This is a genomic window from Acinetobacter guerrae, assembly GCF_009372255.1.
GTDB classification, from domain to species: domain Bacteria; phylum Pseudomonadota; class Gammaproteobacteria; order Pseudomonadales; family Moraxellaceae; genus Acinetobacter; species Acinetobacter guerrae.
This window is the reverse complement of the sequence record NZ_LXGN01000012.1, coordinates 57,672-115,342: the sequence shown is the minus strand read 5'-3', so window position 1 is coordinate 115,342 and position 57,671 is coordinate 57,672. Positions and strand designations below refer to the sequence as shown.

Below are 57,671 nucleotides of genomic sequence, written 5' to 3'. Positions count from 1 at the left end.
TACTAGAAACCGCGACATAAAGACGGCTATCACGGGTAATTTTGTCGGATTCCAAACTGCCTAGCCAATAAGATGAACGAATTTCTTTAAGTGCGATGCTCATATAGCGGCTAGAAATAATGGTATCTAGCAAATCGCGTAAAATCACATCCAATTGCTCAAAACTATCCTGTAAATGGTGATGATGATATTGAGGTAATTGATCAACTTCGTAAGCGGTGGAAAACGTTAGTAAGGAACCTGTTAAGCGCAATAATTCAAAAAATAGGCGTTCTGGATGAATTTGCGGGTTTTGCAATAGATGGCTTAAAGTAGCATGTGCAGTATTTAAGGCATTCACCAACCAGAAAGATACGATATCTCCAGAACGAAATTCGATGAGTTTTTGCTCGTTTTCACGATTATTCGTTTGAATGGTTTTGATTTTGGCTCGAATGACATTCAGTGTACGTTTCAAGTTTGAAGTCAGTGATTCTGAGCCTTCGATATGAAGCAACGGTGGAATAAATTTACGATCAAGTTCAAATGAACCTGAACTATGGCGCTTAATTTGACCAATCTGTAAGTATAAAAAACCATCTAAGTCTTTTTGAGGATCAAGTATTGAATCAAATAGTTTAAATTCTGCTCGACGCTTCAAGAGGCTAATTTCAGCTGGATGAGCTGTGGTAAATAAATCATGTGTTTCAACAAGATGGCTATGGTAACGACCCGTCTGCGTATTATCTTTAAAGTTAATATTTTGTTTATTTGCCTGTAACATAGGTAAAGCCAGATAAATCAACATTTCACCGTGAAGATTTAAATCATCCAGTAAGATAGGCGCGGGCAATAAATCCAGCGCAGGTGCCTGATAAATTTCACCATCCTGCCAGATCATCTCCACGGATTCTATTGCCAGCACATGCGTGGCAAGTTGCTTTTCATCAAAATGAAGCTTTTTAATTCCATACGCAAATGGAATAGTGGCACGAATAGTCAGATTCAAACGTTGTTCATGATAACTATCTTGAACCTGAAAATGCTGAGGTCGTAAAAATAAGCCTTCGCCCCAGAGAATTTTTTCTGCTTTAAACATGTGACCACTACCAACTTTTATTCATATTCATTTTTAGGTTGTACATCTAAGGTTTCTTGAATCATCTGCAAAGAATTTTCCTCTTTGACGACCTGTGTGAGCCATTCATGTAAAGGCATCTGACTCCATTTGATGGTTTTTTGCAGCATATAACTGACGGGACTATGTGGTTCATTGGTCCGAAAATAATCAGCAATATCTTGTAAAACCTTCATAGCCTGTTTGCGGTTGGTCAGATGATTTTGTATTTGCGGTTGAAAAACTGTCTGGTTTGAGATCATGATCGGCTGAGCCCTAACGGTCTCTGTAAGAAATGAAGTATTGGGAGTTGATTGATGCTTTTTTTCAGTCGGAGTCGTACTTGAAAGGATCTCTGTTCTATAAATTTTTTTTAAAGTTTGATGAATGTCATTAAAGTTTGAATCAACGTTGGCAAAGCTAGGTGCATCTACTTCCATTAATTCATCTAAAACCATTTTTAAAGTTTGCCAATGTTCCAACACATTACTAAAGGCTTGAAAATTTTGATGTTGAAAATTTTTAGAGGTATTGGATACAGCCTGTTCAAATTGCTCAAGCTCCGATACTTGCTCTTGTTGCTCGTGATCATCCGATTGTTTGCGTCGAATATTCTGATGGTAAAGAAAGTTTTCATAATCGAGAAAATTATAAAAAGGTTCACTATTGATGATGGGTACTTTTTTAATGAGTGGCGGTAATTGATTGATCAATCCCTGTAGTAGACCAATCCGCTGATCAAGATCTTCATCTTCAATTTCAGGATGTAGAGTCAACCAATATTGGTTGAGTAAAAGGTGGCTCAATTCAAGACCTTTGGCGATGCCTTCAAAGCCAAATTGATTTGACCAAGCTTCAGTCAGCCAACTTAACAAACGAATATCTTTACTTTTTTTACACATTAACTCACTGGCAGTACGTATAACTAGCTCCCAATCTGCCTGTTTACGTTCACTGACCCAATCGCCTTGATCCAGCAAGTTATCGTCCTCTATGCGGGCTTTTTTAATCAGATGAAATTCATTTGAAAATGAATAATCAATGCCACAAGGAGCATGTTCTGAAATGGGAGCAAGTAATGCCGAAATGTCGATACTCATATTGCGTTTTTACTCTTCATACTTCCGTTGTTTTGGTCTTTTTTCTGAGCGTTTTTTTATTCGCTATTTTGTTTTCTACAGGATCAATTAGATAGATGATCTCGGCTGCATTGACATCGATAAAGATCTGTTTTGGCAATTGCTGTGCTGCCAAAGCCATCAAAATTTCAGTCGCCAAAGCTGGTAAAATACTGGCATTGAGAATGTGATCGATGTTTCGTGCACCACTGTCAACTTCGGTACATCTACTGAGCAATAATTCAACTAAATCATGTGAATAGGTTACATTTGTCTTGTATTGCTGTTCGATACGAGCTGTGACTTTACTTAGTTTTTGCTGAATAATTTGTATTAATAAATCATCATGTAAAGGAAAATAAGGGACAATCTGCATGCGACCTAAAAATGCGGGCTTAAACTGCCTATAGAGGCTTGGCTTGAGATGATCAATCAGCTCTTTTGCTGTTGGCCACTGACTAGCAGGTTGATTCAAACAGGTCTGCATGATGACACTTGAACCTATATTTGAGGTCAATAAAATTGTGGTATTTTTAAAGTCAATGACACGCCCTTCACCATCTTCAAGTGTGCCTTTATCAAAGACTTGGTAAAATAATTCCTGTACGTCACTATGAGCTTTTTCGATTTCGTCCAGTAACACTACACTGTAGGGGTTACGTCGAACAGCCTCAGTCAAAACACCGCCCTGACCATAACCAACATAACCAGGAGGAGCACCTTTTAAAGAGGAAACAGTATGTGCCTCCTGATATTCAGACATATTCACGGTAATGAGATGTTGCTCACCACCATAAAGTTGTTCCGCTAATGGTCGCTTTCTAATAATACAGCATCTTACGCCGCATAATGGTTGCTTAATGATTTTGGAGGCTGACAAAAGTCAGCCTCTGTCTGATCAATATTGATAAAAATGAATTTAGATCACTTATATCCTTATGGCTTTCGATCCACTTTATTTGATCGTTTGATTCCAGAACAGCATCACATGAAAGGGCTATCTATCCAACAATTACGTGAATCAGTAGCGCGTGATTTGGAGGATTTACTCAATAGCCGTGTTGCAAAAATAGATGAACTGATGCAGGACTATCCACTTGCAGGTAAATCAATTTTACAGTTTGGAATCATGGATTTTGTTGGGCTTTCGACTGCCAATCCGTTAGATCGTGACAAGATTTGCCAATCAATCGAGCAGTCTATAGCGGCGCATGAACCACGTTTGCGGCAGGTCAAAGTTGAAATGTTGCTAGATGGTCATAATCTGGGGTCGTTGTGTCTAAGTATTCAAGCTTATTTCAATATTCACCCGCTGTATGAGCCTGTGGTTTTTGATGCATTATTAAAACCAACCACGCAACAATATGTTATCTCTGCACGAAGCTAAGTGGGATTCCTGTGATTGAAGAACTTCTACCTTATTATGAAAAGCAGCTTCAAGAGTTTGGACAGCAATCACGTGATTTTGCGCTGAAATATCCAAAAATTGCACAGCGTTTATCCTTAAATCAGGAACAGATTGATGATCCTCATATTGAGCGTTTGATCCAAGCTTTTTCCCTAATTGCTGCACGAATTGATAAAAAGTTAGTAGACAGTTATGACGTGTTCACACGTTCATTATTCGAGGTCATGTTTCCACAATATTTGCGACATTTCCCTGCTTGTACTGTGGTCAGTTTTGAAGACCAAAATAGGCTCAAACAACTGACTGAACCGCATCTTATTCCTAAACACACTGCTTTGAAATCGAGAAGCTTTAAAGGTGTGCAATGTGAATTTAATACGATACGAGATGTTCGATTACTCCCCATTGCATTGACTAGCCTTAACTTTAAAACTATGCCTAGTGCACATGTACATTTAAACCAAAATGCAGGTTTGGCTTTGAAGTTTGATATGTATCAGCCTGCGCAAAGATGGTTAAGTCAGGAAAAATTATCAATTTATCTGGATGCGATTTCTAATTTTCCATTGCAGTTACTAGATACTATTTTTAGAAAAGAAAGTACATTCTCAATTCGTGTAGGCACACAAATGTGGAGGATTTCTAATCCATTTGAAGTTTTAGGATTTAATGAATCAGAATCGTTATTACCTGTCGATCAGCATACTCATCATGCTTATCGTTTATTGATGGAATATTTTTGCTTTCCTGAAAAATTCAATTATTTGAATCTGGATTTAAGCTTTCTAACTGATTTACCTGCACACGCATTGCAGTTTGAATTATTGATAGATTTTAAACTGAATCTCAATGATCAAGCCAGTATTCGTAATTATTCTGAATTGAATGTCGCCAATTTTAAATTATTTACCACGCCTGTTGTAAATCTGTTTGAAAAGCACGCTGAACCGCAAAAAATCAATCATCGGCAGCTTGAATATCATTTGATTACTGATGCACATCATCCTGAATTTTATCAAGTTTATTCTGTGCTTGAAATGCATATGGTGCGTGAGAAAGCCAATCAGGAACAGGGCATTGTACCGATTTTTCCTTTTTTTGCCATGAGTCACTATCAATGTGAGCAGTCCCCTTTTTTTTATGCGCTGAATTATCAAAAAATACAGCCAAATTATGTAGAAATGAGCTACTCCATTATTTCTAAAGCGCTAGAGCCGTATAACACCAAGTCTGATTTTATGAGTATCAAACTATTGTGTTCTAACCGTGAATTACCACATGAAGCCTTGGATCAATCACAAAATATTCTCAACTTAAATGACAGTAGTTTGGCAAGACGCGCACTTATGTTGAAACGACCAACGCCGCCATATCAGTTTCAACAACATAAAAATGAACAATGGCGGATTATTTCGCATTTATCACTAAACACCTTGGCTGTGATGAAAGGCGATAGTTTGGCAAATGTTAAAGAATTATTGGAACTTTATAATTTACCGCGTTCCAAAGAAAATCAGATACTTATTGATTCCATTCAACAGATTGATTTTTCACTGACTCATAAACTGGTCGATGCCAAACCATTTCCTATGTTTATTCGTGGGGTAAAGGCTGTGGTAAAAATCGATCACACTGTATTTCGTGGTCATAGTCTGTATGTGTTTAGTCATTTACTTAGCCAAATATTTAACCTGAAAGTCCAAATGAATAGTTTTGTGGATGTCATTATTCAGGATCACCTTTATCAACAGGAGTTATACCAATGCGTCCAGAACGTTGGTGGCAAAATGCTTCTGTAATTGATGAGCTTTTTAAGAAAGCAGGGCATTTTGAATTTATTCAGTCGACCCGTTTATTGCGACATTTTCCAAAGCCCTCCATAGAGGCTTATTGGGCAGACGTTTTTTATTTTGATAGTTCGCTCAATCTGAATTTTCCTGCTACAGAAATTGAAAGTTTATCGTTAAAACACTCACGGATTCAGATGACTAATTTAGTTGTGGGTTTAACAGGAGTACAAGGAGCATTGCCTTATACCTACACTTGTAAAGTTAAACAAAGTCCGCGTCATCAACGCCAAGAAGTGAAAGCCTTTTTAAACCTATTTAACCACAAGCTCAGTGCGCAATATGTCGATGCTAGTCTGGCTTATAATTTGGCAGTACGTTACGAAATTGAAAGCGAAAATTATTATTTAGATATTTTGCATGCTTTAAATGGTTATGTACAGTCACAACAACAGCAACCTGACTTAAGTGAGTATTTTGCTGAATTTTCAGGATTAATGCAGGGGCAAAATAATGCTGCACATGCTTTAAAAACTGTGCTGAGCTGCGTGTTTAAGCAGAATATTTATATTCAAGAATTTATCAAAGAGAGATTTCGTTTAGATGATGAGCAAAAAACTTGTCTGAAGGAACAGCAACCTAACTTACTGGGACTCAATACATTTTGTGGTGAAACTATTGAGCAGATTGATGGAAAAATAGAAATTCAAATTGGGCCGCTTAAACATGATGAATATCTGAGTTTTTTACCACAGCAACCTAATCACGTAAAACTCAGGCGCCTTATAGAAACATGGTGTAGCCCGACTTTATTGATTGATCTACGGTTGATTCTGGATCGCACTGAGATTCAGCCCATGTGCTTGAATTCAACACAAAAGAGGGGGTTGGGGCAGGGTGCATTTTTAGATCGTGCTAGTGCGCTTCAAAATAATCAGGACACCTGTTTTGCCTTGATTGGAGTTGCTGCGTGATCAAAAAAATAATCGGCGTGCTGATCATCGTTTTTAGTACCTTGGCATTTACAATCATTCTGTATTGGAAAGAAAGTCAGTTTGATTCAAGCTTATCTGATTTGTTGATTTATTTGGTGGCTTTACCTGTATTGATCAGTTTAGTGATTTTAACCCCGTGGTTAATCTATCGCTTTTATCAAGCGCAGAAGCGGCAGAAACAATCTGTAGCAGCGCTTGATGCTACGCCATCCCAAAAGCCTTCTTTAGAAACGCAATGGCTCAAGCTACATATTTATTCTGCTTTTAGCAAAAGTGCTTTGGGTGAAAATGAAGAAATTATTCAGGCGATTCAAGATCATCAAAGTCCAAAACTCGATACAAAACTGGTCAATAGTTATGGTCTACCGATCTTATCTTATCGTATTGATGAACTGGATGAGCGATTAATTAATGATGGATCTTCTTCTATTTCTGTACGACAGCAACGAATTATAGGCCTGATTCAGCTACAAATTGAACAGCAAAGCTCGGTATTGGCTCAGATCGCTGAGCATCTTAGACGTTCAAGTTTATTTTTTGAAACTGAGCATGTGCATGAATATCGAATGCATCCTGCATGGATAGATCCGCAAGCTGAAAATGATGCGAACGAAATTCTTGCTAGAGCACATTTACAACCCATCAGTCGTTTAAATCGACTTAATGTGCATATGATTTTGTCAGAAGATTTACGGCATCTTTGGGACAATGTCATATGTACCGAGTTTTTACATGAAGCGTTAGGTGAATTAGGTTTCCTGCCACAGAAAATTCAAGTGCAATATTATTTTTGGGAGCAGCAATCTGTATCGATTGAATGGTTGAATCTTTTACAGCAATTAGCACAACAACAGACTGAAATATCACTGATTATCTATGTTGATTCAGAACTTGATCAGGATGTATTAGACGCGCGTATTTCATTGAATGAGCAGTATATTCCAGCAGAGTTTGCGGGGAGTTGTTGTGTGAGTGCTTTGAATATACATATTGCAGATTTGAATCCAATCAAACATTTGAGTCTTGCTTTAAATCAAGCTCAAATAGCTGCTGTGCTTGATGAACTGGATTTAAAAGAATTACAGCAATACCAGTCAGAACAGCCTTTTGTGATTGTTCCTGAAAATATAAGTGATCCCAAGGTCCTGAAACAACTGAATCATCAGTTTGAGCTAACACCGATTGAAGCCCATCACTATCTTTATATCTCATCTAGTTTGGGACACAGTCAGCATTTGGCTAAAATTTATGCATATATGCTTGCTATGCAATTTCCTAAAGATCAAACCATTTTCATTGCCTTAGCCCAAGCACCTGCTATTGCTGTCTTAATTCAGTCTGCACTGCCTTTGGAGCATCAAGAGGCAGCAAAACACTATGATTTTTTTAATAATTTTTAGATTTATAACGAGAAAATGATGTATACAATTTTAGGCTATCTTTGGCAATACATCACCAATCCGAAAGCGCTTATTGCACTGTCACTATGTGTTGCACTGATTTCTTCATATTCTGTTTTACCACGTCATATTTTCTGGGCATTGGTTCTGGTCTATATACTTGGGTTGATTGCATATGGAATTTATTGGTTTATTCAACGTCGCCGTCATGCAGAGCAAGGCGCACAGTTAGCCCAAGCCATAGAAAATGATGTCGAGGTCGGACACGGTCAAAATAAGGGTAAAGAAGAATTTGGTTTAATTCAGCAACAGATGAAGGATTCAATTCAACTGATCCGAAAATCTAAGCTAGGAGATAAAAAGGGCAATGCTGCGTTATACGAATTACCTTGGTATATGGTGATTGGAAATCCAGCCGCGGGTAAAAGTTCTGCAATTTATAATTCGGGACTCAAGTTTCCATTTGAAGAAACGCATCAGAAAATGGTATCTGCCAGTTTAAGTGGTACGCGTAACTGTGACTGGTTTTTTTCAACAGAAGGCATTTTGCTGGATACTGCGGGGCGTTATTCAGTTTATTCAGAAGATCATTCTGAGTGGTTGGGTTTTTTAAACCTGCTCAAAAAAAATCGGCCAAAAGCACCAGTGAATGGATTGATTCTGATTGTGAGTATTGCGGAATTGATTAGTCAGAGTCCTGAACACTCACTCAAATTAGCAAAAAACTTACGCGCCCGAATTCAGGATTTAACCGAACGTCTTGAAGTGGTTGTTCCTGTCTATCTAGTTTTTTCAAAAATGGATTTGATCGCAGGTTTTACCGAATTCTTCGACTGTTATGAAGACCAAGAATACAATCAAGCTTGGGGCGCGACACTGCCTTATGATCAAAATTCGTCTCAGAATGCAGTCGAATTATTTGAGCAACATTACACCATTTTATATGACGGTTTAAAGGGTGTAAGTACTACACATTTAAGTCGTCGACATTCAAAAAATATTTCACCTAGCGTCATGACTTTTCCTTTGGAATTTAAAACGCTCAAGCCAGCCTTAAAAAGTTTTGTCGCTACTTTATTTGAAGATAATCCATATCAGTTCCAACCTGTTTTTCGAGGTTTCTATTTTACCAGTGCATTGCAAGAGGGGATGGTTGAGAGCCCAATGACTGAGCAGATTGCACAGGAGTTTCGACTACAACCGATTGAGCAGACAGATGCAATATCGTCACGACCTACATTATCGGTAAATCACGGTTACTTCCTGAAAGGACTATTTTCCGATGTTATTTTGCGAGATAAGGATTTAGTCAAGCAGCATATTAATCCTGACAGAAAGCGTCAGCGTTATCTTGCTTTTATTGGCACTTTAGTTGGTGTTTCAATTATTTTAGGGCTGTGGGTCTGGTCTTATCGTAATAATCAGCAATTAATTGTTGATGTTCAGACTGATCTCAATCAGGTAGTACAGTTGCAAAAGGTTTCTGGAGAACAGCTTTCCACTCAGTTAGATGCTTTATTGATTTTACAACATCGACTACAACAGTTAGATGAGTTTGAACAACATCGTCCACTAAAATTCAGTTTTGGTATATATCAAGGCAATCATTTGCGTGAACAGTTAAAAGCGGAATATTTAAAAGGAGTGCGTCAAATTGTACTGACTCCAACGCAACAAAATATTGCTCAATATCTGCAACGTATAAAAACCAATGAAAATACGCTCAAAGCTAATCATAGCAATGTGGAAATTAAACAAGTAAATAATAAGAATCAATATTTGGAACCTTCAGAGAGTAATCCTCAAGATGCTTATAACGCTTTGAAGGCTTATTTGATGATGAGTAATCCACAATATATGGATGGAAGTCATTTAAGCGATCAGGTTACTCGTTTCTGGCGTTCGTGGTTGGATAATAATCGTGGACAAATGCCGCGTGGCGAGATGATTCAGAAAGCTGAACAAATTTTATCCTATACCATGACTCTGTCTAATGACAAACTATTTCCTATTTTGGAGGCCGATTCACAATTGGTGGATCAAACCCGTCAGATCTTATTGTCTGTGGTACGAGGTATGCCGGCACGTGATCGGGTTTATAATGAAATTAAAATGCGGGCTGCGGTACGTTTTCCAGCACTAACTGTGGGACAAATTGTTGGTGAAAATAATAAGACAATAATGCTTGGCGGATATGCTTTATCGGGTGTATTTACGCAAAAGGCATGGACAGAATATATCGCTCAAGCCATAGAGGATGCAGCGAATAAACCCACTGATAGCAAAGATTGGGTACTCAATAGTCGCCAGTCGGATGATTTAACTTTCTCAGGCAGTCCAGAACAAATACGTAAACAACTGATCTCCTTATATAAACAGGAATATATTGCTGAATGGCGTAAATTCTTAAATGGCATTCACTATGCCAAAACAGATCAATTTAATCAGCAGGTTAAAAATATTGATCGCTTGGGGGAGCCGCAAAATTCTCCAATTCGTATTTTAATGAATCGCATTGCGACTGAAACAAGTTGGGATAACCCGATTGTGCAGGCTGAACTGGCTGCACCACAAAAAGGCTTTGTTGCATGGTTTAAACGTAAAATTTTGCAGCGTGATGATAAACGACTCTCTGAACAAGCATTGGTTAAAGCACAAGGACCGATTTCTCAGGAATATCAAGTGTTTTATCAACTGGTGCGCAAGCGTGATGACCAGCAAAACAAATCTATATTAGATGAGTATATGGATAATTTGGCACAAGTTCGCAGTAAATTTAATGAGCTAAAAAATGCGGGTGAAATTGGGCCGACAGCCATGACATTAATCAAACAGACTATTAATGATCAAACTTCAGTATTTAACGTGACCCAAAAACAAATCGATGAAAAGATATTGGTGGGTCTAAATGATCTGGACCAACAGCCCTTACAAAAAATACTGGTTGCGCCGCTAACGCAGTCTTTTGAAAGCCTGATTGTCCCTGCACAGGATGAAATCAACAAACTATGGCTGATGCAGGCATATCAACCTTTTAGTATCAATTTAAGTCAGAAATATCCATTTAATTCGTCTGCTGGATTGCAGGCTACCAGTAATGAAATTAGTCAGATTTTTGGTGAAAATGGCAGTATAGCCCGCTTTACTAAAGAGACACTGGATCCTTTTGTGATCCGCCGTGGTTATATCCTGACCTCTAAAACATGGAAAGATTTGGGGATTAGCTTAAATCCGCAATTTGTGATGAGTTTTCAGAGTTATGTTGCGCCAAGTAATGGTATGGCAACAGGTGAGCTGAATCAATCTGCAACTGCTGTAGCTTCTGCTGCACACCAGTCTAATTTCCAGTTCTATCCATTACAAAATCCGCAATTGCTGTCTTATTCGATTGATATTGATGGACAACGCATGACCTATGAAAACGGTATACAGCAATGGGTCAACTTTATCTGGCCAAATCAGAGTGCTATTCCAGGCGCGAAAATTACTGCAGTGGATACACAAGGTCAAACGCATACTATTTTTGAAGAGCCTGGTGAATATGGAATTAATCGTCTGATCGATTCGGCACAGCGTAAGGAACAAAATGGCAGTTTTGAAATGACATGGCGCAGCAAGATCGATCCTAACCTTTTTGTAAAAGTAAATTTTCGTCTGATTAGTGGTAATAGTTCTGGCAATGTTGGATCGAGTCGTGATTATTCAGGTTTACAACTTGTGGATAAAGTCACCACAAATAAAGCAGTTCGTATCGTTTCTGCACAAGCTGCACCGACATCTATTTCAACGCCAACTGTAAATACTTCAGCAGCAGGTACGCAGTAATGGATCATAGTCACAACGCTTTAAAAAGGATGATTCCATGCAGCAAATAAAATCGATACCTTTTTATTATGGAAAAAGTCCAGCACGTGGGGATTTTCTAAAAAGTAAGGGACAACATGCTTTAATTCAGGTAATGGATCAATGGATGACTGAGGCTTTGGAATATGCCATTGCGAAGCCTCATTTTAAACAGGCATATCATGATTTACCTGCATTGGATTTCTTTATTGCCAATCCGCAAGAGAAAAGATTTTTAGCAGCGAGTTTAATTGCTAGTGAAGACAGTTCAGGACGACCTTTTCCAATGGTATTAGGTCAACTTATAGAGGTTGAACAACCGTTTCAGAACCTTCTATTTGCCCCTTATATTTATAAAAAGGCATTAGCGGAACTGTATCAAAATAATAAGACCATAAAAACCATTTTTGACTCCGCAATTTTATTAAATAAACTGCAAAATCAACCGACTAAAGTGCAAATATTTAGTTCTGAAGAATGTACAGCTTTTTATGAAAATTACACGCTGTATTCATTTGCCCAGTTAATGAAACTCAATATTTATCAACTGTCGCAAAGTATGATTGGACTCGGTTTATTATTGCAACCAATCCTGAAAAGTGGCACTAAGCGATTAAATAAGGTTCTGATCTTGCCATTGAATAATCCAGTTTATTGCTACGAAATTGCAGCGTTTTGGGTGAGCATGATTGGATGTTTTTTGAAGAAAAACAATACTGAGATATTCATCGGTTTATTGCATTGTGAAGCACCTGTTTTATTGTTTGGTTTTCAGGGGGCAGATATTTTGATACTTGGTGATATTTTTACCCAAAGTATGCAAAACGAACACTGGGTTTCTCTCATAGATGCACAGTGGATTGATCCTTATCTCGAACAAAATGCAGGTTTAGCTGCACTTGAGCAATCCTTGTGTCAAAGACAATTAAGTTTAAGTCAAGGACTTAAACTTTTCCGACAAACATTTCTAGATGAATAACAATGAAAAAAAATGTACCACAAAATATAAAAAAATGGCTTTTTTTTACCATTCCATTGGTTAGTTCTTTGGTATGTGCGGAGCCGATCGTAGTTGAAGGCGTGGCGCCAAATGAGGCATCAAAACAGGAAATTTTGCAAAAAATGCAGATTGTGTATGGGGTTGATCAAGTGATTGATAAAATCCAAGTGCGCGCAGTATCTGCACCGAATGGTTGGAGTAACGCGGTAACACAAGTAATTACGCCAGATTTAAAAAAAGTAAAACAAGGTAATTTGAAAGTACAAGGCACACAAGTTGAACTCACAGGTAAAATGAGTAATCCCAATGATATTCAACTGACCATCAATCAATTTCAGTCAATAGTACAGCAGCCGTATCGCTTTAAGTCACAACTGACTGTGAACCAAGCCGAGCAAAAAATTATCGATGAGGCTCTTAAAAATCGAATCATTGAATTTGAATCAGGTAGTTCGATTTTAACCGCTTCGGGGCAGCAGATTTTAAATGAAATGGCAGCAGCACTTCATAAAGTTGGTGGAAAAAAAGTCAAAATTATTGGACATACCGATAGCTCAGGTGATGCCTCCAAAAATTTGTTACTTAGTCAACAACGTGCCAATGCAGTTAAAGATTATTTAATCACAAAAAATATCTTGGCAGAGCGTTTAAGCACAGAAGGTCTGGGTTCGAATAAACCTCTAGCGAATAATGAAACAGCTGAAGGTCGTCGTAAAAACCGCCGGATTGAGTTTGCAGTACTTTAACTAAAAGGGGGGAAATTGTATGGCAACACCATATATAACGATAGGCTGTCCGACTACGGGTGGTGGGCAAGTGATGAGTGGCAATAGCATATTTCTTATCGAGGGAATTGCAATTGCCTGTGTCGGCGATAAAGCCACATGTCCAAAACATAAAACCGTTGCCACGATTATCTCAGGCGATCCGCATATGCAAGTCATGGGAAAAGCAGCGGCACGAGTCAATGATTCATTATCTTGTGGGTGTAAGTTATTACCTAAGCAGAGTTTGGTGGTGCAGGAGAATGGTGCAAGTACGGGGGCTACATCTTTATCGACTAATAATTTTCAATCTAATCAAATAAAAGAATTCGGACAAAAGTTTTTGGTTGTTGATGAGTCAACTTCAGAACCATTAGCTAATGTTCATTATGAAATTCATAAAGAAGGGAGTTTGTTTTCAAAAGGAGTGACAGATGAGCAAGGATATACTCAATTTATAGCTGGTGCTGAAAATGAAGAAATCGAATTAAAAATTGTAGCAGAGGATAAAGATCATGAACACTGTTGTAAGCCTTAGAGCTAGATTGCAGGGTAAGGATTTCGTAGAGAAAAATCCAACAACTGTAACTATCAATACGCGTCGAAAATTGAATGGTGGAGAAATTGCTCTTGCTAAAATTATGTTTAAAGATGCAATCGATTATTCAAAGGTTGAAATTATCCGTGGTGGCTTATTATCTATGCCTACAAGAAGTAAAAATGCTATGACTCCTTTTGGTAGCATTCATTTGCCTAATGAAGATTATGATAATCTCAAAGATTTTTCACAGGATCAAAAAGCGACTAATAAAATATGGTTCATTCATGAAATGGCTCATGTGTGGCAATATCAATTAGGACTGAATACAGCAATGCGTGGTATCGAAATAGGTATTAGAGGTGGTTATAGTGATGCTAAAGCTTACGACTATGATTTAGTATGTGATGATCAAGGTAAAGAATTTCACCAATTTAACTTTGAACAACAAGCTGAAATTATTAGCCATTACTTTGATGCCTATCATTTACCTATTCAAGGGCATGATTATCCAGTTTTACATAATAAAAATGTTATGCAAAAATTTGCCTTAAAAAATGTTTTGAAAAAATTTCTTGTGAATCCTTCTGATAAGGCTTTGTTATCACAGAACTATGGAGGTATTTACTATAATCATGAGCCCAAAAGATATTGATTATGAATAAATATATACTCTTAACCTTGTTAATAATTCCTTTTTCTGCTTTTGCCACTTCAAATCCATATAGAGGTGGTGAAGTTATTATAGAGGTAAAAAATAATACACCATGCTTTTATATTGATGATACAGAACAAAGAGGGGACTTTAGTATTGTTATATTAGGCTTAACTCATGGTAGTAAAGAGTACTGGAATTATGATAGCTCTTTCGAAAAGAACTATCCAGTGAAAAATAAATGTATTGTTCTAGATGAAAAAAACTTTAAGAACTTTAAAGGATTAAAAGAGAATACCCCTTATAGTGTAACTTTAGGAGGAGTGAGAACAGCCTATAACAAAGACTTCTGTATCACAAAGAGATCAGGAACACTTACAGTACAAGATTTTAAAGGGATGCAGTGCATAGATGTAGTATCTAGTTTTTGGGGTAAATTAAAGAGATTATTTAATTAACAATGAAAAAATCTTTGTGTATTCTATTATTATCTTTTTTAGTAACTATTTTAGGTTGTGATGAGTTATACAAAGATTTGAATATTAAAAATAATCAGTTATGTATTTTTAATAATAACTCAAGAAAATATCGAGAGAATAATTTCCTAGTACATATAGGAAAAATTAATTTTTCAGAAGAAAACAAAAGTGATTATGAAAAATCATATCAAGAAACTATCTTTCCTATAGATGAAAGCAGTTGTATATATTCCTCTAAATAGAATATAAAAAAATATTTCTTATAGTATTACATTAAGTACAATAAATAGTACTTTTCGTGCTGATGTATGTATTCAACAAAAGAGTTCACAACTTTCTTTGAAATATGTCGAAGCTGGAAAGGTCACTTGTGAATGATCAGTATATTTAAGAGATAAAAAACCTCCTAATTACTTTAAGGGGTTTATAAAGGGGATCTGCTTAATGTGGAAAGAGCTGAGTTTGAAAGTAATTTTGGCCGTTAAGTTAGGTATTTGTATTAGCCTACTGGGTGGGTGTATTACTAACCAACCAATTAAAGAATCTTTAAAGTCTGGTAGTAATGGAGCTGTAGGTATGCTTTTAATCGATTCAGAAGTATATCGAAAAGCCACGCCCAAAATTTTAGATGCTGTTACGGTATCTTTACTATTCTCAACATTAGATAAGATGGCAGTACTTAAACGGTATGAAGAAGAAATAGGCAATGGTTATACAATCGAAGATGACTTCCCTGTAGGTAACGCCAACCAACTGTGTTGGGTAAACAACTTTCTTCTCACACATAAAAAAGATTTACCCTCTAATCTTGACTACACTAGCACGTACGCTTGGGTAGATTCAAAACAGAAAGTACTTAAAAATAGGATTAGTGAATACTTCGGTGATAAGAAAGCTGAAAACGATTGCAGATTTTAATCCTATTCAATCGTACTAAAACGCCAATTTAAAAAACCTTCATAAGAGAGTTTTTAGTTGAATGATTAAATCACATCAACTTGATCCCTTGCTGACCAGCAGGCGTCACTTTAAAAATTTCAACTTCAAAGCTAATATTTTTTCCTGCAAGTGGATGGTTAAAATCCACTTCAGTAATATCATCATTGACTGATGCAACTACACCAAATAATGATGCTTTGGCTTTATCTTCAAATTCAATCATATGACCGACTATAGGACGCTGTCCAAATTTGACGGTATCAAATTTTTGAATATTTTCAGGATTCCATGGGCCAAAAGCATCTTCTGGTGGCAAATGTACCGTACGACGGTCACCTGCGCGTAAACCAAATAAGGCTTTTTCAAAACCGGGTAATAAATTACCATCGCCGATGGTCAGACTTACAGGTTGCTCACGGCTACGCGTGTTATCAATCTCGACGCCATTTTCGAGTGCCACAGAAAAATGTAGCTCGACCTGAGCGCCTTCTTGAATACGAATTTCTTCGTTCGGTTGAATAATTTCAGTCATGCTTTGCTTCTGCACGTTGGATACGTTTCTTCTCAAGAAAAAAGGTATCAATTAACAAGAGGATAGTTCCGAGGGTAATCGCACTATCGGCAATATTAAAGGCGGGGAAGTTGTGATTTTGATAATACACATGAATAAAATCGACGACATAACCTAAGGTCATACGATCAATTAAATTACCTAAGGCTCCACCTAAAATCAGTGCAATCGCCGCAGGAAGAATGATACTGTGTTTTGGCATACGCAATAGCCAAAACACAAAAATAATCGAGACAATACCTGCTAGACCTGTAAACAAATAGTGTTGCCAACCGCCTGCATCAGATAAAAAACTAAATGCTGCACCATAGTTATGCAGCAGCGTCCAGTTTAAAAATGGTAATACAGGCACAGGATCAGCATAAGTCAGATGTGTACTGGCGATCCACTTTGTCCATTGATCTATGATGATGGCAAGGACAGAAAGTCCGAGCCAGATCAGGTTGTGCGGATAAAACTGAAATAAACTTTGTTTGACTTGAGTCTTAGGCATATTTTCTCACTTCCCCATGACCCGCGACGTTTACAATACAACGACCACATAAACCCGGATGATCTGCATGAGTATTCACATCTGGCAGGACATGCCAGCAGCGTACACATTTTTCACCTTCTGCTGCCGAGATTTGGACACGTAAGCCATCCATTTCTGTGCTTTCGCCTTGTTCAGCGAATGGATAGACATTGACTTGAGACGTAATGAGAACAAAACGTAATTCATCACCTAATTGGTTCAATACCGCTTGTAACTCATCTTTCGCCCAGATTTCAACTTTGGCAGACAAATTACTACCGACCAGCTTGGCATTACGTGCCGCTTCAATCTGCTTGTTGACTGCTGATTTAACTTGAATCAATGTTTGCCAATCGGCTTCCGAAATCAGGTTTGCTGTGGATGCGACAGGCAAATCATACCATTCAGCCGTAAACACATATTGTTCGTTTTGCTCTGGAATCAACGCCCAAGCTTCTTGTGCAGTAAAGCTCAAGATTGGTGCCATCCAGCGAACAAAGGCTTGAACTAAGTGATACAGTGCAGTTTGTGCAGAATGACGTGCCTGTGAATCCGCTTTAGTGGTGTACTGACGATCTTTAATGATGTCGAGATAAAAACCACCCAAGTCATTGATACAGAAATTGGTCAAAGCACTACATACAATATGGAAGTTCATATCTTCATAGGCTTGCTGAATCGTTTTTTGAACCTCAACAGCACGTTGCAGGATGTATTGATCTAATGCAATTAATTGATCAACTGGCAGAGCATCGGTTGATGGTTTAAAACCATTGAGGTTGGCCAACAAGAAACGCAAGGTATTACGGATACGACGATAACCATCTGACGCACGACTGAAAATCTCTTTACCTGCGGTCATTTCATAACGATAGTCACTGGATGCGATCCAGAAACGAAGACCATCGGCACCCATGTCTTTGATGATGTCTTGTGGCGTGATGATATTGCCCAAAGACTTCGACATTTTGCGACCTTTTTCATCGACCACAAAACCGTGGGTCAATAGCCCTTTATAAGGCGCACGTTCATTGATCGCAATAGAGGTCAGCAATGATGACTGGAACCAACCACGATGTTGATCTGACCCTTCTAAATATAAATCGGCAGGATCGGTGAGTTCTTCGCGCTGACGTAGTACCGCATAGTGGGTTGTACCCGAATCGAACCAGACATCGAGCGTATCGCGTACTGCATTGTACTGTTCGGCATCTGCACCGATAAATTCTTTGGCTTCACGATTGAACCAAGCATCAATGCCTTCTTTTTCAATCAACTCAGCTACTTCTTCAATCAGTTCAGCCGTACGTGGATGCAGTTCATGCGTATCTTTATGCACAAAGAACGGAATTGGAACACCCCAAGTTCGTTGACGTGAGATACACCAGTCTGGACGACCTTCGATCATCGACTCAATTCGGTTTTTACCCCAGTCAGGCACGAAGCTGATGTCATTTTCAATCGCATTTAAGGCACATTCACGTAAACCTTTGGCATCCATGCTGATAAACCATTGCGGTGTTGCGCGGAAGATAATAGGGGTTTTATGACGCCAACAATGTGGATAGCTGTGTACAATCGGTTGGTGCGCCCATAAGCGACCTACAGCGCCTAACGCTTCAATAATTTGTGGGTTGGCTTTATAGATATGTTCGCCAGAAAAAATTGGCGCGGTCGGTAAATAAACACCATTACCACCGACAGGATTATCTACTTTGAGGTTATAGATCAGACCCACTTTATAGTCGTCTGCACCATGACCTGGTGCAGTATGTACGGCACCTGTACCACTGGTCGCAATGACGTGCTCGCCTAAAATCACGGGTACTTGACGATCTGCCAAAAGTGGATGTTGTAAGCTGAGACGTTCAAGCACAGCACCTTTAAACTCTGCCAAAACAACAGGATTTTCTAGTTTATAACGGGCAATAGCAGATTCAACCAGATCTTTGGCCAAGATAAAGTTCTGAGTACCGCGGTCGCTTTGTACCTGTACCAATTGATAGTCAATTTCGGCATGTAATGCAACCGCTTGGTTTGCAGGTAATGTCCATGGCGTTGTCGTCCAGATCACAATATCGGTTGGTGCAGTGACTGCAACACCTACGCGCTGACCAAGATCATCCAGATCAACCACACCAAAACCGACATCAATTGCATCGGACTTTTTATCTTCATATTCGACTTCGGCTTCTGCCAGTGCTGAACCACAATCGATACACCAATTGACAGGTTTTAAGCCTGGCTCGATATGACCTGCTTTTTGAATTTCACCTAGAGCACGGACGATATCCGCTTCTTGTTTAAAATTCATGGTCAGGTACGGATCTTGCCAATCCCCAAACACGCCCATACGAATAAAGTCTTTGCGCTGTAAATCGACCTGACTCATGGCGTATTCACGGCAAGCTTTACGGAAAGTTGAAGCATCGACCTTTACACCAACCTTACCGACTTTTTCTTCGACTTTGAGTTCGATGGGTAAACCGTGACAGTCCCAACCCGGCACATAAGGTGAATCAAAACCGTCCATCACACGGCTTTTAACAATAATGTCCTTTAAGACTTTATTGACTGCATGACCCAAGTGGATCTGACCGTTCGCGTAAGGAGGGCCATCATGTAAAACATATTTTTTCTTGCCAATACGCGAAGCACGAATCTTCTGATAAATGTTGTCGGCATACCACTCTTCTAACCATTTTACTTCGCGCACAGCCAGATTGGCTTTCATGGCAAATTCAGTGCCCGGCAGGTTGAGTGTGGCTTTATAATCCACGGCATTTTCAGGAGTTTGCTTATCGCTCATGCAAGTTGTCTTCCAGTTCAATCAGCTTGAACGCTGACGTGTTTTATCATCAAAAAAATTCGAAATTAAAAAGGGGGTTGTGAATGCTGCTCACGAAATTCGAGTAAGTCTTCCACATCTTGATCAATTCCCGCTTTTAATGCTTCAAGCGAAGGGTAGTTTCGTTCACCATGTAAAAAGTTCAGAAACGTCACCCGCATTAACAAGCCATACAGATTAGCAGAAACTTGTGGAAAATGTACTTCCAATCGCCATTCTGGATGTTCCTGTTGAATGGCTGGACGCGTTCCAACATGTCCCGCACCAAATAAACTGTCTGGATGATAGCCCGCAATGCCTGTCTGTGTAGGGTCATCACTTTGCACTTTATTGCGTAGTGAAGTGGTTTCACAAACGACATCAACCGCATAAATCCCGCTTAAACAGGGCTTATGCCGATTTAAACGCACATTAATGGTGGGGAAGTTAATAGTGCGACCAATCTGATCACCATATTGTACTCGACCTGTAATGCTATAAGGACGACCTAACAACTTGGCAGCCAGAGTTAAATCACCTTCAGCCAAGACCTGGCGAATACGAGTAGAACTCACCCGTTCTCCATGATATTCAATGGTGTCTAAATTGGTGACTTTAAAGCCATAATGACGTAAAAATTCGCTATTACCTTGACGATTTTTACCAAAATGAAAATCATCGCCCAAAATCAGTTGTTGGGCATTCAGTTTGAATTTGAGCAAATCGGCAAATTCTTGTGCGCTTAGACCGCGAAATTGTTCATCAAATTTGGCAATGGCAATATAATCTACACCTAACTCAGTTAAATATTCGACTTTTTCTCGAAGTGAGCTGATACGCGGTGGTGCATCAAAACCTTTAAAGTATTCAAGCGGTTGAGGCTCAAAAATCATGACCAGCGTTTTTAAGTCATTGCTCGCTGCTATATTTTGAAGTTGCGTAATCATGGCCTGATGCCCCAAATGGACACCATCAAAGTTGCCAATCGTCACTGCGCTGGCAGGCAACTTAAAATCTGGCGATAACGCATTCAGGCGGAGCAGTTTCATGGATTTTCAATGAAGCTAAATTTTGAAAGTCCTCTATATTGCCATAAACTGAGGGCTTGGTGCTATTGTTGCGTTTTTATGCAGGCAAAAAGCACTATCTTTTTTCTATATATAAATAATATTGATAATTAAATTAAAAATAAATCAATTTTTCTTATTTTAAACTTTGATTATGATGTCTCTATCAGATGATGAGATAAATTGAATGAATACTCCATTTTATCAGTTACGATTTAAACAAAAGATGATTCGTGAATTTACACCGAACTGGTTTGCTGTCGTGATGGGAACGGGTGTTGTTGCATTAATTATGGCGCATTCTCCTGTTGCATCTGATTTATTTTATCGTCTTGGCTTTATGTTATGGGGAATCAATACGCTACTATTTTGTGTTTTTAGTGTGTTGTATCTTGCTCGCTGGTTTTTTTATCCTGAAGAAGCAAAACAGATTTTCAGCCATTCAAGTATGAGCCTGTTTCTAGGCACTATTCCGATGGCTCTGGCAACCATTCTCAATGGTTTTCTGGTCTATGGAATAAACTTTTGGGGAGAGTTCGCTGTCCTGATTGCGGTAAAACTCTGGTATGTGGATGTGTTATTGGCAGTTTTCATCGGTTGGATTGTGCCGTTTTGTATGTTTAGTCGTCAGCAACACGCACTACCAACCATGACCGCAATGTGGTTGCTTCCAATTGTTGCAGCAGAAGTTGCCGCAAGCTCTGGTGGCTTAATTTTGAATGTTGCGCCACATTTACCCAATGCTGTCGCAATCTTATGGAGCAGTTATATACTCTGGGGAATGTCTGTATTACCTGCTTTTTTAGTTTTGGCAATTCTGGTTTTGCGATTGGCTTTACATCAAATTCCTGAAAAAGAGTTGGCTATTTCAAGCTGGTTATCTATTGGCCCGATTGGAACGGGAGCGCTTGCGATGCTGTTACTTGGACAGGCTGCTCCACAGGTTTTGCAACAACATAATTTATATATGCTAGGGCCTTTTTTACAACATAGCGGTCTATTAATTGCTCTGGTGTTTATGGGAGTCGGCATTTGGTGGTTAGGATTAGCCATTTTTGCGACCTTATATCATTTCAAACAAGGTATTCCGTTTAATCTGGGCTGGTGGGGGCTGACCTTTCCTTTGGGAGTGTTTATTTTGGCCATGCAACAACTGGCGATACAGCTTCAATGGAGCGTTTTGACTTTTGTGGTACATACGCTGATGGTGCTATTGTTCACTTTGTGGGTGTTGGTCACTTTAAAAACGATTCGTGGGGCATATACAGGACAATTATTTTTTTCTCCATGCTTACAGATTTGGAAACAGCAGCAGGAAAATCATTAATTCTTTTTAGATAAAGTTGTATATGCAAAATTGATCAGCTTAAATGCGCTGTAATGAAACGGAGAGAATACAACATGAAAGTTGCGCTGATCATGGCAATTCCTGATGAATCCAAAGGTCTATTTGAGCAGGCGGGTATTCATGTTCACTATAGCGGTATTGGTAAAATCAATGCCGCCTTTACAGCATTTGAGGTCATTCAAAACACAGGCTGTGATGTGCTGTTGAATTTAGGTAGTGCAGGCAGTTCTATTTTTGATGCACATGCATTGGTTGAAGTCAGTCAGGTTGTACAACGTGATATGGATGTTTCTCCTTTAGGCTTCGCGATAGGAACAACGCCTTTGGATCAGGACTTTCCTGCTGCCATTACACTTGAACCATTTTTTTCAGAATTGCCACGCGGCGTGTGTGGAACAGGTGATTCTTTTGAAACAGCAACGCCAAAACTTGCCTGCGATCTCGTCGATATGGAAGCGTATGCGATTGCCAAGGTATGTAAAAAATTAGGTGTTCGATGCATTTCGGTGAAATACATTAGCGATGGTGCAAATGATACGGCACATTTGGACTGGGAAGCGAATTTACGATTAGGTGCACAAAAGCTACTGGCCTTATATCAACAGCATTTTTAATAATGCGAGGATTCACTAGAAAGAAAGGCATAAATCTTGCTGGTAGATAGGCATATTGATTTTACCAAATGGTTTAAAATGAACTATCAGCTTTATCCCGCTTTAAATGCCAGTCAGGAATATGTGGTTTTTTCTTCGGGTCTGGGTGGACACGGTCAGTTTTGGCAGCCACAGATTGCTGCTTTTCAGCAAGCGTACAATGTTTTGATTTATGATCATGAAGGCTGTCATGCTGATAGTCCCTTATTGTCAGAAACTTATTCTTTTCTGGATTTAGCCGAGCAAATTAAAAATCTATTGCTGCAATTGAATATCCACCAGTTCCATTTTATTGGTCATGCGATAGGCGGATTTATTGGGTTGGAATTGACGCAGTTGCTTGGTACATCTGGATTAAACATGCAAAGTTTAACTGTGATTAATGGTTGGGCTGCGCTAGATCCACACACTTTAAAATGTTTCCAAACCCGATTGGCTTTACTCGAGCATGCGGGAGTTGCGGCGTATATTGCTGCACAGGCTTTATTTTTATATCCGCCAAGCTGGATTTCTCAGTATCATCTTGAGATTGAGCAACAAGAACAAAAACAGCAAAAAGATTTTCCACCCATTCAAAATGTTATGCGACGTATTTCAGAATTAATGCATTTTCAAATCACATCTGAGCATTTAAATACGCTTGCTCAAAAGTCTGTTCTTTTGATTGCAAATCAAGATGATATGTTAGTGCCATATCATCAAAGTTTAAAACTATGGAAATTAGTAGCTCAAGCTGAACTCTATTTAATGGCAGAGGGAGGGCATGCATCAACGGTAACTCAAGCTGCTTTAGTCAATCGGCGGATTTTAAAATTTTTACAGCAGAACTGAGGAATCAAGACCGTGCATCAGGATGTAATCGCAGGAATTGTGGCGACCATAGTCAACTATGGTCGTAAGCCATATAGAAAGGATGGAATACTCATAGAGGATTAAACGCGCGGTAATACGCCATAAAGCATCATATGCACCGTATGCTCAATCGCACGTTGCTGCATACTTCGATTACGAAGAGTCTTTCCTGTCACCATTTCCATTTGAATACTAAAATCTGCATAATTTTGAGTAATCGCCCAAATATTTAAAATTAAAAGCTCAGGATCAATATCAGCAGAAATTTTACCTTGTTCCTGCCAAGTTTGAATGACTTTGGCTTTGCGTTTAAATAGTTTTTTTAGAGGCCCTTTCAAAATTTCTAAAATGTGTGGTGCGCCTTGAATAATCTCTAAAGCAAAGAGCTTTGAAGCTTTGGGTTGGGTTCGAGAAACTTCTATTTTTTGAATGAGATAATGTGCAAGTGCCTCCACAGGCTCAAGTTCAGCTTCCAGTGTTTGTAATGGCGCTAACCATTTTTGCAAAACTGTGGTGAGAACCTCGACATAAAGCGCTTCTTTATTTTCATAATAATAGAAAATATTAGATTTATGCATATTTGCCAGTTGAGCAATTTCATCAAGACTTGCTCCACTAAAACCGTAAGTTGAAAAGACATCCAGCGCAGCAATGAGCAACTGATTTCGTTTTTGCGTACTCTTTTTTTGTTCCATTGGCATAACTAGTTTAGACGGTTCAGATGGATTGTAAGGTAAACCGCATGATTTGTGCACAGCCTATGTCTATTTTTCTGCCTGAGAAGAAAAAATAAGTGCTTCATCTTACGGAAGTTGTTTGAAATTTCAGCATCATTTTGTTTAAAAAGCAATCAAATTATATAAATTTTACTCGAATGATTTAATCGTCGTGTTGCTGTTTTTTTGCACGCTATTGACCCAGTTTTCACCTAAATAGTGCATTGAAATGCGCCATAATTTTACTAAATGGTAAAAACGAGTTGACCATATGTTTTATTCAATCATTTGTAAAATATAGATAAAACAAAATTGGCACAATGTATGCATAAGGAAATAACAAGAAATGGCCATTCTTAAAAATTAAATAATGAGTTGTAGGTAATGCTCATGTAATTCGTGAAATACATCTTCCCAAGAGGATTGACCCAATGAAAATAGGTGTTTTTTGTCCAATCGGAAACAATGGCTGGCTGCTTTCAGAAAATGCGCCGCAATATATGCCGACATTTGAGCTAAACAAGCAAATCGTACAACGCGCTGAACATTATGGTTTTGATTTTGCACTCTCCATGATCAAGTTACGTGGTTTTGGTGGAAAAACTGAATTTTGGGATCATAACCTCGAAACTTTTACTTTAATGGCGGGACTGGCTGCGGTTACCAGCAAAATTAAGATTTATGCAACTGCGGCAACATTGGTCATGCCGCCAGCGATTGTGGCTCGGATGGCGTCGACCATTGATTCAATTTCCAATGGTCGATTTGGTCTAAATGTAGTGACAGGTTGGCAAGCCCCTGAATACAGCCAGATGGGCATGTGGCCAGGCGATGAATATTTTGGCAAGCGTTATGAATATCTCTCTGAATATGTCCAGATTTTAAGAGAACTCTGGGCGACGGGGCAGTCTGATTTTAAAGGTGAACACTTTCAGATGGAAGATTGCCGAGTGAGTCCGCAACCACAAAGTGAAATGAAAATTATCTGTGCAGGGCAATCTGACGCAGGACTCGAATTTTCAGCGCAACATGCCGACTATAACTTTGTATTTGGCAAAGGACTCAATACCCCAACCGCATATGCCGCTATTAATAACCGTTTAAAACACTTTACTGAGCAGACTGGACGCGATGTACAGACCTATGTTCTGTTTATGGTGATTGCAGCCGAAACAGATGCCGAAGCGATGACGAAATGGCAAAGCTATAACGAAGGTGCCGATATAGAAGCGATTAATTGGTTGATGAATCAAGGGGGGAAAGACACTACCTCAGGGACAGACACCAATATTCGCCAAATGGCATCTAGTGTGTCACCCGTCAATATCAACATGGGAACATTGGTGGGTTCTTATGCAAAAGTTGCTGCAATGCTAGATGAAATTGCCGAGATTCAAGGCACAGAAGGCATCTTGCTGACTTTCGATGACTTTGTACAAGGCGTTGAAGACTTTGGCGAACGGATTCAACCCTTGATGAAATCTCGTCAGGATGTGGTTGCCGAATATCAAACGCTTAGTCCACTGGAGAAAAGTGCATGAATACCATTATTGCAGATTTTACCGAACGAGCAGGAACAGGGCGGGTCTTGAAAGCAGAACCCGAAGCGATCCAACTTGCACCAGAACAAACAGCTTTGATCGTGATTGATATGCAGAATGCGTATACCTCAATCGGTGGTTATTTAGATCTGGCAGGATTTGATGTCTCCAAAACAAAACCTGTTGTAGAAAACATCAAAAAAGCGGTCGCAGCAGCTCATGCAGCGGGAATTCAGGTGATTTATTTTAAAAATGGTTGGGACAATCAATATGTCGAAGCGGGTGGTGCAGGTTCGCCTAATTTTCATAAATCTAATGCACTCAAAACCATGCGTAAACAACCTGAGTTACAAGGTCAGTTATTGGCAAAAGGGGGCTGGGATTTTGAGTTAATTGATGAATTACAACCTACAGCACAAGATATTGTGATTGAAAAGCCACGATATAGCGGTTTCTTTAATACCGCACTTGATAGCATGTTACGCGCTCGCGGGATTCGCAATTTGGTGTTTGTCGGCATTGCCACCAATGTTTGTGTGGAATCGACTTTGCGCGATGGCTTTTTCCTCGAATATTTTGGTGTGGCTCTGGATGATGCCTGTTATCAAGCAGGTCCGCCTGAAATGCATACAGCCAGTATGTATAACATTAAAACCTTTTTTGGTTGGGTGTCAGACACGCAAAATTTTGTTGAAAGTTTTCGCCCTTCTCAATCATTGGCTAAATCTGCATAGCACGATCAGGAGAATAATATGCCAAAGGAAATTATTTTACCCGCAGGGACACCACCACCTTTAGCGCCTTATGTGCCCGCAACCAAAGCCGATAACATTGTGTACGTCTCTGGCATTTTAGCGTTTGATGAAAATAACAATGTACTGCATGTGGGTGATGCTGCTGCACAAACCCGCCATGTACTCGAGACGATTAAGGGAATCTTAGCCAATGCGGGTGGTAGCTTAAAAGATGTCACTTTTAACCATATTTTTTTACGAGACTGGGCAGATTATGCCGCGATAAATCAGGTATATGCAGAGTATTTTCCAGAAGATCGCCCTGCCCGCTATTGCATTCAGGTCGGGCTAGTCAAAGCAGAGGCATTGGTTGAAATAGCGTCAGTCGCGCACGTCTAACCCAACCAAAACTAAATTTTTATGCTGTTCAATATAATCAATTAAATCTCATGATTTTAACTGTCCTGAGGTGGAGATAAGCAATGACTGCATTCACACAAACCACAAATCAGCTTAAAAGCTTGCTTGAGCAAATCACACCGTCCAATCGTTCGACTCATTTACAGGTCGATCAACAGACCTTTCGGCAAGGTATGTCCAATCTGGGCGCTGCGGTTAATGTGATTACCACAGACGGTGTTGCTGGAAAATCAGGTTTTACCGCATCCGCCGTGTGTAGTGTTACGGATACTCCACCTACTTTATTGGTGTGTCTAAACCGCGCTGCTTCGGTATTTGAAACTTTTCAGAAAAATCAGGTGCTTTGTGTCAATACACTGGCGGCTCATCAGACAACGCTTTCAAATATTTTTGGCGGTAAAACCCCGATGGCTGAACGTTTCGATTTGGGGCAATGGCGTACTTTGGTCACTCAAGCCCCAGTTTTAGAAGATGCTTTGGTCTCTTTTGACTGCGAAGTGGTGCAGAGTTTATCTGTTGGTAGCCACGATGTTTTTTTCTGTCAGGTCAAAGCGATTCAATATGGTCAGGGGCAAAATCCACTGATGTATTTTAACCGTAATTATTGTGAACCCCATTATGTAGCTTAAATCTCATGTTGAAATGAGGAGAAATAGCGATGTCGAGTCAAGAACCGTGGTTTGTCAAATTTAAACCTTATCAGGGCAATCTGGATCAAAATCCTGTTCAGATTGATGAATACCTTCCCGCAGGAAAAAGTGTTGTTTTAGGCTTACAACATGCTTTTGCTATGTTTGGGGCAACAGTACTGGCACCGTTATTGATGGGTTTTGACCCCAATCTAACAATTTTTATTACAGGATTTGGCACCATTTTATTCTTTTTGATTACAGGGGGCCGTTTACCGAGTTATCTGGGTTCAAGTTTTGCTTTTATCGCTGCGGTTGCCGCAGCAACAGGCTATAACGGCATTGGCGCCAACCCCAATCTGGCCTTGGCTTTGGGAGGGACTGTTGTCTGCGGAATTATTTATGCGCTGATTGGTCTAGTGGTCATGCGTACAGGAACGGCTTGGATTGAAAAGCTGATGCCGCCTATCGTTACAGGTGCAATTGTGATGATCATTGGGTTAAATCTTGCGCCAGTCACCATTAAAGGTGTATCTGGCAATGGCTTTGATACATGGATGGCAGTGTTGACGATCTTATGTATCAGCGCAGTGGCGGTATTCACCAAAGGCATGCTTCGTCGGTTGCTTTTATTGGTCGGATTATGTGTGGCTTATTTCACTTATTTTATCTTTGCCAATGTATTGGGATGGGGCAAGCCAATTGATTTCACGCCGATTGCACAAGCGGCTTGGTTTGGCTTACCGACGTTTCATACGCCTGTCTTTGAAGCCAATGCCATTTTGCTCATTGCGCCGGTCGCATTGATTTTGGTTGCAGAAAATCTAGGACATTTTAAGGCTGTTTCGGCAATGACTGGCCGAAATTTATCGCCGTATATGGGGCGCGGTTTTTTTGCTGATGGCGTGTGTACCACAATGTCTGCCTCTATTGGTGGTACAGGCATGACCACGTATGCCGAAAATATTGGCGTGATGGCAGTAACCAAAGTTTATTCGACTACCGTATTCGTTGTTGCGGGAATATTTGCCATTTTACTGGGGCTTTCACCTAAATTTGGTGCAGTGATTCATACTATTCCAGTTGCTTTACTAGGTGGTGCTTCGATTGTGGTATTTGGTTTGATTACTGTGGCGGGGGCTAAAATCTGGATTGATAATCGGGTTGATTTTAGTCAAAACAGCACCTTGATTATTGCCGCAGTGAGTTTAATTATGGGTGCAGGAAACTTTAGTTTACATATCGGTTCATTTGATTTGGGAGGCATTGGTACCGCGACGCTAGCTGCAATTGTGCTGAATTTATTATTGAATCGTGATAAAACAACGCTAAATCAGACAGATGCTACAGAGCACAATGATAAAAATATTCAACCGTTCAGTCCGCAGTCCTAACCAGTTGATGTTAAAAGCCGCAGATTGCGGCTTTATTTAGGTGGCTAAAACGGCTTCTAATACACGTTGTTCCAATTCTGCAAATTCAGCGCCTTTCTTGCGTGGTCGTGTAAGATTGACTTCAAAACTATGCGCAATGTGACCTTTATCTAGCAAAATAATTTTATCGGCCAATTGCACTGCTTCACTGACATCATGCGTGACCAAAATCGCGGTAAAGCCTTGCTCTTTCCACAAGCGTTCAATCAGATTTTGCATTTCCAAACGCGTGAGTGCATCTAGCGCGCCCAAAGGTTCATCGAGTAATAAAATACGTGGTGAGTGTGATAGTGCTCGAGCCAGTGCCGTACGTTGGCGTTGACCACCTGATAACTGTGATGGCCATTGACCTGCTTTATCTTTTAGTCCCACTTTCTCCAATAAATGTTCTGCGATATCTCGTTTATCTTTGGCTAAGCCTAATTGAGCATTATGTAAAATACTTTTCCAAGGCAATAGCCGCGGATCTTGAAACATCACCCGAATATCGTCACTGGTAATACCTTCACGAAAATTCCGTGCCGATTTAAATTTAATCTCACCATAACTGGGTTGTTCCAGATCTGCAATTAAGCGGAGCAGCGTACTTTTACCGCAACCACTTCGACCTACAATGGCGACAAATTCGCCTGACTGAATATGTAGATCAAGATCCTCTAAAACCTTGACCTGACCATAAAACTTATGCAGTTGTTCAATAATAATTTCGGCACCTATGGGCGCGTCTTCAGCCTGAACAGGTTGTTCGATATGTACTTTAGCAAATTCATCCTGATATAAAGGAAAATTTAAATTGGTCATGATCAAAGCTCCTCAAATTTATGGTTGATAGCCTGCATGCCAGCGCAATAAATAGCGCTCAAGGCCCTGAGCCAAAACATCGGCAAGTTTGCCCAACAAGGCGTAAAGTAAAATACCGACTAACACGACATCAGTTTGTAAAAACTCTCTGGCATTCATGGTCATATAGCCGATGCCTGATTGTGCCGAGATCGTTTCTGCAACAATAAGTAGCACCCAAACTAGACCCAATGCAAAACGTAAACCGACCAGAATGGAAGGCATTGCGCCAGGTAAAATTATTTCTTTATATAGTTGCCAACGGGTTAAGCCGTAGCTTTTACCCATTTCAATCAATTGTGGATCGACTGAGCGGATACCATGATAGGTATTGATATAAATCGGAAAAAACACACCCACTGCAACCAGAAAAAGTTTTGCAGTTTCATCAATACCAAACCAGAGGATCACCAGTGGAATCAGTGCAAGGGCAGGAATATTACGAATCATTTGTAAGGTCGTGTCGAGTAGCGTCGATGCAGTTTTAGATGAACCATTGAGTAGTCCTAAAAATAGCCCTAATCCGCCACCAACCAACAGACCGAGCAATGCTCGACCTGCACTGACCTTTACATGGTGCCAGAGTTCACCACTCACCAGCAGATGCCAAAAAGCACTTACCACTGCCGTTGGTGCTGGTAAGACACGACTCTGAAGTATTCCTGTGGTCGAGGCAAACTGCCAAATAATGACCATCGCAATGGGGAATAACCATGGAAGGCTGCGTTTAAAAATTGCAGCTGTTCCACGTGAAACAAAAGAAGAAACGGTATTTACACTCATACAGGCTCCTTGACCACTTTCTCTTTTTTGGTCTGGTCTGGGGCATAGTTATTGGCAATAATTTCGCCGAAAGGCCCTGTAAGGTTCGGTTGGGTCAGTTTTTCACGAGTTTTAAGAGGCAATAAAGGGAAAACCAGTTCTGCAAAGCGAATCGATTCTTCCAAATGTGGATAGCCTGAAAAGATAAAGGTATCGATCCCTAAATCGGCATATTCCTGAATACGTGCTGCCACTGTTTCAGGATCACCCACCAGTGCTGTGCCCGCACCACCACGAACAAGGCCGATACCTGCCCATAAGTTTGGAGACACTTCAAGTTTGTCACGTTGACCACCGTGTAGGGCAGCCATACGTTGCTGACCGACTGAATCCATTTGTGCAAATTTCTTTTGCGCAGCGGCAATGGTGTCATCATCCAGATATTGAATGAGTTCGTTGGCTGCTGCCCAAGCCTGTTCATTGGTTTCACGCACAATCACATGCAAACGAATACCATAATTCAGGGTACGTCCTTTGGCAGCAGCTTTTGCTTTCATACCTTCAATTTTCTCTTTAACCGCCGCAGGAGGTTCACCCCAAGTCAAATAGGTATCGACTTGTTCAGCCGCCAGTTCTGAAGCAGCATCGGATGAGCCACCGAACCATAAGGGTGGATAAGGTTTTTGAATCGGTGGATAGAGCAGTTTGGCTTCATCGACGCTCAAACGATCGCCATGAAAAGTAAACGCTTCGCCTGTATGTGAACGTGTCAGGATTTCACGCCAGATTTTTACATATTCACTGGCAGTTTGATAACGTGTTGAATGGTCTTCATACAAGCCATCACCTTTAAGCTCTTGTTCATCGCCGCCTGTAACCAGATTGAGTAATACACGTCCGCCAGATAAACGGTCAAAAGTTGCCGCCATACGGGCTGCTAGTGCAGGCGTAGTAATACCAGGACGAAGTGCGACCAAAAATTTTAAATGTTTTGTTGCATCAATCAGACTGGCAGCGGTAATCCACGGATCTTCACATGAACGACCCGTTGGAATTAAAACGCCGCTATAACCCAAGTTATCGACTGCAACCGCAATTTGTTTCATATACGCATGATCCACCTGACGCGCACCTTTACTTGTTCCTAAATAGCGACTGTCACCATGAGTGGGAATAAACCAGAAAATATTCATATCAACCTTCCTTTTAAATGCGTTTTAATCAAATTGCTTGAGTGTTTAATAGACCTAAGAACTACGAAGATTTCGGTGACCAGATGGTTTGACTCACCTGAATACCTTTTGGAATCAACTGAACTTGCTGAAACAGGTCGGCAATGCTCTGTTGGGCTTTAGTGACTTCTGGTGTGATAGGTTGTACAGGCGAAGGTTTAAGTCGCTTATCAAGCACGGCTTTGGCGACTTGGGTGTCTAGTCCAGTGCTTTGTGCATAAATACTTAAACCTTCGTCTTGATGTTTCACAAACCATTGATCTGCTTTATTTAAGCCATTTAACACTTTTTGTGCTGCATCGGGGTGCTGCTGGATAAATTTTGGATTACCAATATAAAAAGAGTAGGTGGTTGGAAAAGCTGTACCATCAATCAGCGCTTTGGCATGACCTTTTAGCTCGGTGGTGCTTAAGTACGGTTCCCAAATTGACCAAGCATCGACTGCGCCTTTGTCAAATGCTGCACGTGCATCGGCAGGAGGTAACCAAACAGGTTGAATATCCTGCCAACTTAAACCTGCTTTTTGTAGCACTTTGGCCAGTAGTTCATGCGCACTTGAACCTTTTTGTACCGCGATGCGTTTACCTTTAAGATCCTGAATAGATTTAATGGCACTATTGGTTGGAATAATAAGTGCTTGTGAGCTTGCTGGAACCACTTCATAACCGACATAGCTCAGATCCTTATCAGCGGCTTGAGCAAAAATCGGAGGTGTATTTCCCACCATGCCAAAATCCACTGCGCCCACTGCTAATGCCTCAAGCATTTGTGGCCCCGCAGGAAATTCACGCCATTCGATTTTGGCATTTGGAAATTCTTGTTCGTATATTTTTTGCTGTTTAGCAATTAAAAAATTCAGTGAAGATTTTTGAAAACCAATTGATAAGGTCTTGACTGGGGCTGTATCGGTTGCACCTGCATCTTTTTGTGCTTGTGCATGAGATTCGGTTTTCTGGCAACCACTTAGAGTTAATCCCAGACTTATGCTTCCGATGACACCCAATTGTTTTAAATTAATCATAAGTTGTTATCCTATTGGTTTTCTTTTACTTAATTGCGCCAGTTAAAATGGCATCCTGAATTTTTAAAGGTTGTGGAATCAGCTTTTGCTGATAAAAAGCGTCTGCTACTTGTTGCTGTTCATTCACGACTTGCGTTGACAATGGCGTAACCCCAAAGCCCATGCGTGAAATGGATGTTTTTAAAATATTAAAATCCAGCGCAGTTGGTTTTTCTAACAGTTTGGCAGCATCATCCTGATGGGTTTTGACCCATTCAGTACTTTGATTAAGTTCATTGACCAATGTTTTCAGCACTTCGGGATGGTTTTGGGCAAATTTACGATCTGCCAGATAAAACTGATGATTACTGACCAGATTTTGCCCAGTTGCAAGGACACGTGCACCAATTTGTTGTTCTGCTGCAGCAAAGAATGGATCCCAGATCACCCATGCATCGACAGCACCTTTTTCAAAGGCAGCGCGAGCATCGGCAGGAGGTAAATACACCACTTGAATATCGTTTAGGGTTAAATGATTTTTTTCCAAGAGTTTGAGTAGTAGATAATGCACATTTGAGCCTTTATTTAAGACGATGCGTTTACCTTTTAAGTCCTGAATAGATTGAATCGCAGAATTTTTTGGAACAATTAAGGCTTCTGCATTCGGTGCAGCAGGCTGATTGGCGACATACACTAAGTTGGAATTTGCTGCTTGTGCGAAAATAGGAGGAGCTTCACCTGCTTCACCAAATACTACACTGCCGACATTTAAACCTTCCAAAAGCTGTGGCCCAGCAGGAAATTCTACCCATTTGATGGTGATCCCTTGTTCTTTCAGAGCCTTATCTAATGCACCGCGCTCTTTCACAATTGGCAACAAGCCATATTTTTGAAAGCCAATATTTAAGGTTGTAATATCTTGAGCTTCTTTTTTTGCACAGCCACTGAGCATCATGATTCCCGCGATACTCGCCGTAATCACTGAAAATTTGAACCAGAAAGAAGAACTGATGCGTGTCATGATGTGTGATGCCCTGTATCTAAAAGTAAGCGTTGAGGGCACACCTTAAAACCATTTCTATTGCATAAAAAATAAGTTTTTTTACATTAGTTATGAAAAAAATGGATAAATAAAAAAATGCTAAGTTTATGTAAAAAGTAAATTTTAAATGAAATAGAAAAAAATCGTATATTTATATTAATTCATTGATTTTTAAATGTATTTATATTTGGCTTACATCATTTTGTGAAAATAACAAATAACTTTGCCACAGCTCAAAAGATGATTTATGACTAAGTTTAGCTAGAATAAAGATATAAGCACTTGTGCTAAAGCCAGTAAATTTTTGATCATTGACTGGCCAATTTAGCTTAGACAATCCTGAATTACATTAATATTTTTTTAAACACCAATGAATTACGTTGATAGTTATACAGTTCTTGTCGGGCATTCGGAAGATCATCTACACTCGCTGTTTGAAAACCCTGCTCCAAGAACCAGTGTGCCGTGCGGGTTGTCAGCACAAATAATTGTAAAATCCCATCTTGTCGTGCTTTATCTTCTAAAAAATGCAAGATTTGACTGCCGCGGTTCGACTTGCGATAAGCAGGATCAACTGCGACACAGGCAATTTCCGCAGAACCAATTTCATTTTTTGCTGTTGGGATTGGATATAACGCAGCACAAGCCAGAATCATGCCGTCGCGTTCAATCACAGCGAATTGTCCAATTTCACTTTCAAGACGTTCACGGGAACGGTAAACCAAAATGCCTTCTTGTTCGAGTGGACGCAACAGATTGATGAGTCCGCCGACATCTTGAATGGTTGCCATACGGACTTCTTCATAATGTGCATCGGTAATCATGGTACCAATACCATCACGGGTAAATAACTCTTCGATCAATGCACCATCGTAGGCGTAAGAGATCAAATGCACGCGATGCACACCTGAAAGCGAGGCGCGTTGAGCACCTTGTAAATGCAGGGCCATTTCATCATCATTTTTTTGAAATTGATCAATATAGTGATCTAGCTGATGGGGGGTTAACTCACGTAAAGTTCTGTGGTTTCCGTCTAGCAAACCTTGTTTATTGCCCAGAAAAATTAATTTATCGGCCTGTAGTGCGATCGCAGTTTTGGTAGCGACTTCTTCTGCCAACAGGTTAAAGACTTCGCCTGTGGTGGAATAGCCTGTTGGCCCTAGAACCACAATATTATGATTATCCAAATGTCGCTGAATGGCATCTGTATCGATACTTCTTACTTCGCCAGTCAACTGAAAATCAACGCCATCACGAATTCCATAAGGTTTAGCGGTGACAAAGTTGCCAGAAACAGCATCAATACGCGCACCAAACATAGGCGAATTGGCTAGCCCCATCGATAATAACGCTTCAATTTCCAGTCGGATAGAACCCACCGCATTCATGACGCAGCCTAGGGACTCACGTGTTGTGACGCGACGATGAAGATGAATCGGCGTCTGGATGTGTTTTTCTTGCAGATTTTTATTAATTTGTGGGCGCGCGCCGTGTACTAAAATCAGTCGGATACCAAGCGAATGCAATAATGCAATATCGTGAATGATATGTTGAAAGTTGGGATGTTCAACTGCTTCGCCACCAAACATTAAAACAAAGGTTTTATTTCGATGAGCATTAATATACGGTGCTGAGTGGCGGAACCAACGCACATAATCTTGCGTGGTGCTAGGCGTAGACTCAGTCTCGTGTAATTGCATAATCGACTCAAAAATAGAGAAACATAGACTGATTTTAAACAAAATTCGTCAAAGGGGAATGCCTGATGCAAAAAAACACCCTAATCATCATCAGGGTGTTTTAAAAAAAGCTTAGACACTATCAAAGCATTTTTAGAATTTTATGATCATGTTGGGAAGCTAGAACGTACTTTCCATTTACTTGATACCATTGCTGACCACGTTTTGGTTGTGATAGATGCTTGTGGCTACGATAATCGACCTGATAACGCGCTAACTGATATTGGCGTGGCATGGTTTGCCCAATACGCCAGTCACGGCTCGGTTCCAATTTTTGAACTTTTGCATGGTTTGAGTGATGGATTTCTGCCTGACTTTGATGGACATAATGTTTTGAATGCGGATCTTGCGGCGCTGCCATTGCAGTTGTTGCCAATAATCCGCTCATACTAAAAATAATTGTGCTGATCCATTTATTCATTTTCATATGTACCTCATATTCTCTTCATTCATCTTTGATGGTTTTAACTTAATGCCAAATGTGAGAGAAAGCGTGAAGATGACATAGCAAATTGTGAAATATCGACACAGATTAAGGAGACGATTTGAATACCGTTTAAAAAAAGCCCAGATTTAGAATCTGGGCTAGAAAAAGTAAAACTTGCAATAAAACTCAATAGATTAAAAACCCAAAATTCGAATAATATCATTGGTGCTTGAATTGACTAAAATATAGTCATTATTGATTTTATACCATTGCTGATTACGATCAGGTTTCGGTAGATTATGATCTCGGTATTCCACTTTATAACCATTGCCGCGATAGTGTTGAGGCATCACATAACCTGCTTGCCAGCGATGCTGCTTTAAACGTTGTACACCACGTTCTTCACGCACACGACGTTGTTCGGAACGTAACTGTTCATCGTCATGATCACGGTTATGGTCATAGCCACGTTCTTTACGTGTTTGAGGAAAATCATCGCTGTTATCGCGATCAAAATACGGCCCTGCAACCGCAACCGTACTGATAAGTGCAGTCAAAGATAATGTCAGGACTGTCAAAATCTTTTTCATAATGCATCCTCTGGAACGTACTTCTTTCTCATTGTTTTAATGTACAAAAAAAATGCAGAGAAACTGTGAAGATTGCGCAATAATTCAATTAAAAATATGAAGATAAGTCTGATCTTTTCACCTAGGCATTTTGCCTTGTTTTAAATTGTTTTGTCCAGAGTTGCACTGCTTAAGTCGGAGGAATTTAAATGTTAAGAGAAGATATTCATAAAAATATTGATACCACGATGTATTTTTTATCTTTTAAAACCGAGTTTAATTTATTTTTCACCTCATAAAAGATCTGAAAATAGCTATTGCCATTGTTCAGAAAAATTCTGCAAGGAATCTAACAAAGTAATAATCTCTTTGGCTTGTTGAGCATCATCCAGTGCGATAACCAGTGTTTCAGAGAGTTGTAAACGATGAATAGATTGAATGATTTGTTTCTTATGAATGGAATCCCGCATGACTGTTCTCCTTAAGGGTGAATGAAAATATGAAGTCAGTTTAAATGGGGTTCTGTAATTTGTAAAAACGAATAATTTTCTTATTTTGATTTAAAAATACGATTATTGAGCACCTAAAAAAAGCATCTCGAAAGATGCTTATGTTGTTGTGTGTAAAATCAAACTCAATCCTGCGCATCAATACTCTGACCATCCAAATGCAAACTATCTTCACCCATGAGGTATAAATAGGCAGGCATAATGGATTCTGGGGTTGGCAAGCTTAATGGATCTTCATCTGGATAAGCCTTAGCGCGCATTGCGGTACGGGTTGCACCTGGATTAATACAATTAAAACGAATATTAGGATGCATATGCTCTGCGGCAAAAATTTTACTCACCGCTTCAATCGCAACTTTAGAAACCGAATATGCACCCCAAAGCGCACGTGCTTCACGCCCGACTCCAGAACTGGTAAAGACTACCGAAGCATGATCTGACTTTTGTAAAAGGGGTAATAAAGCCTGAGTCAGCATAAAGGGCGCACGAACATTCACCGCCATTACATCGTCCCAGACTTGAGGTGAATAATCTGCTAAAGGTACACGCTCACCTAACATACCCGCATTATGCAAAATACCGTCCAGACGCCCAAATTGTGATTCGAGTGTATTTACAAGTAACTCATAATCACGTACCGATGCACTCGAAAGCTGTAGGGGTAAAATTGCGGGTTGAGGTGCACCCAGACTCTCTATTTCATCATAAATGACTTCAAGTTTATTCAGGGTTCGACCATGTAATACCACAGTTGCGCCATGTAGGGCATAGCTCATGGCAGCAGCGCGTCCAATACCGTCGCCAGCACCCGTGATTAAAATAATGCGATCTTTTAATAAGTCTGTACGAGGCTGATATTCTGAGTATTTCATGGTAAACCTCCCTAAAATTTGATTCAAATTATAATGATACTGCTCACATGCTAACGGGTTTTGTAGAATTTAACTGTAGTAATTGGCGTAAAATGCAGTGTAATTCAGTAACATCCTGCACGATTGCATCGGCTTGCCATGCTTCAAGATCTTCTTGGTATTCTAAAGGCAAATAACCGTAGGCAGCCAAAATGGTATACATTGCTGCTGCACGACCTGCATCAATATCACGTGGATGGTCACCCACATAGATAATTTGTTCGCTTGGCAAATTTAATTGTTTGGCAGCAAGATACATCGGTTCAGGATCTGGTTTTGTGTTGCTAACATCTTCAGGACAAACCAGTACACTACAACGCTCAGTTAAATTTAGCTCGGCCAGTAGCATTTCACTTAAACCACGAGGTTTGTTAGTAACAATGCCCCATGGAATTTTATGCGCTTCAAGTTCTTCGAGTAATGGATACATGCCCGAAAATAGATCGGTATCGACCACAATCTGCTGACCATAAATATCCAAAAAGTCCTGACGATGCTGTAAAAATACAGGGTCTTCTAGTTCTAACTCTGGATAGACCAATTTTACCATCGCGCGTGCGCCTTCAGACACTTGAGTACGAATCAGATCAGCCTCGACGACTGGGCGTTGTTCTTCACGGCACATCGCTTGAATAATCCGAATAAAATCGGCGGCTGTATCGATTAGAGTTCCATCGAGGTCAAATAGAACAGCTTTCATGCTTGAGTTGCCTTAATCGTATGCACCATATAATTGACATCAACATTTGGTGCTAACCAATAATGTTTAGTCAATGGATTGTAATGCAATCCCGTCATTTCTCTTAGAGTCAAACCTGCTTCACGAATATCCTGCGCCATTTCTGAAGGACGGATAAATTTGTGATAGTCATGCGTTCCTTTAGGCAATAAGCGTAAAACGTATTCAGCGCCGATAATGGCAAATAAATAAGATTTTGGATTACGATTAATCGTTGAAAAAAATACATGACCGCCGGGTTTGACCAAAGTCTGACAAGCCTTGACGATAGACGCGGGATCAGGCACATGTTCCATCATTTCCATACACGTCACGACATCGTATTGTCCTGCTTGCTCTTGAGCAAGTTCTTCAACAGGGATCTGACGATACTCGATATTAGTTACATTATCCTGTTCTGCATGTAAACGAGCGACATTGAGTGGGGCTTCACCCATATCAATACCAAGCACATTGGCACCACGTCGTGCCATGCTTTCAGCTAAAATTCCACCGCCACAACCGACATCCAAAACCTTTTTGCCTGCAATACCGTTTGCATGTTCATCAATCCAGTTTAAACGTAATGGGTTGATCTGATGTAAAGGTCGAAATTCGGAATGTTGATCCCACCATTTGGCTGCGAGTGCTTCAAATTTTGCGATTTCTTGTGGATCAACATTCAGTTGCGACATGGTGTAACCTCTTTTATAAGTGTTTTCATCAATCGTTAAGTTTGGTCTACTAGTGTTAGTGTAACCAGAAATCGGAAAAAAGCGACCTGATTGCTTAAAGATATGGTAAAAATCTTCACAGAAGCAAAACGAATTAAGCATATTTGTTTTATATTTAGAGCATAAACTCAACATAATGATTTAGAGGAAAAAACAGGTAATGAAAAAGTTTGTATTTGGTGGTCTTTATGCCGCAATGATGGCAATTTCTGGTACAGCAATGGCTGCTGATTTTGTGGCTGGAAAAGACTACACCGTTGTAGCCAATCCAGGTAAGGTGGCGGTACCGGGTAAAATCGAAGTGCGTGAGTTTTTTTGGTACGGTTGCCCGCACTGCTTTAAGCTTGAACCATATATGCAAACATGGTTAAAACAAATTCCAAAAGATGTAAACTTTTTGCGTACACCTGCTGCTATGAATAAAGTTTGGGAACAAGGCGCGCGCGCGTATTATGTTTCTGAAGCTTTGAATGTTCGTAAAAAAACCCATTTGCCATTGTTCCATGCGATTCATGACCAAGGACAACAAATTTTTGATCAGGCATCTTTAGCCAAATTCTATGCAGGTTATGGCGTTCCAGAGCAGAAGTTTAATAGCATGTTTAACTCATTCCCAATTACCGCAAAAATTGCAGAATCCAATAAATTGGCACAGCAATATCAACTCACAGGCGTTCCTGCCGTGGTCGTAAATGGTAAATATGTGGTTCAGGGTGAAGATGGTAAAGTGACCCAAGTTGTTAACTATCTAATTGAAAAAGAACGTAAAGGAAAATAAGCCTTACGTCCATAAAAGTCCCTTTATTATTTAGATAAAGGGGCTTTTTTATTATTTTATTTGTTCAAATCATCGAGTTTAATTTCCAGTTCAAAGGCATCTAGATTGATGGATTGCGTTGGCAAAGACAGTGCCTGATTGACATAAAGGTTAATCAATTTCTGCCGTGAACCAATTGAACGCTGATAATAACTCGAATTGAGTAGCAGTGCCGCACCATAAGTGAGTGACCAGATATAAGATAGGTAATCTCGAATCGACATATCGTAATGAACAGATTTTAAATAGGCTTCAGTAATGTCTTTAATTGCTAAAATACGTGCTTGACGAATTTCATAGAGTTCTTCAAATAAATGGTTGAGCTTGGATTCACTCATGGTTAAATTTTCTTCTAACTGATGTAGCAAAATGGTACGTGCTGGTGCAAGCAGATGATGCAGCATATAAATTGGCGCGTACTCTTTAAAATCAGTGTGATGCTTATTGGAAATCTCTAATAATTTTTTTTCATTTTCAATGACCAGTTCGAGTAACAGTTCATTTTTACTTTTAAAGTGTTTATATAGCGTTCCTTTGGCAATATCTAGTTCAGCGACCAGTTCATCCAGTGTGATTTCCTGATTGTTTTCCAGCAATAGTTTTTCGGCAACGCTCAAAATGCGTTCTTTGCGAATTAAAAATTGTTGATGGCGATCTGGATTCATAACTGTTCCTATTACAGCACTATATACACGCTTTTATTGACATTAAGCCAAATTGGTAAATTCGCCAAGATAATTAAAGAAATTTACTGATTTTTCCGCTTTCATATGATGAGTTAGCATTATTCCCAGTTGGCAACGCCACGAAAAATCAGGCGGACTTGAGTGGATGCACTTTCAATAAAAGCCTGTTGCTGCTGGTGTAGCGCTTCGCCTTCGTATTGTCGCGGTAGACTGAGCCAAGTCATGGCCCAAGTAAATGACATATTAATCAGAATCGTAGAAAGAACTTTAAGATCCTGATTTTCCTGAAAGTGTTCAAATGTGGGTAATTTACTCAAATCTGTCGTCAAGGCCTCGGTCAAATCTTCAATTTCACGTGCAATTGCATAGCGTACCGTTGTCGATCCTCCCCAACGCTCAGCAATCATAAATTGCCATTCCAGTGGACTATGATTGACCGCCTGTACAAATAATTCAATGCTGGTTTGTGGATTGGCCTTGGCTTGATGTAAATAACTTTGTCCGAGTTGATGAATCAGGCTTTTAATATGAAGTGCAACTTGATCAACCAGTTCTTGTCCCAATGCATCCATATCTTGAAAGTGACGATAAAACGCAGTAGGCACCAAGCCCACTTCACGCGCCACTTCACGCAAACTAATACTGCTAAATGAACGTCCTGCGGTACTTAACTGTAACGCAGCATCAAGTAATGCTTGACGACTTTGCTGTTTTCGTTCATCGCGTATCGACATGCCACAGACCTGTAGTAAACCAGCCAAGAGTCTAACAAAAAGTTGCAAGCTTTTTTAAAAAATAAAACAAATGATGCAAAAAAATCAGTGAACACCTGTTGACTGAATTAAAAAAAGAGAATAATGTGTACACATGTTCACTGAAAGAACATTTGTTCACTCATATAAATAGCCAGATACAAACGAGGAACGTATGAACATTGCAGCCAATTATCAGCCTCAATGGGTTCGCGAAGATTTTGTCGATTTCATATTGGAAAAAGTTAACCCAATGTGGACTTGGAAAAAAGTCAAAGCTCAGGTCACTTCAATCACAGCGATCACTCCTGAGCTTTATCAAATTTGTTTACAACCCAATACCAACTTTGCAGCACACAATTTTAAAGCAGGTCAAAGCGTTCTTGTGACGGTTGTGGTTGCAGGTATACGTTATCAGCGTAGTTATTCTGTGATGCAGATTGATGCTCAGGGAAATCTTTATTTAGGTGTCAAAGTTCAGGGTGTAGTCTCACGAGCTATGAGCCAATTACATGCGGGTGATGTGATTGAGATTTCACAAACTCAGGGTGAGTTTTGTTTGCATCACCATCAGACAGCGGCTTTATTAATTGCATCAGGGAGTGGCATTACTGCGATTTATTCACTGTTGCAGCAAGCGATTCAGCAACAACTAAGCCAAATTGATGTGATTTATTTTAGCCGAGATGCTGCATTTCATCAGGAATTACAACGTTTGGCCGAGCGTCATCCAACGATTCAGTACCATCACATCGATACCACTCAGCAAAAACAGCATTTAACTGTAGATTTGTTAAATAAGCTAATTGGCGATTTAGAGCAAAAGCACACGTATCTATGTGGTGCATCGAACATGATGCAAGCAGCCAAAACGATTTTTGCGGAGTTAAATCTGAGTGATCGTCTGCATATGGAATATTTCCAGCCTGTGGTCGATGAAACGCTCGAAGCACAACCCGTCACTTTTTTGCGCTCGCAGCAAGAATTTGAAGCCAATACCAATTTACTGGAAAGTGCTGAACAAGCAGGTTTACGTCCATCACATGGTTGCCGTATGGGTATTTGTAATACTTGTACCTGTACCAAAGTGAGCGGTTCAACCAAAAATATTCTGACGGGTGAAATTGATCATGGCAACAATACCCAAATTAAGTTGTGCGTCAGTCAGGCGATTAGTCCTGTCGTGATCAATCTTTAATTATCGTCACTCAATTTGAATAGATTCGGAGAAAAATAATGAATATGTCCGTTAAGTTTCCACTCAATAGCAAATCTAACTACTTAACCCCAGAACAAGTTGAAGAATTTGGTCGCCGTGTCGAAGAGATTCGCCGTGAAGTCATGGATAATCTGGGCGAACAAGACGCCAAATATATCTACAAAATTCGTAATTTCGTACGTTATAGCGAAATCGCGTCACGCGGGATGTTAATGTTTGGCGGGTGGATTCCACCTGTTTGGTTGCTTGGTACAGGTTTACTTGGTATTTCCAAAATTGTAGAAAACATGGAGCTAGGTCACAATGTTATGCACGGTCAGTTTGACTGGCTGAATGACCCAAGCTTAAACGGTGCCAATTATGACTGGGATACCATTGCCACAGGTGATGACTGGAAACACACCCATAATTATGTACATCACACGTATACCAATATTGTTGGTAAGGATCATGATGTCGGCTATGGATTATTGCGCGTCAGTGAACAACAAAAATGGGAACCACGTTTCTTATTAAATATTCCTTTGGCTGTACAATTGATGGTGCTTTTTGAATGGTATGTCGGGGCGCAGAATTTACATTTAGAAGATGCCATTGTATACAAAACCAAATCATGGAAAGAGGTTTGGAAAGATTCGGCTAAATTACGCAAAAAAGTAGTGCGTCAGGTCGGTAAAGATTATGTGTTTTTTCCATTGATTGCTGGACCAAATGCCATTCCTGTATTTTTGGGTAATGCGGTAGCAAATGTCATTCGTAGTTTATGGTCGTCTGCGGTGATTTTTAACGGCCACTTTACTGAAGATGCTGAGACTTTTGAAGAAGATAACACTGAGACTGAAACCCGTGCTCAATGGTATTTACGTCAAATTCGTGGTTCAAGTAACTTTAGTGGCACACAAGGTTTACATATCTTGAGTGGTAATTTGAGCCACCAAATTGAACACCATTTATTTCCTGATATGCCTGCAAACCGTTATTCGGAAGTTGCACCAAAGATTAAAGCTTTGTGTGAAGAATATGGCGTGAACTATAACGAAGCCAACTTTATGAAACAGTTCTGGAGTGTTTGGGTGCGTTTAGCTAAATGTTCTTTACCAAATGGGCAAGCACAGAAGGTTTCAGAAACCTTTCAAAAAGTGAAAAGCATATTCGCTTTTGCCAAATAAGCGCTTTTGTAAAAAGCAGGGAAATTGGACCGAATTCGGTCCAATTTTATTGAAGGCATTTGCTATACTATGCTGCAATCTTATTTAGCGGCAATGAAAGGATAGATGATGCGTATTGACCAACGAGCGCTCGATCAGTTACGTGATGTAAAAATTACTCGAAATTACACCCGTTATGCAGAAGGTTCGGTTTTGGTCGAATTTGGTCATACCAAGGTGTTATGTACCGCAAGCATTGATAATTCTGTACCCCGTTTTCTAAAAGGTCAGGGTCAGGGTTGGGTAACAGCAGAATATGGTATGTTACCGCGTTCTACGCATACCCGTAGTGACCGTGAAGCGGCTCGTGGCAAACAAAGCGGCCGTACGCAGGAAATTCAGCGTTTAATTGGTCGCAGTCTTCGTGCGATGGTTGACCTGAAAAAATTGGGTGAAAATACCATTACCATCGACTGTGATGTCATTCAGGCCGATGGTGGTACACGTACTGCAGCCATTACAGGTGCGGCAGTGGCACTGATTGATGCCATGAACGTCTTGTTAGAGAAGAAAAAAATCAAGCAAGACCCTCTTAAAGGTTTGGTCGCTGCAATTTCAGTTGGAATTTATCAGGACGAAGTGCTGCTTGATTTATGCTATGAAGAAGACTCGAACTGCCAAACTGACCTAAACGTCGTGATGACCCAGTCTGGTGAGTTTATCGAAATTCAAGGCACAGCAGAAGAAAAACCATTTACACGAACTCAAGCTAACGCGATGCTTGAAGTTGCTGAAAAGGGCATTCAAACCCTCATTCAAAAACAACAGGAAGCATTGGGTTGGTAATCTTTCCTTGATTGGAAATGCTTTAAGTGAAAACGCATCTTTGGGTGCGTTTTTTTATAACTTCATATAATCGACATCAAATCATCATAATGCTGTAGTTTTCAAGCTTTTTACTAGTCTCCATTCTTAAATGGAGAGGATCATGTCTAAATTTTTTTGTTTTTTTCTGATCATTAGTAGCGTCATGCTTATTGCTTGCAAGGATGATGACTCATCGACCCAGCAGCCACAGCCACCTAAAAACAATTGCACGATGCACTGTGCACCCTAACCATAATAAAAATCATAACTAAGGATTAAAAAAATGAATCGTCGTGATTTTGTACTGAATACTGCCAAGACTTTATTTGGGACAGCTGCTTTATCTAGCTTCCCTTTAAGTATCCAGAAAGCACTTGCTATTGATGCCAAAGTAGAAACAGGTAGCATTCAGGATGTTAAACATGTGGTAATTTTGACACAGGAAAACCGATCTTTTGATAACTACTTCGGCACATTAAAGGGAGTACGCGGTTTTGGCGATCGCTTTAGCATTCCATTGAGTCAAAAGCGCAAAGTCTGGGAACAGTACGATGCCAAGCAAAATAAAATTCTGCCTTATCATTTAGATAGTCGTTTAGGCAATGCTCAGCGCGTTTCAGGTACACCGCATTCATGGCAGGATGGTCAGGATGCTTGGAATCATGGGCGTATGGGGGATTGGGTTAAATTTAAAAAACCGCAATCCATGGGATATTATAAAAAACAGGAAGTTGAATTTCAGTTTGCTTTAGCCAATGCCTTTACGCTGTGTGATGCTTATCATTGTGCCATGCATGCCGGAACCAATCCCAATCGTATGTTTATCTGGACAGGCACCAATGGCCCAGCGGCGGGTGTGGCTGCAGTGGTGAATGAATTTGATGGTCTGGGTGCATCTTCAAGTGGTTATGAATGGACGACTTATCCTGAGCGTTTACAACAAGCAGGGGTTAGTTGGAAAGTTTATCAAAATATGCCCGATAATTTTACGGATAATCCATTGGCGGGTTTTAAGCAATATCGTCGTGCCAATGAGTTGTCAGGTCAACCTGTCAGCCATGATGATCTCATTAGTCCTGCCTACGACGAAAAAATTGATAGCACTCAACCTTTATACAAAGGTATTGCCAACACAATGCCAGATGGTGGCTTTTTAGGGACATTCAAGCAAGATCTTGCCACAGGGAAATTACCTCAGGTCAGTTGGCTTGTAGCACCAGCCACTTATAGTGAACATCCAGGTCCTTCTAGTCCAGTACAAGGCGCATGGTATATTCAGGAAGTGCTCAATGCACTCACCGAGAATCCTGAGATTTGGTCACAAACCGTGTTACTGATCAATTTTGATGAAAATGATGGTTTCTTTGACCACGTACCATCACCAAGTGCGCCATCTAAAGATGATACAGGCAAGATATATGGTAAAACTACATTGCCTGCTGAATCTCTATCACAAGAGTATTTTAGCCATCCTGCGGTGGCGACAGCCAAATCTCAACCTAAGCCAGATGGTCGAGTCTACGGGCCGGGGATTCGTGTGCCGATGTATGTGATTTCACCGTGGAGTCGGGGTGGTTGGGTCAATTCACAGGTATTTGACCACACATCGATTATTCAATTTCTTGAACAGCGTTTTGGTGTGAAAGAGCCGAATATCAGTGCTTATCGTCGTGCAATTTGTGGTGATTTAACCAGTGCTTTTGATTTTAAAACCCCAAATAGCACACAGCTTCCCGAACTTGAAGGTAAAAAAGCGAAAACTGAAGCAGATGCAATTCGCTTGGCACAGTCGTTATTGCCACAAGTCGCTGTTCCGAACCAACAAGCCTTCCCACAGCAAGATATGGGGATTCGTCCATCCAGAGCATTACCGTATATCTTGCATACCAGTGCTAAGGTCAATCCATCAGGACAGAGTGTACAAATTTTATTTGCCAATACAGGTAAACAAGCGGCGGTTTTTCATGTCTATGATCGTTTAAATTTAGATGCGATTCCTCGCCGTTATATGGTCGAAGCAGGCAAGCAATTACAGGATGAATGGAATACGCAACAAGGTCTCTATGATTTATGGGTCTTAGGCCCAAATGGTTTTCATCGTGCATTTACAGGCAATCTGAATCAAAGTTTACAGCAGCAAGCTTTACCTGAGATTCGGGTGTGTGTAGAAGACTGTGAAGCCAAGCTATTTTTAAAAGTTCGTCATGATGGACAATCGAGTAGTAAACTCAAGGTAAAAGCCAATGCTTATTTACCCAATCAGCAATGGTCAATTGAAACCACGAACTCAGAAAAAGAACTGGCTTGGGATATGACTGAATTTGGAGGATGGTACGATTTTACAGTCTATATAGAGTCTGACGCGAGCTATAGTCGCAGATTTGCAGGGCGTATTGAAACCCAGAAAGATTCAATTTCTGATCCCTATATGGGCTATATTGAAAACTAATTGAATTGGAAATGAATGAAGAAAAAGGATGCGATCAGGCATCCTTTTTACAAAAACGTCAATGACTTCACAAACGATAACCTTTTTCATTCAGCTTAAAAACAAAGCCTGCTCAAGTTTGTCATGATTAAATTTTAAAGTAGCGAATAATTTTTATCATTCTATGAAATTGGGGAAATCTATATGCTACAAGGTTTTATTGTACTGTTTGCAATTATTACATTTACCATTATGGCCTGTGATCCACGACCAAATGAGACATCGCGTCATCCATCTGCATGGCAAGCTCAAGCCAAAACCTCAGAAGTTTTGACCCAGCCTAAGCATACGACAAAGATCGAAAATCAAACGACAAAAACAAATATTGAAACCGAGCAGACTTAAGCATTAAACCGCATCGAAAGATCAACAGCGGTAACATCTTTGGTGAGTACACCCATCGAAATATAATCTACACCAGTACTTGCGACTTCACGTAGGTTGTCTAAGGTAATATTACCAGAAGCTTCTAATTTACAACGACCTGCCACGTATTTAACGGCATTGATCATTTGTTGTTGGCTAAAATTATCCAACATGACAATATCAGCGCCAGCTTCAAGTGCCTGATTGAGTTCATCCCAAGTTTCAACTTCAACTTCAACGGGTTTATTCGGTGCAATTCGATGCGCCTGAGCAATGGCTTGGGCGATTCCTCCTGCGGCCATAATATGGTTTTCTTTAATGAGAAAAGCATCAAATAAACCTAAACGATGGTTTTGACCACCACCAATGGCAACCGCATATTTTTGGGCAATACGTAGACCGGGTAAGGTTTTACGCGTGTCTAATAACTTTGTCTGAGTGCCTTCGAGTTGTTTTACATAAAAAGCAGCTTTTGTAGCAACCGCAGATAAAGTCTGAATAAAGTTTAGCGCAGGGCGTTCAACGGTTAATAGGCTACGTGCTGAACCAGCCAGTTTTAAAAAAGCTTCACCTGCGTTAACCAATTCACCGTCTTCTTTTAACCATACAATTTGGACAGTTGGGTCATATTGCGAAATCAGTGCATCGACCCACGGACGACCTGCCAACACCATATTTTCACGGCTAATAATAGTTGCAGTCGCCTGTTCATTTTCTGGTGTCAATAGCGCAGTAATATCGCCATCCCCAATGTCTTCAGCCAGTGCGTGTTGTACATTGATTTGAATCGATTGTTCTAGCAAAGATTGAGGAATGCTCATACTTGATACCCAGTATTAACCCAGAAAATTGAGCGATATATTAGCACTGTCCCTCTAAAAATTCACAAACGATTGTCATAAATATGCCACCGACACGGTTTTAATTTTTGAGGACTCGATTAAACTAAGAGCATTCAAAAACAAATTGGATCATCCTAACCATGCCATTGAGCGCGACATATCGAGTTGAAAATGGGCAGTTGATTGGTGCCAGACAGATTGCGTCTCCAAACTATAATCAGCGTCCTGAATCTGCTGAAATTCAACTGATTGTGGTGCACAACATCAGTTTGCCACCGTCTCAGTTTGGTGGCGGCTATATTGAACAGTTTTTTCAAAATCAATTGGATTGGTCACTTCATCCTTATTTTCAGACCATTGAGGGCATGCAGGTTTCCGCACATTTGTTGATTTTAAGAACAGGTGAGGTGATTCAGTTTGTTAACTTTCATGATCGGGCGTGGCATGCGGGGCGTTCTAGCTATTTGGCACAGGTCGAATGTAATGATTATTCGATAGGAATAGAGCTTGAAGGCAGTGATGACCGAGCTTTTGAAGAGATACAGTATCAAGCATTAGCTAAGATTACCGCCGTTTTGCAGCAAAGCTATCCCAAGATTCAGCAGCATATTGCAGGACATTCAGATATTGCACGTGGTCGTAAGACTGATCCGGGCTCATTTTTTCAGTGGTCTTATTTCCGCCGACTGTTGAATGCAAAAAAAATGTAGGCTAGACATCATTTCACAACGAAATATTTTTTTACTTTCATTACAATATCGGCTTTGTATTTAGCCGTGGGTGGATGCGATGGCATTATGGCGATCAACCTTTATTGTCAGTGCAATGACAATGTTGTCCCGTGTACTGGGGCTGGTTCGGGATATGGTCTTGCTCAATGTATTTGGAGCAGGTAAAGATTTCGATACTTTTGTGGTTGCCTTTCGTATTCCCAACTTTTTTCGGCGATTATTTGCCGAAGGTGCGTTTTCGCAGGCCTTTATTCCTGTCTTGACGGAATATAAGACAGGGCGCGCCCATGCCGAAGTTCAGATTTTAATTAGCCGAGTATTTGGTTGCTTACTTTTGGTCATGAGTTTATTGACTTTGGTGGCGATGATCATCGCACCGGTCATCATCTATGCTTATGCTCCCGGCTTTCATAATGATCCTGAAAAATTTGATCTGGCTGTGGGCATGTTCCGCCTGACCATTCCGTATTTGATGTTTATGTCCTTGACGGCTTTTGCCAGCAGTATTTTAAATAGTTACGGATCTTTTGCTTCCCCTGCATTTTCTCCAGTGCTACTTAATGTCGCAATGATTGCTGGAGCTTGGTGGTTAACCCCGTATATGCAGCAACCGATTATGGCTTTGGGTTGGGCTGTGCTAGGGGCAGGAATTTTACAGCTTGCTATCCAGATTCCTGAACTGTGGCATAAAAAACTGTTGATCCCACCTAAAATCGACTTTAAACATGAAGGGGTGGAACGCATCATGAAATTGATGCTGCCCGCTTTGTTTGGTGTGTCAGTCACCCAAATCAATTTATTACTCAATACCATCTGGGCCTCATTTATGCAGGATGGTTCAGTGTCATGGTTATATAGTGCTGAGCGAATGACGGAACTACCTTTAGGTTTGATTGGTGTTGCGATTGGAACTGTGATTTTACCTTCGCTTTCGACACGACATGCTGAACAGGATCAGACCAAATTTCGCGGCATGCTAGATTGGGCTGCTCGAGTAATCATTTTGGTAGGTCTACCTGCCAGTATTGCGCTATTTATGTTATCAACACCTATTATTCAGGCATTGTTCCAGCGTGGTGAGTTTGATCTGCGTGATACCCAGATGACCGCCTTGGCATTGCAGTGTATGAGCAGCGGTGTGATTGCTTTTATGCTGATTAAAGTCTTTGCTCCTGGTTTTTATGCACAACAAGATACCAAAACTCCAGTACGTGTAGGGCTTATGTCTGTAGCAGCCAATGCGATTATAAACGTAGTGTTGATTGGCTTTTTTAAACTAATCAATTGGCATGCCGAACATATGGCATTGGCATTGGCTTCATCTGGCTCAGCCTTAGTGAATGCAGGTTTGCTCTATTTCTATCTGCATAAACGCAATATTTTTCGATTTGGCGGGCATTGGAAAAAACTGGCGATTCAATATGCCATTGCTAATATTGCCATGATTGCTGCCTTATGGTTTGGTCTGCATTGGTATGATGGTCAATCTTCACAATGGATGCGAATTATAGAAGTGATGGCCTTATGTATATTGGGTGTTGTTGCTTATTGCGTTACATTATTAGCGACTGGTTTTCGACCACGCCATTTACGTCATGATTAAATTTCTAATCAAAAGCAGTGAAGGCTGCGTATAACGTTAGAAGACACAAAGCACAGCATATTCGCTGTGCTTTGTGTTTTAAACTTTATTGAGTTGAATGACGACGCGATTAAGGCAAAATCTGGAGTAATTCAATATCAAAAATTAAAACGCTATTCGGACCAATCGCATCGCCTGAACCGACATCACCATAAGCTAGATTTGCTGGAATAAAGAAGCGAGTTTTACCTCCTTCTTTCATCGTTTGTACGCCTTCTGTCCAACCTTGAATGACTTGGCTGAGCTGAAATTCTACAGGATGGTTACGTGCAATGGAGCTATCAAATACTGTGCCGTCCAATAAACGACCTTCATAATTCACTTTAACTTTTGAATTGGCCTTTGGCGATTTACCTGTACCTGCTTGTAAAACTTGATATTGTAAGCCTGATTTTGTGGTAATTACGCCTGTTTTTTTACCATTTTCAGCTAAAAATATCTGTCCTTTTTGTTGATTTTCTTGTGCTAATTTTTGAAATTCGATCAGTTGCTTGGATTCAACCTGTTTCTTATATTGACTTAGGGCTTTGGCCATATCTTCATCACTTAAAGAAGATGCTTTTCCTGTAGATCCTTCTTTTAAACCCTGAATAAAAGTATCCAGATTTAAATCTTTTAACGTATCAGCATTGGTACGCCCCATAACATAGCCGTAGCTATAGCCCAATTGATCTTTTTGCGGACTTTGAGAGCTGACTGGTGCTGCAAAACTAGTGCCCGTCATGCCAAGTAATATAAGTGTTAAACTGATTTTTTTCATTGTGCTTCCTAAAATAAAAGAGGAGAGTAACAACTCTCCTTCCTCATGAACTATTTAACTTCTAACAGTTCTACATCAAAAATTAAAGTACTATTTGGTGGAATCATACCAGGCACACCTTGTTCACCATATGCCAGTTGTGCAGGAATATAGAATGTTGCCTTGCCACCTTCTTTAAGCAACTGTAAACCTTCTGTCCAGCCAGGAATCACCTTGTTTAATGGAAATTCAACTGGTTCACCCCGATCATAAGAACTGTCAAAGACTTTACCATCGGTCAATTGACCTTTGTAATGTACTTTCACGACAGAGGTCGCAGTCGGTTGCTTACCCGTACCTTCTTTAATAATTTTATATTGTAAACCTGAAGCCGTGGTTTTAACGCCATCTTTGTGAGCATTTTCAGTTAAGAAGTTAGCATTGGAAGATTCAGTTTTTTTCGCATCTTGCAGCTGTTTCTGTTGCATTTGCTGTTGAAACTCTACATATGCAGCTTGAAGTTCCTGTTCGGTATAGGCCGCAGGCTTTTTATCATGACCATCACGGATACCACTTACAAATGCATTAACATCAAGTTCAGGTGGAGTTTGATGGGCAACTTCGTAGCCCAGTGCATAGCTGATTTTTTTAACAGGCGAGGCATTCTTGTCTGCCTTTGAACCAACCTCTGCCACTGGATGTTGAGTTGCATAGTAAACGGGAATAAGTGCAGCACCGCCTAAAATTACAGCGACAGCAATGGGTAAGGCTTTACTCATGAGTGTTCCAAAAATGTTGTTTATTTAACCAAATATCAATCGCATGCAATCTTAGCATGGCTATCTTAAGCATATCCTGTTTAATAAAAAAAATAACAGGATTTTTATCTAATTTCACATCAATCCTTAATTTGCGCATAAAAAATCGAACCCTAAGGTTCGACTTGTTAAAAATGAAAACTTTAAAATTAATTAATCATCTTTTGCAGCTTTGTATGCATAAGCATAGTTGTAACCATAGCTACCACTGGCAGAACGCTGAATATCATTAAGAATAAAGCCATTCACTTTGGCGCCAGCCTGCTCGAAACGATTGAGCGTTAATTCAAGCTCTTTCATTTGAGTCTTGGCATGACGCGCGACAATCAGATTTACGCCAGTATATTGTGAAATAATAATACCATCGGTGACCGCAAGCACTGGTGGTGTATCCAGAATAATATGATCGTATTGCTGAGAAAGTTCTTCCAATAAGCTTTGGAACTTCTGAGAACTGAGTAGCTCAGAAGGGTTAGATGGACTCTTACCGCGACTAATAAAGCTTAAATTAGCGACTTCAGTTGAATGCGTCACTTGTGTCAAAGAGGCTTGATCAGTTAATAACTCTGTAAGGCCCGGTTGGGTTTCCAAATTAAAATACTTATGCAAATACCCGCGACGTAAATCGGCATCGATGAGTAATACACGTTTATCGCCTTGAGCAAAAATCGTAGCCAAGTTGGTTGAGATAAATGATTTACCGACTTCTGGCGCAGGACCACTAATCATAATGATATTGTTTTTTGCCCCTGAAAGTGCAAAATGAATTGCAGTACGAATACTGCGGAGGCTTTCAATGGCAACATCATCACTATGTTTGACTGCAAGAATAGGAATATTCTTTTTCTTCTTCAAGATCGCCATGCGGTTCTCTTGAACAGGAGAGCGAGGTACTGTGGCGTAAACAGGAAGTTCCAGTTCATTTTCAATTTGAGAAGAATCTTTAATGCCTGTACGTAACATATTACGGGTTAAGGCAATCAGTACCCCAATAAAACCACCAACAAAAATTGAAAGAACTAGGACAATCAGTTTTTTCGGTTTAATTGGTTTAATGGGTTCAACCGCATTATCAATAATACGCACATTACCAATTTCACCCGCCTCAGACACCTTTAATTGCTGATAGCTGTTAAGTAAGTTGGTATAAAGTTCCGTATTTACTTTTACATCGCGATAAATTTGCAAATATAAACGTTGTAATTCTGGTAAACGCTTCAATGTACCATTGAGTTCAGCTAGTTTTTTGTTGACCGTAGCGACTTGTGCATTAATTTCTGCCATTAACGGATGGTCTGGCGTATATTTTGCAGCAAGTTCAGCTTGCTTTTGTTGCAACTCAATGCGCATGGTTTCAAGTTGAATATTCTGTTTAAGTAACAGCTCAGATTCTTGTGTTACATCAACAGTGTTATGCTGTTCACGGAACTGGTTGAACTTACGCTCTGAATCCTCAAGTTGTTTGCGCAACTCAGGTAATTGCTTGTCTAAAAAGCTTAAAGTTTGTCTGGATTCTAACGATTTACGTTCAATATTCTGTGCATGATAAACTGTTAAAATATTATTGAGAACCTGAGTGATGTGTTCTTGATCTTGCCCTTGATAGGTGAGACCGAGTACCCCAGTCATTTTGCCTTTTTCAGCAACACTATAGTCCGCAGTTAGATTTTTAACAGCAGTGGGTAAAGCAAATTTAGTCACTTTAAATTCATGTTGAAAAGGGCTAGCACTGTTAATACGTAGTTGCCATTTTCCTTTATTTGTCGTTAAAACATTATTTTGATTTAAGCGACCTTCTGCAACTACACTGTCTTTGTAGCTTAAACTAAATTGGTTTTGTTTGAATTGCAGCGTGAGGGGCTTGTCTAGGAAATAATAAGGGACATCAAATTTTTCAATAAAAAAAGACTGTCCATTTTCCTTAAATAAAACGCCTGATTTTGAATATTCTAATTTTCGTTTTGATTCTGAAATCAGACGATTAAATACAGTATCCCGAGTATCCTTAATTTGGATATCCAGATTTAAATTTTGAATCACCTGACCAAGAACGAGCCGCGAATTCAAAATTTCCTTTTCAGCATCGGCGGGTGACTTTTGGCCTCCTGCACCTGCTAAACTCCCAAGTTGGCCTAGTAAAGCAGCTGAGGCAGCACTTTTACTGTCTTCGACTTGTACCATAGCATCGACTGAATATACTTCAGGCGCTACGCGTAAATAAAGCAAAGCACAGATTAAACTTAAAATAATGCAAAGCGCGATAATTTTCCATTGCGCAATTAAAGAGAAAAATAGCTCTTTTAAATCAATGGTATCTTCAGTTGTTGTTGAATTTTGACTCATGGGTATGCAACTACTTAAAAATTAGATATGTGATTTCCAGTCAGACACGTAAGCCTGAATATTACGGCAGGTTTCGTCAAAGAAAGCCTGATCATGTTGATAGGGATCAGGCACATTTTTATGTTGCCAATGTCCGAGTCGAAACACTTTTCCCTTGGCAAAGGGCCAAGTCTGTTCTAAATGTTTTTGTTGATTTAGGCTCATGACTAAAATTAAATCTGCCTTTTTGATTAAATCACTATTGAGTTTACGCGCCACATGCGGGCGCATATCAATATTGAGTGTATCCATACATCGAACGGCTTTTTCATCCGCACCCTCACCAGTCAAACCTGAAATTCCTGCTGATTCAATATTCAGATCTGGATGGTCGTGCTTAAAAAAATACTCTGCCATCGGGCTACGGCAAATATTTCCAACACAAACCACTAAAATATTCTGTATTTGCATTCGTTAATTCGCCTAGTTTTTGCCCAACTGATCAAAGGTATAAAGCGCACTAGAGAATGGTACGATCTGGTTCATAATACGTTGCCAGCGAGTCAATCCAGTCGCATCGATATAGACAATATCATTTTTTTGCATTTGAAATTGATTAGCCAGTGCGAGATTCCCTAAACTGCTCAGGTTTAAATGGTAAATGGTCGAGGTACGATCCTGTAGGTTGGTACGCATCACATAAATTCGTGCCGCACTGGCTGAATAAGGATTGATCCCTTCACTTTCACCCAAAACGTCACTTAAAGTCATGCCTTGATCACGTAAAGGTAATGCCTGACTTTTACTAGATTCACCCATTACATACAGTTTTTGATTCTGCTTAGTGTTGACATAAATCGTGTCATTCGGTTGGATCAAAAGATTATGTAGAGAGTAACCTTGTTTTTCCAGATTTAATGTATTTAAGTCAAAGGTTTTGCCATTTCGAATGAGCTGAATAGAGGTATTATCACCTGTTTCAGTATTTACCCCACCCGCCATGCCTAAGGCAGTATAAATACTAATGGGTTGGTCATTTAAAGTGTATTGACCACTTTTCATCACTTGACCGTTAACAAAATAACGTTTGCCTTCATAAGACAGCACACGAACCACGACATCGGGTGTTTTTAGATAATGTGCAAATTGAGACCGAAGATTCCGATTCAATTCAGATACGGTCTGACCAGCAGCATGGATTTTTCCAACTAAAGGGAGGTAAATATTACCATCACTATCAATAGGATAACCTACAGCTTTTATATTCGTTGCATCTTGTACTGGAGGGGTAATTTCAGGGTAAGCCCAAAGTTGAATTGAAAGCACATCACCAGCACTAAGACGATATAAAGTATGCTGAGGTTTAAATAATGAAGCGACATTCGAGCTATTTATCGTTCCTGCTGGCTCTAATCCAGGAATATTTGCCTGAGTCAACTGAACAACAGAAACATCTGCTCCTTGATCAGTTCGATAATGGCCCTGCTCTGGTAAGTCATAGGTTTGTAGTCCAGAAGTAACAGCACATCCTGAAAGGCTTAAAATACAGATAGATAATAAAAATGAGGTGCTTTTCAACTTCACAGCAAAACCCTTTGTTTGTAATTCATTGTAACTTTGAATCAAAATTCTGTCAGAATTGTAGACCATAATTAAAATAAGATGTAGGTTTTTAAATGTTAAATTGTATAATTCAAACATTCTTCAAGTAAGATCTGCTATATTTTGTATAATGTAAAGGCATACTTTCGTAAAATACGCTTTACACACCAACTTCGTCACTAATCAGGTTTCTTATGTTTCAGCTTGAACAACTCAGCATCGCAATTGTTGGACTAGGTTATGTTGGGTTGCCGCTTGCTGTGGAATTTGGAAAACAAAAAAATACGATTGGTTTTGATATTAATTTACAACGTATTCAGCAATTGATAGACGGTCATGATCATACCCTTGAAACGTCATCAGATGAATTAAGGCACGCCAAGCTGCTAAGTTATAGTAGCGACTTAAACGATTTAAAATCGGCTAATTTTTTTATTGTCACTGTACCCACGCCAATTGATGACTTTAAACAGCCCGATTTAACGCCTTTAATTAAATCCTCTGAAACCATTGCTAAAGTCCTGAAAAAAGGCGACATCGTAGTCTATGAATCTACAGTCTATCCAGGAGCAACCGAAGAAGTCTGTATCCCAGTTTTAGAAAAAATTTCAGGCTTAAAGTTTAATCAGGATTTTTTTGTGGGTTATAGCCCAGAACGGATTAACCCTGGCGATAAACAGCGTCGAGTCACTAATATTTTAAAAATAACATCGGGTTCTACTGCTGAAGTCGCGGACTATATCGATCAGGTCTATAAGCTCATTATAGAAGCAGGAACCTATAAAGCACCCAGTATTAAAGTCGCTGAAGCAGCAAAAGTGA

General features: G+C 39.9%; 56 protein-coding genes and 1 pseudogene (2 of these 57 cut by a window edge). 29 read left to right on the top strand and 28 right to left on the bottom strand.

Annotated features, from left to right (window positions below; genetic code table 11):
* The 3 genes and pseudogenes from tssK to A7A69_RS08505 form a co-directional block, all read right to left on the bottom strand.
* Positions 1 to 1,078: the 5' portion of a type VI secretion system baseplate subunit TssK gene (gene tssK / locus A7A69_RS08515; RefSeq protein WP_152877008.1), read on the bottom strand. 287 nt of this gene lie to the left of the window's left edge; only the first 1,078 of its 1,365 coding nucleotides appear in the window; the start codon lies at positions 1,076 to 1,078; its stop codon lies off the left edge, out of view.
* A gap of 17 nt (positions 1,079 to 1,095) precedes the next feature.
* A complete protein-coding gene (gene tssA, locus A7A69_RS08510) occupies positions 1,096 to 2,196 on the bottom strand; it encodes a type VI secretion system protein TssA (protein WP_152877006.1) in 1,101 nt (366 codons plus the stop codon).
* Between the two features lie 16 nt (positions 2,197 to 2,212).
* Positions 2,213 to 3,025: pseudogene (locus A7A69_RS08505) on the bottom strand (AAA family ATPase); the annotation flags it as partial.
* 102 nt (positions 3,026 to 3,127) lie between these two features.
* Here A7A69_RS08505 and tssE point away from each other — a divergent pair.
* The 12 genes from tssE to A7A69_RS08445 all read left to right on the top strand — a co-directional run bounded on the left by tssE (position 3,128) and on the right by A7A69_RS08445 (position 16,001).
* Complete coding sequence (gene tssE / locus A7A69_RS08500; RefSeq protein WP_120370321.1) at positions 3,128 to 3,601, top strand: type VI secretion system baseplate subunit TssE; 474 nt, start codon at positions 3,128 to 3,130, stop codon at positions 3,599 to 3,601.
* An 11-nt stretch (positions 3,602 to 3,612) separates the two neighbouring features.
* Positions 3,613 to 5,421, top strand: a complete 1,809-nt coding sequence (tssF, locus tag A7A69_RS08495; protein WP_187349202.1) for a type VI secretion system baseplate subunit TssF — start codon at positions 3,613 to 3,615, stop codon at positions 5,419 to 5,421.
* Positions 5,385 to 6,383: a type VI secretion system baseplate subunit TssG gene (tssG, locus tag A7A69_RS08490; RefSeq protein WP_152877004.1), complete on the top strand. Its 999-nt coding sequence runs from the start codon at positions 5,385 to 5,387 to the stop codon at positions 6,381 to 6,383. Before tssF ends, tssG begins: the two co-directional genes overlap by 37 nt.
* Positions 6,380 to 7,804, top strand: coding sequence for a hypothetical protein (locus A7A69_RS08485; protein WP_152877002.1), 1,425 nt, complete (start codon positions 6,380 to 6,382; stop codon positions 7,802 to 7,804). Before tssG ends, A7A69_RS08485 begins: the two co-directional genes overlap by 4 nt.
* Before the next feature lie 18 nt (positions 7,805 to 7,822).
* Complete coding sequence (gene tssM, locus A7A69_RS08480) at positions 7,823 to 11,629, top strand: type VI secretion system membrane subunit TssM (protein ID WP_152877028.1); 3,807 nt, start codon at positions 7,823 to 7,825, stop codon at positions 11,627 to 11,629.
* Between the two features lie 37 nt (positions 11,630 to 11,666).
* Positions 11,667 to 12,626: a type VI secretion system-associated protein TagF gene (tagF, locus tag A7A69_RS08475; protein ID WP_152877000.1), complete on the top strand. Its 960-nt coding sequence runs from the start codon at positions 11,667 to 11,669 to the stop codon at positions 12,624 to 12,626.
* Complete coding sequence (locus A7A69_RS08470; protein ID WP_473964372.1) at positions 12,623 to 13,393, top strand: OmpA family protein; 771 nt, start codon at positions 12,623 to 12,625, stop codon at positions 13,391 to 13,393. The genes tagF and A7A69_RS08470 overlap by 4 nt, the downstream gene beginning before the upstream one ends.
* Before the next feature lie 19 nt (positions 13,394 to 13,412).
* A complete protein-coding gene (locus A7A69_RS08465; protein ID WP_152876990.1) occupies positions 13,413 to 13,949 on the top strand; it encodes a PAAR domain-containing protein in 537 nt (178 codons plus the stop codon).
* The gene (locus A7A69_RS08460; RefSeq protein WP_152876988.1) at positions 13,927 to 14,604 is read left to right on the top strand and encodes a zinc protease; all 678 of its coding nucleotides are present in this window, start codon (positions 13,927 to 13,929) and stop codon (positions 14,602 to 14,604) included. The genes A7A69_RS08465 and A7A69_RS08460 overlap by 23 nt, the downstream gene beginning before the upstream one ends.
* A 2-nt stretch (positions 14,605 to 14,606) precedes the next feature.
* The gene (locus tag A7A69_RS08455) at positions 14,607 to 15,062 is read left to right on the top strand and encodes an NF045616 family extracytoplasmic (lipo)protein (protein WP_241675237.1); all 456 of its coding nucleotides are present in this window, start codon (positions 14,607 to 14,609) and stop codon (positions 15,060 to 15,062) included.
* Positions 15,063 to 15,064: 2 nt separating this feature from the next.
* Positions 15,065 to 15,325: an NF045616 family extracytoplasmic (lipo)protein gene (locus tag A7A69_RS17005; protein WP_338325127.1), complete on the top strand. Its 261-nt coding sequence runs from the start codon at positions 15,065 to 15,067 to the stop codon at positions 15,323 to 15,325.
* 202 nt (positions 15,326 to 15,527) lie between these two features.
* Positions 15,528 to 16,001, top strand: a complete 474-nt coding sequence (locus A7A69_RS08445; RefSeq protein ID WP_152876984.1) for a hypothetical protein — start codon at positions 15,528 to 15,530, stop codon at positions 15,999 to 16,001.
* Positions 16,002 to 16,071: 70 nt separating this feature from the next.
* Here A7A69_RS08445 and A7A69_RS08440 read toward each other — a convergent pair whose 3' ends face one another.
* From A7A69_RS08440 to ribF, 4 genes are all read right to left on the bottom strand, one after another.
* On the bottom strand, positions 16,072 to 16,554 hold the full coding sequence (locus A7A69_RS08440; protein ID WP_152876982.1) for an FKBP-type peptidyl-prolyl cis-trans isomerase: 483 nt from the start codon (positions 16,552 to 16,554) through the stop codon (positions 16,072 to 16,074).
* Entirely contained in the window at positions 16,547 to 17,086 is a 540-nt protein-coding gene (gene lspA / locus A7A69_RS08435) for a signal peptidase II (RefSeq protein WP_151981755.1), read from the bottom strand. The genes A7A69_RS08440 and lspA overlap by 8 nt, the downstream gene beginning before the upstream one ends.
* A complete protein-coding gene (gene ileS / locus A7A69_RS08430) occupies positions 17,079 to 19,916 on the bottom strand; it encodes an isoleucine--tRNA ligase (protein WP_152876980.1) in 2,838 nt (945 codons plus the stop codon). Before ileS ends, lspA begins: the two co-directional genes overlap by 8 nt.
* A 65-nt stretch (positions 19,917 to 19,981) precedes the next feature.
* A complete protein-coding gene (gene ribF / locus A7A69_RS08425) occupies positions 19,982 to 20,983 on the bottom strand; it encodes a riboflavin biosynthesis protein RibF (RefSeq protein ID WP_152876978.1) in 1,002 nt (333 codons plus the stop codon).
* Between the two features lie 205 nt (positions 20,984 to 21,188).
* On the opposite strand from ribF, the gene A7A69_RS08420 reads away from it, so the two are divergent.
* The 3 genes from A7A69_RS08420 to rutD all read left to right on the top strand — a co-directional run bounded on the left by A7A69_RS08420 (position 21,189) and on the right by rutD (position 23,833).
* Positions 21,189 to 22,328, top strand: a complete 1,140-nt coding sequence (locus A7A69_RS08420; RefSeq protein WP_152876976.1) for a TDT family transporter — start codon at positions 21,189 to 21,191, stop codon at positions 22,326 to 22,328.
* 74 nt (positions 22,329 to 22,402) lie between these two features.
* Positions 22,403 to 22,963: a 5'-methylthioadenosine/S-adenosylhomocysteine nucleosidase family protein gene (locus A7A69_RS08415; RefSeq protein ID WP_152876974.1), complete on the top strand. Its 561-nt coding sequence runs from the start codon at positions 22,403 to 22,405 to the stop codon at positions 22,961 to 22,963.
* Positions 22,964 to 23,041: 78 nt separating this feature from the next.
* A complete protein-coding gene (gene rutD / locus A7A69_RS08410; RefSeq protein ID WP_152876972.1) occupies positions 23,042 to 23,833 on the top strand; it encodes a pyrimidine utilization protein D in 792 nt (263 codons plus the stop codon).
* A gap of 101 nt (positions 23,834 to 23,934) precedes the next feature.
* Here the strand turns inward: rutD and A7A69_RS08405 are convergent, their stop codons facing one another.
* A complete protein-coding gene (locus tag A7A69_RS08405; RefSeq protein ID WP_171499570.1) occupies positions 23,935 to 24,555 on the bottom strand; it encodes a TetR/AcrR family transcriptional regulator in 621 nt (206 codons plus the stop codon).
* Positions 24,556 to 25,001: 446 nt separating this feature from the next.
* Here A7A69_RS08405 and rutA point away from each other — a divergent pair, with 446 nt between their 5' ends.
* The 5 genes from rutA to rutG all read left to right on the top strand — a co-directional run bounded on the left by rutA (position 25,002) and on the right by rutG (position 29,288).
* On the top strand, positions 25,002 to 26,111 hold the full coding sequence (gene rutA, locus A7A69_RS08400; protein WP_152876970.1) for a pyrimidine utilization protein A: 1,110 nt from the start codon (positions 25,002 to 25,004) through the stop codon (positions 26,109 to 26,111).
* Positions 26,108 to 26,845 (top strand): pyrimidine utilization protein B, encoded by a 738-nt coding sequence (gene rutB / locus A7A69_RS08395; protein ID WP_152876968.1) that lies wholly within the window; start codon positions 26,108 to 26,110, stop codon positions 26,843 to 26,845. Before rutA ends, rutB begins: the two co-directional genes overlap by 4 nt.
* Positions 26,846 to 26,863: 18 nt before the next feature.
* Positions 26,864 to 27,244, top strand: coding sequence for a pyrimidine utilization protein C (rutC, locus tag A7A69_RS08390; RefSeq protein WP_152876966.1), 381 nt, complete (start codon positions 26,864 to 26,866; stop codon positions 27,242 to 27,244).
* An 83-nt stretch (positions 27,245 to 27,327) separates the two neighbouring features.
* The gene (rutF, locus tag A7A69_RS08385; protein WP_120370344.1) at positions 27,328 to 27,894 is read left to right on the top strand and encodes an NADH-dependent FMN reductase RutF; all 567 of its coding nucleotides are present in this window, start codon (positions 27,328 to 27,330) and stop codon (positions 27,892 to 27,894) included.
* Between the two features lie 29 nt (positions 27,895 to 27,923).
* Positions 27,924 to 29,288, top strand: a complete 1,365-nt coding sequence (rutG, locus tag A7A69_RS08380) for a pyrimidine utilization transport protein G (RefSeq protein WP_152876963.1) — start codon at positions 27,924 to 27,926, stop codon at positions 29,286 to 29,288.
* A 36-nt stretch (positions 29,289 to 29,324) separates the two neighbouring features.
* On the opposite strand, the gene A7A69_RS08375 is transcribed toward rutG, so the two are convergent.
* From A7A69_RS08375 to ubiG, 12 genes are all read right to left on the bottom strand, one after another.
* Positions 29,325 to 30,128: an ATP-binding cassette domain-containing protein gene (locus A7A69_RS08375; protein WP_152876961.1), complete on the bottom strand. Its 804-nt coding sequence runs from the start codon at positions 30,126 to 30,128 to the stop codon at positions 29,325 to 29,327.
* A gap of 18 nt (positions 30,129 to 30,146) precedes the next feature.
* Positions 30,147 to 30,950: an aliphatic sulfonate ABC transporter permease SsuC gene (gene ssuC / locus A7A69_RS08370; RefSeq protein WP_151981735.1), complete on the bottom strand. Its 804-nt coding sequence runs from the start codon at positions 30,948 to 30,950 to the stop codon at positions 30,147 to 30,149.
* A complete protein-coding gene (gene ssuD / locus A7A69_RS08365; RefSeq protein WP_152876959.1) occupies positions 30,947 to 32,122 on the bottom strand; it encodes an FMNH2-dependent alkanesulfonate monooxygenase in 1,176 nt (391 codons plus the stop codon). The genes ssuC and ssuD overlap by 4 nt, the downstream gene beginning before the upstream one ends.
* Positions 32,123 to 32,183: 61 nt before the next feature.
* A complete protein-coding gene (locus tag A7A69_RS08360) occupies positions 32,184 to 33,182 on the bottom strand; it encodes an aliphatic sulfonate ABC transporter substrate-binding protein (RefSeq protein WP_120370349.1) in 999 nt (332 codons plus the stop codon).
* Between the two features lie 25 nt (positions 33,183 to 33,207).
* Positions 33,208 to 34,182: a sulfonate ABC transporter substrate-binding protein gene (locus A7A69_RS08355; RefSeq protein ID WP_152876957.1), complete on the bottom strand. Its 975-nt coding sequence runs from the start codon at positions 34,180 to 34,182 to the stop codon at positions 33,208 to 33,210.
* A gap of 365 nt (positions 34,183 to 34,547) precedes the next feature.
* On the bottom strand, positions 34,548 to 35,903 hold the full coding sequence (gene argA / locus A7A69_RS08350; RefSeq protein ID WP_120370351.1) for an amino-acid N-acetyltransferase: 1,356 nt from the start codon (positions 35,901 to 35,903) through the stop codon (positions 34,548 to 34,550).
* A 121-nt stretch (positions 35,904 to 36,024) separates the two neighbouring features.
* Positions 36,025 to 36,363, bottom strand: a complete 339-nt coding sequence (locus A7A69_RS08345; protein WP_171500800.1) for an RcnB family protein — start codon at positions 36,361 to 36,363, stop codon at positions 36,025 to 36,027.
* A 200-nt stretch (positions 36,364 to 36,563) separates the two neighbouring features.
* Positions 36,564 to 36,959: an RcnB family protein gene (locus A7A69_RS08340; protein ID WP_151981724.1), complete on the bottom strand. Its 396-nt coding sequence runs from the start codon at positions 36,957 to 36,959 to the stop codon at positions 36,564 to 36,566.
* A 293-nt stretch (positions 36,960 to 37,252) separates the two neighbouring features.
* Entirely contained in the window at positions 37,253 to 37,408 is a 156-nt protein-coding gene (locus A7A69_RS16580) for a hypothetical protein (RefSeq protein ID WP_171406771.1), read from the bottom strand.
* A 164-nt stretch (positions 37,409 to 37,572) separates the two neighbouring features.
* Positions 37,573 to 38,319, bottom strand: coding sequence for a YciK family oxidoreductase (locus tag A7A69_RS08335; protein ID WP_120370354.1), 747 nt, complete (start codon positions 38,317 to 38,319; stop codon positions 37,573 to 37,575).
* 43 nt (positions 38,320 to 38,362) lie between these two features.
* Complete coding sequence (locus A7A69_RS08330) at positions 38,363 to 39,058, bottom strand: HAD family hydrolase (protein ID WP_152876952.1); 696 nt, start codon at positions 39,056 to 39,058, stop codon at positions 38,363 to 38,365.
* A complete protein-coding gene (gene ubiG / locus A7A69_RS08325; protein WP_152876951.1) occupies positions 39,055 to 39,771 on the bottom strand; it encodes a bifunctional 2-polyprenyl-6-hydroxyphenol methylase/3-demethylubiquinol 3-O-methyltransferase UbiG in 717 nt (238 codons plus the stop codon). Before ubiG ends, A7A69_RS08330 begins: the two co-directional genes overlap by 4 nt.
* 199 nt (positions 39,772 to 39,970) lie before the next feature.
* Here ubiG and A7A69_RS08320 point away from each other — a divergent pair, with 199 nt between their 5' ends.
* Positions 39,971 to 40,588 (top strand): thiol:disulfide interchange protein DsbA/DsbL, encoded by a 618-nt coding sequence (locus A7A69_RS08320; protein WP_152876949.1) that lies wholly within the window; start codon positions 39,971 to 39,973, stop codon positions 40,586 to 40,588.
* Positions 40,589 to 40,644: 56 nt separating this feature from the next.
* Here the strand turns inward: A7A69_RS08320 and A7A69_RS08315 are convergent, their stop codons facing one another.
* On the bottom strand, positions 40,645 to 41,292 hold the full coding sequence (locus A7A69_RS08315; RefSeq protein WP_120370357.1) for a TetR/AcrR family transcriptional regulator: 648 nt from the start codon (positions 41,290 to 41,292) through the stop codon (positions 40,645 to 40,647).
* A gap of 119 nt (positions 41,293 to 41,411) precedes the next feature.
* Positions 41,412 to 42,047 (bottom strand): TetR family transcriptional regulator, encoded by a 636-nt coding sequence (locus A7A69_RS08310; protein ID WP_152876947.1) that lies wholly within the window; start codon positions 42,045 to 42,047, stop codon positions 41,412 to 41,414.
* 193 nt (positions 42,048 to 42,240) lie between these two features.
* Between A7A69_RS08310 and A7A69_RS08305 the strand changes: the two genes are divergently transcribed.
* The 5 genes from A7A69_RS08305 (at position 42,241) to A7A69_RS08285 (ending at position 48,132) form a co-directional block, all read left to right on the top strand.
* Positions 42,241 to 43,263, top strand: coding sequence for a flavin reductase family protein (locus A7A69_RS08305; RefSeq protein WP_152876945.1), 1,023 nt, complete (start codon positions 42,241 to 42,243; stop codon positions 43,261 to 43,263).
* Positions 43,264 to 43,301: 38 nt separating this feature from the next.
* Positions 43,302 to 44,453 carry a fatty acid desaturase family protein gene (locus A7A69_RS08300; RefSeq protein WP_152876943.1) on the top strand — a complete coding sequence of 384 codons (1,152 nt, stop codon included), beginning with the start codon at positions 43,302 to 43,304 and terminating at the stop codon, positions 44,451 to 44,453.
* A 108-nt stretch (positions 44,454 to 44,561) separates the two neighbouring features.
* Positions 44,562 to 45,278, top strand: a complete 717-nt coding sequence (gene rph / locus A7A69_RS08295) for a ribonuclease PH (RefSeq protein ID WP_120370361.1) — start codon at positions 44,562 to 44,564, stop codon at positions 45,276 to 45,278.
* Positions 45,279 to 45,582: 304 nt separating this feature from the next.
* Entirely contained in the window at positions 45,583 to 47,748 is a 2,166-nt protein-coding gene (locus A7A69_RS08290) for a phosphocholine-specific phospholipase C (protein WP_152876941.1), read from the top strand.
* Positions 47,749 to 47,931: 183 nt separating this feature from the next.
* A complete protein-coding gene (locus tag A7A69_RS08285; RefSeq protein ID WP_152876939.1) occupies positions 47,932 to 48,132 on the top strand; it encodes an ABZJ_00068 family colistin stress protein in 201 nt (66 codons plus the stop codon).
* Here the strand turns inward: A7A69_RS08285 and nadC are convergent.
* The gene (gene nadC / locus A7A69_RS08280) at positions 48,129 to 48,974 is read right to left on the bottom strand and encodes a carboxylating nicotinate-nucleotide diphosphorylase (protein ID WP_152876938.1); all 846 of its coding nucleotides are present in this window, start codon (positions 48,972 to 48,974) and stop codon (positions 48,129 to 48,131) included. The two genes, A7A69_RS08285 and nadC, sit on opposite strands and share 4 nt — an antisense overlap.
* Before the next feature lie 161 nt (positions 48,975 to 49,135).
* Between nadC and ampD the strand changes: the two genes are divergently transcribed.
* Both ampD and murJ read left to right on the top strand, forming a co-directional pair.
* Positions 49,136 to 49,705 carry a 1,6-anhydro-N-acetylmuramyl-L-alanine amidase AmpD gene (gene ampD, locus A7A69_RS08275; protein WP_152876936.1) on the top strand — a complete coding sequence of 190 codons (570 nt, stop codon included), beginning with the start codon at positions 49,136 to 49,138 and terminating at the stop codon, positions 49,703 to 49,705.
* A 70-nt stretch (positions 49,706 to 49,775) separates the two neighbouring features.
* Positions 49,776 to 51,329, top strand: a complete 1,554-nt coding sequence (gene murJ / locus A7A69_RS08270; protein WP_187349201.1) for a murein biosynthesis integral membrane protein MurJ — start codon at positions 49,776 to 49,778, stop codon at positions 51,327 to 51,329.
* A 109-nt stretch (positions 51,330 to 51,438) separates the two neighbouring features.
* On the opposite strand, the gene A7A69_RS08265 is transcribed toward murJ, so the two are convergent.
* The 5 genes from A7A69_RS08265 to A7A69_RS08245 form a co-directional block, all read right to left on the bottom strand.
* Complete coding sequence (locus A7A69_RS08265) at positions 51,439 to 52,128, bottom strand: BamJ family beta-barrel-assembly machinery protein (RefSeq protein ID WP_152876932.1); 690 nt, start codon at positions 52,126 to 52,128, stop codon at positions 51,439 to 51,441.
* 50 nt (positions 52,129 to 52,178) lie between these two features.
* Positions 52,179 to 52,886, bottom strand: coding sequence for a BamJ family beta-barrel-assembly machinery protein (locus A7A69_RS08260; protein ID WP_120370368.1), 708 nt, complete (start codon positions 52,884 to 52,886; stop codon positions 52,179 to 52,181).
* 192 nt (positions 52,887 to 53,078) lie between these two features.
* Complete coding sequence (locus tag A7A69_RS08255) at positions 53,079 to 55,268, bottom strand: polysaccharide biosynthesis tyrosine autokinase (protein WP_152876930.1); 2,190 nt, start codon at positions 55,266 to 55,268, stop codon at positions 53,079 to 53,081.
* Between the two features lie 21 nt (positions 55,269 to 55,289).
* Entirely contained in the window at positions 55,290 to 55,718 is a 429-nt protein-coding gene (locus tag A7A69_RS08250) for a low molecular weight protein-tyrosine-phosphatase (RefSeq protein ID WP_152876928.1), read from the bottom strand.
* A 12-nt stretch (positions 55,719 to 55,730) separates the two neighbouring features.
* Entirely contained in the window at positions 55,731 to 56,831 is a 1,101-nt protein-coding gene (locus A7A69_RS08245; protein WP_187349200.1) for a polysaccharide biosynthesis/export family protein, read from the bottom strand.
* A gap of 212 nt (positions 56,832 to 57,043) precedes the next feature.
* Here A7A69_RS08245 and tviB point away from each other — a divergent pair, with 212 nt between their 5' ends.
* A protein-coding gene (tviB, locus tag A7A69_RS08240; RefSeq protein ID WP_120370372.1) for a Vi polysaccharide biosynthesis UDP-N-acetylglucosamine C-6 dehydrogenase TviB crosses the window boundary here: on the top strand, positions 57,044 to 57,671 show its start. The gene runs 650 nt beyond the window's last position; 628 of the gene's 1,278 nt are visible here — the first part of the coding sequence; the start codon lies at positions 57,044 to 57,046; its stop codon lies off the right edge, out of view.

Bases quoted from the DNA above. Each gene is read 5' to 3' on its own strand.
- A7A69_RS08290 (WP_152876941.1), top strand. From the start codon at position 45,583: ATGAATCGTCGTGATTTTGTACTGAATACTGCCAAGACTTTATTTGGG.
- tssE (WP_120370321.1), top strand. From the start codon at position 3,128: ATGAATTTAGATCACTTATATCCTTATGGCTTTCGATCCACTTTATTT.
- A7A69_RS08255 (WP_152876930.1), bottom strand. From the start codon at position 55,268: ATGAGTCAAAATTCAACAACAACTGAAGATACCATTGATTTAAAAGAG.
- A7A69_RS08250 (WP_152876928.1), bottom strand. From the start codon at position 55,718: ATGCAAATACAGAATATTTTAGTGGTTTGTGTTGGAAATATTTGCCGT.
- tssA (WP_152877006.1), bottom strand. From the start codon at position 2,196: ATGAGTATCGACATTTCGGCATTACTTGCTCCCATTTCAGAACATGCT.
- A7A69_RS08375 (WP_152876961.1), bottom strand. From the start codon at position 30,128: ATGACCAATTTAAATTTTCCTTTATATCAGGATGAATTTGCTAAAGTA.
- A7A69_RS08360 (WP_120370349.1), bottom strand. From the start codon at position 33,182: ATGATTAATTTAAAACAATTGGGTGTCATCGGAAGCATAAGTCTGGGA.
- A7A69_RS08415 (WP_152876974.1), top strand. From the start codon at position 22,403: ATGAAAGTTGCGCTGATCATGGCAATTCCTGATGAATCCAAAGGTCTA.
- A7A69_RS08340 (WP_151981724.1), bottom strand. From the start codon at position 36,959: ATGAAAAAGATTTTGACAGTCCTGACATTATCTTTGACTGCACTTATC.
- rutB (WP_152876968.1), top strand. From the start codon at position 26,108: ATGAATACCATTATTGCAGATTTTACCGAACGAGCAGGAACAGGGCGG.
- ampD (WP_152876936.1), top strand. From the start codon at position 49,136: ATGCCATTGAGCGCGACATATCGAGTTGAAAATGGGCAGTTGATTGGT.
- A7A69_RS08285 (WP_152876939.1), top strand. From the start codon at position 47,932: ATGCTACAAGGTTTTATTGTACTGTTTGCAATTATTACATTTACCATT.
- A7A69_RS08320 (WP_152876949.1), top strand. From the start codon at position 39,971: ATGAAAAAGTTTGTATTTGGTGGTCTTTATGCCGCAATGATGGCAATT.
- rph (WP_120370361.1), top strand. From the start codon at position 44,562: ATGCGTATTGACCAACGAGCGCTCGATCAGTTACGTGATGTAAAAATT.
- A7A69_RS08310 (WP_152876947.1), bottom strand. From the start codon at position 42,047: ATGTCGATACGCGATGAACGAAAACAGCAAAGTCGTCAAGCATTACTT.
- rutG (WP_152876963.1), top strand. From the start codon at position 27,924: ATGTCGAGTCAAGAACCGTGGTTTGTCAAATTTAAACCTTATCAGGGC.
- nadC (WP_152876938.1), bottom strand. From the start codon at position 48,974: ATGAGCATTCCTCAATCTTTGCTAGAACAATCGATTCAAATCAATGTA.
- lspA (WP_151981755.1), bottom strand. From the start codon at position 17,086: ATGCCTAAGACTCAAGTCAAACAAAGTTTATTTCAGTTTTATCCGCAC.
- A7A69_RS08265 (WP_152876932.1), bottom strand. From the start codon at position 52,128: ATGAAAAAAATCAGTTTAACACTTATATTACTTGGCATGACGGGCACT.
- ssuC (WP_151981735.1), bottom strand. From the start codon at position 30,950: ATGAGTGTAAATACCGTTTCTTCTTTTGTTTCACGTGGAACAGCTGCA.
- A7A69_RS08305 (WP_152876945.1), top strand. From the start codon at position 42,241: ATGAACATTGCAGCCAATTATCAGCCTCAATGGGTTCGCGAAGATTTT.
- A7A69_RS08455 (WP_241675237.1), top strand. From the start codon at position 14,607: ATGAATAAATATATACTCTTAACCTTGTTAATAATTCCTTTTTCTGCT.
- rutF (WP_120370344.1), top strand. From the start codon at position 27,328: ATGACTGCATTCACACAAACCACAAATCAGCTTAAAAGCTTGCTTGAG.
- A7A69_RS08260 (WP_120370368.1), bottom strand. From the start codon at position 52,886: ATGAGTAAAGCCTTACCCATTGCTGTCGCTGTAATTTTAGGCGGTGCT.
- A7A69_RS08345 (WP_171500800.1), bottom strand. From the start codon at position 36,363: ATGAATAAATGGATCAGCACAATTATTTTTAGTATGAGCGGATTATTG.
- rutA (WP_152876970.1), top strand. From the start codon at position 25,002: ATGAAAATAGGTGTTTTTTGTCCAATCGGAAACAATGGCTGGCTGCTT.
- A7A69_RS08355 (WP_152876957.1), bottom strand. From the start codon at position 34,182: ATGACACGCATCAGTTCTTCTTTCTGGTTCAAATTTTCAGTGATTACG.
- A7A69_RS08445 (WP_152876984.1), top strand. From the start codon at position 15,528: ATGTGGAAAGAGCTGAGTTTGAAAGTAATTTTGGCCGTTAAGTTAGGT.
- A7A69_RS08300 (WP_152876943.1), top strand. From the start codon at position 43,302: ATGAATATGTCCGTTAAGTTTCCACTCAATAGCAAATCTAACTACTTA.
- A7A69_RS08460 (WP_152876988.1), top strand. From the start codon at position 13,927: ATGAACACTGTTGTAAGCCTTAGAGCTAGATTGCAGGGTAAGGATTTC.
- A7A69_RS08440 (WP_152876982.1), bottom strand. From the start codon at position 16,554: ATGACTGAAATTATTCAACCGAACGAAGAAATTCGTATTCAAGAAGGC.
- A7A69_RS16580 (WP_171406771.1), bottom strand. From the start codon at position 37,408: ATGCGGGATTCCATTCATAAGAAACAAATCATTCAATCTATTCATCGT.
- A7A69_RS08315 (WP_120370357.1), bottom strand. From the start codon at position 41,292: ATGAATCCAGATCGCCATCAACAATTTTTAATTCGCAAAGAACGCATT.
- argA (WP_120370351.1), bottom strand. From the start codon at position 35,903: ATGCAATTACACGAGACTGAGTCTACGCCTAGCACCACGCAAGATTAT.
- tssG (WP_152877004.1), top strand. From the start codon at position 5,385: ATGCGTCCAGAACGTTGGTGGCAAAATGCTTCTGTAATTGATGAGCTT.
- rutD (WP_152876972.1), top strand. From the start codon at position 23,042: ATGAACTATCAGCTTTATCCCGCTTTAAATGCCAGTCAGGAATATGTG.
- ribF (WP_152876978.1), bottom strand. From the start codon at position 20,983: ATGAAACTGCTCCGCCTGAATGCGTTATCGCCAGATTTTAAGTTGCCT.
- ssuD (WP_152876959.1), bottom strand. From the start codon at position 32,122: ATGAATATTTTCTGGTTTATTCCCACTCATGGTGACAGTCGCTATTTA.
- ileS (WP_152876980.1), bottom strand. From the start codon at position 19,916: ATGAGCGATAAGCAAACTCCTGAAAATGCCGTGGATTATAAAGCCACA.
- A7A69_RS08420 (WP_152876976.1), top strand. From the start codon at position 21,189: ATGAATACTCCATTTTATCAGTTACGATTTAAACAAAAGATGATTCGT.
- A7A69_RS17005 (WP_338325127.1), top strand. From the start codon at position 15,065: ATGAAAAAATCTTTGTGTATTCTATTATTATCTTTTTTAGTAACTATT.
- ubiG (WP_152876951.1), bottom strand. From the start codon at position 39,771: ATGTCGCAACTGAATGTTGATCCACAAGAAATCGCAAAATTTGAAGCA.
- tssM (WP_152877028.1), top strand. From the start codon at position 7,823: ATGTATACAATTTTAGGCTATCTTTGGCAATACATCACCAATCCGAAA.
- tagF (WP_152877000.1), top strand. From the start codon at position 11,667: ATGCAGCAAATAAAATCGATACCTTTTTATTATGGAAAAAGTCCAGCA.
- rutC (WP_152876966.1), top strand. From the start codon at position 26,864: ATGCCAAAGGAAATTATTTTACCCGCAGGGACACCACCACCTTTAGCG.
- A7A69_RS08405 (WP_171499570.1), bottom strand. From the start codon at position 24,555: ATGCCAATGGAACAAAAAAAGAGTACGCAAAAACGAAATCAGTTGCTC.
- A7A69_RS08335 (WP_120370354.1), bottom strand. From the start codon at position 38,319: ATGAAATACTCAGAATATCAGCCTCGTACAGACTTATTAAAAGATCGC.
- A7A69_RS08465 (WP_152876990.1), top strand. From the start codon at position 13,413: ATGGCAACACCATATATAACGATAGGCTGTCCGACTACGGGTGGTGGG.
- A7A69_RS08330 (WP_152876952.1), bottom strand. From the start codon at position 39,058: ATGAAAGCTGTTCTATTTGACCTCGATGGAACTCTAATCGATACAGCC.